Source organism: Catenuloplanes sp. NPDC051500, from assembly GCF_044454585.1.
Taxonomy (GTDB): Bacteria; Actinomycetota; Actinomycetes; order Mycobacteriales; family Micromonosporaceae; genus Catenuloplanes.
In genome coordinates this window covers 1-57,671 of record NZ_JBITDX010000036.1, presented here as the reverse complement: position 1 = coordinate 57,671, position 57,671 = coordinate 1, and the positions used below count along the sequence as shown (strand labels likewise).

At 71.8% G+C, this 57,671-nt stretch carries 54 protein-coding genes and 2 pseudogenes; 42 read left to right on the top strand and 14 right to left on the bottom strand.

The window, feature by feature from the left end; translation table 11 throughout:
• Positions 1-128: 128 nt before the first annotated feature.
• Together ACIA8K_RS38865 and ACIA8K_RS38860 are read right to left on the bottom strand one after the other, a co-directional pair.
• Positions 129-515, bottom strand: coding sequence for a MerR family transcriptional regulator (locus ACIA8K_RS38865; RefSeq protein WP_396068507.1), 387 nt, complete (start codon positions 513-515; stop codon positions 129-131).
• A gap of 368 nt (positions 516-883) precedes the next feature.
• Positions 884-1,306 carry a MerR family transcriptional regulator gene (locus ACIA8K_RS38860; protein ID WP_396068506.1) on the bottom strand — a complete coding sequence of 141 codons (423 nt, stop codon included), beginning with the start codon at positions 1,304-1,306 and terminating at the stop codon, positions 884-886.
• Positions 1,307-1,415: 109 nt separating this feature from the next.
• Between ACIA8K_RS38860 and ACIA8K_RS38855 the strand changes: the two genes are divergently transcribed.
• Together ACIA8K_RS38855 and ACIA8K_RS38850 are read left to right on the top strand one after the other, a co-directional pair.
• Entirely contained in the window at positions 1,416-2,117 is a 702-nt protein-coding gene (locus tag ACIA8K_RS38855; RefSeq protein WP_396068499.1) for an SDR family oxidoreductase, read from the top strand.
• Between the two features lie 91 nt (positions 2,118-2,208).
• Positions 2,209-3,003: pseudogene (locus ACIA8K_RS38850) on the top strand (HAD-IIA family hydrolase); the annotation flags it as partial.
• 388 nt (positions 3,004-3,391) lie between these two features.
• On the opposite strand, the gene ACIA8K_RS38845 reads toward ACIA8K_RS38850, so the two are convergent.
• Positions 3,392-3,727, bottom strand: coding sequence for an SCP2 sterol-binding domain-containing protein (locus ACIA8K_RS38845; RefSeq protein WP_396068498.1), 336 nt, complete (start codon positions 3,725-3,727; stop codon positions 3,392-3,394).
• A gap of 121 nt (positions 3,728-3,848) precedes the next feature.
• On the opposite strand from ACIA8K_RS38845, the gene ACIA8K_RS38840 reads away from it, so the two are divergent.
• The 24 genes and pseudogenes from ACIA8K_RS38840 to ACIA8K_RS38725 all read left to right on the top strand — a co-directional run bounded on the left by ACIA8K_RS38840 (position 3,849) and on the right by ACIA8K_RS38725 (position 29,941).
• Positions 3,849-4,634 (top strand): hypothetical protein, encoded by a 786-nt coding sequence (locus ACIA8K_RS38840; RefSeq protein ID WP_396068497.1) that lies wholly within the window; start codon positions 3,849-3,851, stop codon positions 4,632-4,634.
• On the top strand, positions 4,634-4,927 hold the full coding sequence (locus tag ACIA8K_RS38835; RefSeq protein ID WP_396068496.1) for a hypothetical protein: 294 nt from the start codon (positions 4,634-4,636) through the stop codon (positions 4,925-4,927). Before ACIA8K_RS38840 ends, ACIA8K_RS38835 begins: the two co-directional genes overlap by 1 nt.
• 33 nt (positions 4,928-4,960) lie before the next feature.
• Entirely contained in the window at positions 4,961-5,845 is an 885-nt protein-coding gene (locus tag ACIA8K_RS38830; RefSeq protein ID WP_396068495.1) for a TlyA family RNA methyltransferase, read from the top strand.
• The gene (locus tag ACIA8K_RS38825; RefSeq protein WP_396068494.1) at positions 5,829-6,731 is read left to right on the top strand and encodes an NAD kinase; all 903 of its coding nucleotides are present in this window, start codon (positions 5,829-5,831) and stop codon (positions 6,729-6,731) included. The genes ACIA8K_RS38830 and ACIA8K_RS38825 overlap by 17 nt, the downstream gene beginning before the upstream one ends.
• Before the next feature lie 73 nt (positions 6,732-6,804).
• The gene (recN, locus tag ACIA8K_RS38820; protein ID WP_396068493.1) at positions 6,805-8,562 is read left to right on the top strand and encodes a DNA repair protein RecN; all 1,758 of its coding nucleotides are present in this window, start codon (positions 6,805-6,807) and stop codon (positions 8,560-8,562) included.
• 224 nt (positions 8,563-8,786) lie between these two features.
• The gene (gene steA / locus ACIA8K_RS38815; protein WP_396068492.1) at positions 8,787-9,965 is read left to right on the top strand and encodes a putative cytokinetic ring protein SteA; all 1,179 of its coding nucleotides are present in this window, start codon (positions 8,787-8,789) and stop codon (positions 9,963-9,965) included.
• A 27-nt stretch (positions 9,966-9,992) separates the two neighbouring features.
• Positions 9,993-10,931, top strand: a complete 939-nt coding sequence (locus tag ACIA8K_RS38810; RefSeq protein ID WP_396068491.1) for a copper transporter — start codon at positions 9,993-9,995, stop codon at positions 10,929-10,931.
• Between the two features lie 33 nt (positions 10,932-10,964).
• On the top strand, positions 10,965-11,816 hold the full coding sequence (locus ACIA8K_RS38805; RefSeq protein WP_396068490.1) for a hypothetical protein: 852 nt from the start codon (positions 10,965-10,967) through the stop codon (positions 11,814-11,816).
• A gap of 5 nt (positions 11,817-11,821) precedes the next feature.
• The gene (murJ, locus tag ACIA8K_RS38800) at positions 11,822-13,480 is read left to right on the top strand and encodes a murein biosynthesis integral membrane protein MurJ (protein ID WP_396068489.1); all 1,659 of its coding nucleotides are present in this window, start codon (positions 11,822-11,824) and stop codon (positions 13,478-13,480) included.
• On the top strand, positions 13,474-14,595 hold the full coding sequence (locus ACIA8K_RS38795; protein ID WP_396068505.1) for a glycosyltransferase family 4 protein: 1,122 nt from the start codon (positions 13,474-13,476) through the stop codon (positions 14,593-14,595). Before murJ ends, ACIA8K_RS38795 begins: the two co-directional genes overlap by 7 nt.
• Positions 14,595-16,895: pseudogene (locus ACIA8K_RS38790) on the top strand (hypothetical protein); the annotation flags it as partial. The gene ACIA8K_RS38795 and the pseudogene ACIA8K_RS38790, both read left to right, overlap by 1 nt.
• Before the next feature lie 810 nt (positions 16,896-17,705).
• Entirely contained in the window at positions 17,706-19,451 is a 1,746-nt protein-coding gene (locus ACIA8K_RS38785; RefSeq protein ID WP_396068488.1) for a CTP synthase, read from the top strand.
• Entirely contained in the window at positions 19,448-20,047 is a 600-nt protein-coding gene (locus tag ACIA8K_RS38780) for an NUDIX domain-containing protein (protein WP_396068487.1), read from the top strand. Before ACIA8K_RS38785 ends, ACIA8K_RS38780 begins: the two co-directional genes overlap by 4 nt.
• 137 nt (positions 20,048-20,184) lie before the next feature.
• Positions 20,185-21,300, top strand: coding sequence for an alanine dehydrogenase (gene ald / locus ACIA8K_RS38775; protein WP_396068486.1), 1,116 nt, complete (start codon positions 20,185-20,187; stop codon positions 21,298-21,300).
• 33 nt (positions 21,301-21,333) lie between these two features.
• Positions 21,334-22,263: a site-specific tyrosine recombinase XerD gene (locus tag ACIA8K_RS38770; RefSeq protein ID WP_396068485.1), complete on the top strand. Its 930-nt coding sequence runs from the start codon at positions 21,334-21,336 to the stop codon at positions 22,261-22,263.
• Positions 22,264-22,418: 155 nt separating this feature from the next.
• A complete protein-coding gene (locus ACIA8K_RS38765; protein WP_396068484.1) occupies positions 22,419-23,351 on the top strand; it encodes a ParA family protein in 933 nt (310 codons plus the stop codon).
• A gap of 3 nt (positions 23,352-23,354) precedes the next feature.
• Positions 23,355-24,047 (top strand): M50 family metallopeptidase, encoded by a 693-nt coding sequence (locus ACIA8K_RS38760; RefSeq protein WP_396068483.1) that lies wholly within the window; start codon positions 23,355-23,357, stop codon positions 24,045-24,047.
• Between the two features lie 101 nt (positions 24,048-24,148).
• Positions 24,149-25,072 carry a segregation and condensation protein A gene (locus tag ACIA8K_RS38755; protein ID WP_396068482.1) on the top strand — a complete coding sequence of 308 codons (924 nt, stop codon included), beginning with the start codon at positions 24,149-24,151 and terminating at the stop codon, positions 25,070-25,072.
• A 170-nt stretch (positions 25,073-25,242) separates the two neighbouring features.
• Positions 25,243-26,052, top strand: a complete 810-nt coding sequence (gene scpB, locus ACIA8K_RS38750) for an SMC-Scp complex subunit ScpB (RefSeq protein ID WP_396068504.1) — start codon at positions 25,243-25,245, stop codon at positions 26,050-26,052.
• On the top strand, positions 26,045-26,779 hold the full coding sequence (locus ACIA8K_RS38745; RefSeq protein ID WP_396068481.1) for a pseudouridine synthase: 735 nt from the start codon (positions 26,045-26,047) through the stop codon (positions 26,777-26,779). The genes scpB and ACIA8K_RS38745 overlap by 8 nt, the downstream gene beginning before the upstream one ends.
• A 137-nt stretch (positions 26,780-26,916) precedes the next feature.
• Positions 26,917-27,588 carry a (d)CMP kinase gene (gene cmk, locus ACIA8K_RS38740; RefSeq protein ID WP_396068480.1) on the top strand — a complete coding sequence of 224 codons (672 nt, stop codon included), beginning with the start codon at positions 26,917-26,919 and terminating at the stop codon, positions 27,586-27,588.
• 35 nt (positions 27,589-27,623) lie between these two features.
• Positions 27,624-29,033 carry a ribosome biogenesis GTPase Der gene (gene der / locus ACIA8K_RS38735; protein ID WP_396068503.1) on the top strand — a complete coding sequence of 470 codons (1,410 nt, stop codon included), beginning with the start codon at positions 27,624-27,626 and terminating at the stop codon, positions 29,031-29,033.
• Between the two features lie 103 nt (positions 29,034-29,136).
• Entirely contained in the window at positions 29,137-29,367 is a 231-nt protein-coding gene (locus ACIA8K_RS38730; protein ID WP_396068479.1) for a helix-turn-helix domain-containing protein, read from the top strand.
• A complete protein-coding gene (locus tag ACIA8K_RS38725; protein WP_396068478.1) occupies positions 29,360-29,941 on the top strand; it encodes a Clp protease N-terminal domain-containing protein in 582 nt (193 codons plus the stop codon). The genes ACIA8K_RS38730 and ACIA8K_RS38725 overlap by 8 nt, the downstream gene beginning before the upstream one ends.
• A gap of 62 nt (positions 29,942-30,003) precedes the next feature.
• Here ACIA8K_RS38725 and ACIA8K_RS38720 read toward each other — a convergent pair whose 3' ends face one another.
• A complete protein-coding gene (locus tag ACIA8K_RS38720) occupies positions 30,004-30,198 on the bottom strand; it encodes a hypothetical protein (RefSeq protein WP_396068477.1) in 195 nt (64 codons plus the stop codon).
• Between the two features lie 179 nt (positions 30,199-30,377).
• On the opposite strand from ACIA8K_RS38720, the gene ACIA8K_RS38715 reads away from it, so the two are divergent.
• Positions 30,378-30,806, top strand: coding sequence for a hypothetical protein (locus ACIA8K_RS38715; RefSeq protein ID WP_396068476.1), 429 nt, complete (start codon positions 30,378-30,380; stop codon positions 30,804-30,806).
• Between the two features lie 210 nt (positions 30,807-31,016).
• Here the strand turns inward: ACIA8K_RS38715 and ACIA8K_RS38710 are convergent, their stop codons facing one another.
• Positions 31,017-32,345 (bottom strand): PQQ-binding-like beta-propeller repeat protein, encoded by a 1,329-nt coding sequence (locus ACIA8K_RS38710; protein WP_396068475.1) that lies wholly within the window; start codon positions 32,343-32,345, stop codon positions 31,017-31,019.
• 72 nt (positions 32,346-32,417) lie between these two features.
• Entirely contained in the window at positions 32,418-32,933 is a 516-nt protein-coding gene (locus ACIA8K_RS38705) for a septum formation initiator (RefSeq protein ID WP_396068474.1), read from the bottom strand.
• 103 nt (positions 32,934-33,036) lie between these two features.
• On the opposite strand from ACIA8K_RS38705, the gene ACIA8K_RS38700 reads away from it, so the two are divergent.
• Both ACIA8K_RS38700 and ACIA8K_RS38695 read left to right on the top strand, forming a co-directional pair.
• Positions 33,037-33,729: a response regulator transcription factor gene (locus ACIA8K_RS38700; RefSeq protein ID WP_396068473.1), complete on the top strand. Its 693-nt coding sequence runs from the start codon at positions 33,037-33,039 to the stop codon at positions 33,727-33,729.
• Positions 33,726-35,021: a sensor histidine kinase gene (locus ACIA8K_RS38695; RefSeq protein ID WP_396068472.1), complete on the top strand. Its 1,296-nt coding sequence runs from the start codon at positions 33,726-33,728 to the stop codon at positions 35,019-35,021. Before ACIA8K_RS38700 ends, ACIA8K_RS38695 begins: the two co-directional genes overlap by 4 nt.
• A 332-nt stretch (positions 35,022-35,353) precedes the next feature.
• Here ACIA8K_RS38695 and ACIA8K_RS38690 read toward each other — a convergent pair whose 3' ends face one another.
• Both ACIA8K_RS38690 and ACIA8K_RS38685 read right to left on the bottom strand, forming a co-directional pair.
• Complete coding sequence (locus tag ACIA8K_RS38690) at positions 35,354-35,863, bottom strand: PepSY domain-containing protein (protein ID WP_396068471.1); 510 nt, start codon at positions 35,861-35,863, stop codon at positions 35,354-35,356.
• A gap of 98 nt (positions 35,864-35,961) precedes the next feature.
• Entirely contained in the window at positions 35,962-36,453 is a 492-nt protein-coding gene (locus ACIA8K_RS38685; protein ID WP_396068470.1) for a DUF1772 domain-containing protein, read from the bottom strand.
• Between the two features lie 129 nt (positions 36,454-36,582).
• On the opposite strand from ACIA8K_RS38685, the gene ACIA8K_RS38680 reads away from it, so the two are divergent.
• Complete coding sequence (locus tag ACIA8K_RS38680) at positions 36,583-37,491, top strand: LysR family transcriptional regulator (protein ID WP_396068469.1); 909 nt, start codon at positions 36,583-36,585, stop codon at positions 37,489-37,491.
• Here ACIA8K_RS38680 and ACIA8K_RS38675 read toward each other — a convergent pair.
• Positions 37,462-39,030, bottom strand: a complete 1,569-nt coding sequence (locus ACIA8K_RS38675) for an aminotransferase class I/II-fold pyridoxal phosphate-dependent enzyme (RefSeq protein ID WP_396068468.1) — start codon at positions 39,028-39,030, stop codon at positions 37,462-37,464. The two genes, ACIA8K_RS38680 and ACIA8K_RS38675, sit on opposite strands and share 30 nt — an antisense overlap.
• Before the next feature lie 76 nt (positions 39,031-39,106).
• Here ACIA8K_RS38675 and ACIA8K_RS38670 point away from each other — a divergent pair, with 76 nt between their 5' ends.
• The 6 genes from ACIA8K_RS38670 to ACIA8K_RS38645 all read left to right on the top strand — a co-directional run bounded on the left by ACIA8K_RS38670 (position 39,107) and on the right by ACIA8K_RS38645 (position 43,520).
• Entirely contained in the window at positions 39,107-39,664 is a 558-nt protein-coding gene (locus tag ACIA8K_RS38670; protein WP_396068467.1) for a CGNR zinc finger domain-containing protein, read from the top strand.
• Positions 39,665-39,713: 49 nt separating this feature from the next.
• A complete protein-coding gene (locus tag ACIA8K_RS38665) occupies positions 39,714-40,508 on the top strand; it encodes a GAF domain-containing protein (protein WP_396068466.1) in 795 nt (264 codons plus the stop codon).
• 275 nt (positions 40,509-40,783) lie between these two features.
• Positions 40,784-41,995, top strand: coding sequence for an RNA polymerase sigma factor (locus ACIA8K_RS38660; RefSeq protein ID WP_396068465.1), 1,212 nt, complete (start codon positions 40,784-40,786; stop codon positions 41,993-41,995).
• Positions 41,996-42,020: 25 nt separating this feature from the next.
• Positions 42,021-42,383 (top strand): BlaI/MecI/CopY family transcriptional regulator, encoded by a 363-nt coding sequence (locus ACIA8K_RS38655; RefSeq protein WP_396068464.1) that lies wholly within the window; start codon positions 42,021-42,023, stop codon positions 42,381-42,383.
• Positions 42,380-43,285, top strand: coding sequence for a M56 family metallopeptidase (locus tag ACIA8K_RS38650; RefSeq protein ID WP_396068463.1), 906 nt, complete (start codon positions 42,380-42,382; stop codon positions 43,283-43,285). Before ACIA8K_RS38655 ends, ACIA8K_RS38650 begins: the two co-directional genes overlap by 4 nt.
• Before the next feature lie 46 nt (positions 43,286-43,331).
• The gene (locus ACIA8K_RS38645; protein WP_396068502.1) at positions 43,332-43,520 is read left to right on the top strand and encodes a hypothetical protein; all 189 of its coding nucleotides are present in this window, start codon (positions 43,332-43,334) and stop codon (positions 43,518-43,520) included.
• Between the two features lie 893 nt (positions 43,521-44,413).
• Here ACIA8K_RS38645 and ACIA8K_RS38640 read toward each other — a convergent pair.
• From ACIA8K_RS38640 to ACIA8K_RS38620, 5 genes are all read right to left on the bottom strand, one after another.
• Entirely contained in the window at positions 44,414-44,743 is a 330-nt protein-coding gene (locus ACIA8K_RS38640) for a YciI family protein (protein WP_396068462.1), read from the bottom strand.
• Positions 44,744-44,873: 130 nt separating this feature from the next.
• Entirely contained in the window at positions 44,874-45,596 is a 723-nt protein-coding gene (locus tag ACIA8K_RS38635) for an RDD family protein (protein WP_396068461.1), read from the bottom strand.
• A gap of 19 nt (positions 45,597-45,615) precedes the next feature.
• Positions 45,616-46,026, bottom strand: coding sequence for a DUF2752 domain-containing protein (locus ACIA8K_RS38630; RefSeq protein WP_396068460.1), 411 nt, complete (start codon positions 46,024-46,026; stop codon positions 45,616-45,618).
• A 76-nt stretch (positions 46,027-46,102) separates the two neighbouring features.
• Positions 46,103-47,524: an RICIN domain-containing protein gene (locus tag ACIA8K_RS38625; protein WP_396068459.1), complete on the bottom strand. Its 1,422-nt coding sequence runs from the start codon at positions 47,522-47,524 to the stop codon at positions 46,103-46,105.
• 21 nt (positions 47,525-47,545) lie between these two features.
• The gene (locus tag ACIA8K_RS38620) at positions 47,546-49,471 is read right to left on the bottom strand and encodes a DUF2264 domain-containing protein (protein WP_396068458.1); all 1,926 of its coding nucleotides are present in this window, start codon (positions 49,469-49,471) and stop codon (positions 47,546-47,548) included.
• A gap of 76 nt (positions 49,472-49,547) precedes the next feature.
• Between ACIA8K_RS38620 and ACIA8K_RS38615 the strand changes: the two genes are divergently transcribed.
• From ACIA8K_RS38615 to ACIA8K_RS38590, 6 genes are all read left to right on the top strand, one after another.
• The gene (locus ACIA8K_RS38615; RefSeq protein WP_396068457.1) at positions 49,548-50,660 is read left to right on the top strand and encodes an ROK family protein; all 1,113 of its coding nucleotides are present in this window, start codon (positions 49,548-49,550) and stop codon (positions 50,658-50,660) included.
• A gap of 167 nt (positions 50,661-50,827) precedes the next feature.
• Positions 50,828-53,080, top strand: a complete 2,253-nt coding sequence (locus tag ACIA8K_RS38610) for a putative bifunctional diguanylate cyclase/phosphodiesterase (protein WP_396068456.1) — start codon at positions 50,828-50,830, stop codon at positions 53,078-53,080.
• 151 nt (positions 53,081-53,231) lie between these two features.
• Complete coding sequence (locus tag ACIA8K_RS38605) at positions 53,232-54,890, top strand: beta-1,3-glucanase family protein (protein WP_396068455.1); 1,659 nt, start codon at positions 53,232-53,234, stop codon at positions 54,888-54,890.
• Between the two features lie 247 nt (positions 54,891-55,137).
• Positions 55,138-55,563 carry a YciI family protein gene (locus tag ACIA8K_RS38600; RefSeq protein ID WP_396068454.1) on the top strand — a complete coding sequence of 142 codons (426 nt, stop codon included), beginning with the start codon at positions 55,138-55,140 and terminating at the stop codon, positions 55,561-55,563.
• Positions 55,560-56,732 (top strand): RNA polymerase sigma factor, encoded by a 1,173-nt coding sequence (locus ACIA8K_RS38595; RefSeq protein WP_396068453.1) that lies wholly within the window; start codon positions 55,560-55,562, stop codon positions 56,730-56,732. Before ACIA8K_RS38600 ends, ACIA8K_RS38595 begins: the two co-directional genes overlap by 4 nt.
• 64 nt (positions 56,733-56,796) lie before the next feature.
• Positions 56,797-56,979, top strand: a complete 183-nt coding sequence (locus ACIA8K_RS38590) for a hypothetical protein (RefSeq protein ID WP_396068452.1) — start codon at positions 56,797-56,799, stop codon at positions 56,977-56,979.
• Positions 56,980-57,671: the final 692 nt, after the last annotated feature.

Here is a 57,671-nt window from a genome sequence, read left to right as displayed (position 1 = left end):
TGGCGGCCTACGGCTTGGGCCCAGGCGCCGCCCGGCCGCGCGCTGCGGATACCCGGAGACGGCACCGGCATTCAGGCACCCGCGGCGCACACCTCGGCCTCGGCTCGCCGGGATCCGTCGAACACGGCCTAGGAAGCGGAGACCAGCGCGTCCTCGTCGCTGTGCACGCAGGACGCCGCCGAACGGGAGGACTCGATCACCGCGGTGAGCCGGTTCCGGGTGGCGATCAGGTCCTGGATCTGCTGGTCGATCCGGTCGCGCTCGGAGACCATCAGCGCGGTCGACTTCTCGTCCGGCTCGTTCGCGTCGACGCACGGCATCAGCGCCGCGATGGTGCGGCTGGAGAGCCCGGCCGCGTACAGCTGCTGGATGAGGAGTACCCGGTCCACCGCGCTCTCCGCGTAGTGGCGCTGGCCGCTGGCGGACCGGGTGGCGTACAGAAGGCCCTGCTCCTCGTAGTAGCGCAGGGCGCGGACGCTCACGCCGGCGCGGGTGGCGAGGTCGCCGATGCGGATCATGCGGGTCTCCAGATCGTGTAGCGGCCGTCACGGCCCTTGCCTCTGACGTCAACGTCAGCTCTCAGCGTAGCTCCAGCAGGATTCGCCACCCAGCGGGAGGAAAGCCATGAATCTCACGAACTCGGTGGTCCTGGTCACCGGCGCGAACCGCGGCCCGGGCTGGCATTTCGCCCGGCAGGCGCTGGAGCGAGGGCGACCACGGTCTACGGCAGCCCACCGCCCGGCGAGCATCGACCTGCCCGGCGTACCGCCGCTGCGGGTGTTGTGTGTCGCGCTGGACGGTTTCGAGGCCGGGGCAGATCGAGATCCTGGTGGACGAGGGGTCCGCCTACATCACGTCGATGCTGGCTAGGGACCCGCGAGTTCTACACCGAGGTGGGCTGACGCGCGTCGACGATGTTCCGCCTCTCCTGGGCCGGGTAGACGAGGTGGGAGCATGAGGCCGGCGTCGCTGTGGTGCACTCGATGATGACTGTGTCGAGCCGGTCGCGCGTGGAGATCAGGTCCTGGATCTGGCGGCTGACGCGGTCTCGCTCGCTGGTGAGGATGTCGAGCGCCTCCGGCGTGGCCTCCTGCGCGTCGACGCAGGGGAGCAGCACCGCGATCAGGCGGCTGGACAGGCCGGCCGCGAAGAGGTCCTGGATCAGGCGGACGCGCTCGACCGCGGCCTCGGGGTAGAACCGCTGGCCACCGCCGCTGCGCGCGGCCGGCAGCAGGTTCTGCTCCTCGTAGTAGCGCAGTGCGCGGGTGCTCACGCCGGCCCGGGCGGCCAGGTCGCCGATGCGGATCATGGTCTCTCCCGGTGAGGTGACTGTCGTCACGAGACTTGCCTTTGACGTCAACGTCAAGTTTTAGCGTAACTCCCGGCACCGATCATCACCTTCCGGGAGGAAAGCCATGAAACTCACGAACTCCGTCGCCCTGGTCACCGGCGCGAACCGCGGCCTCGGCCGGCACTTCGCCGAGCAGCTGCTGGAGCGCGGCGCCACCAAGGTCTACGCGACCGCCCGCCGGCCCGAGCTGGTCGATCTGCCCGGCGTGGAGGTGCTGCGGGTGGACCTCACCGACCCGGCGTCGATGATCGCGGCCGCGGCGGTGGCCACCGACCTGACCCTGCTGATCAACAACGCGGGCAACTCGTCGTTCGTGAACCTGGTGGACGGCGACGACGCGGAGATCCAGGGCCAGCTGGACTCGTTCTTCTGGGGGCCGCTGCGGCTGATCCGGGCGTTCGCGCCGGTCCTGAAGGCGAACGGTGGCGGCGCGATCCTCAACATTGCCTCCGCGATGTCCTGGGTCGCGGGGGACACCGCCAACGCGTACCACGTGGCGAAGGCGGCGGAGTGGGCGATGACCACGTCCGTGCGGCTGGAGCTGGCGGCGCAGGGAACGCGGGTCGCGGGTGCCTACTTCGGCATGACCGACACCGGCCACCAGGACTTCTGGACCGGCCCGCTGAACGACCCGGCGCAGATCGTCCGGACCACGCTGGACGGACTGGAGGCGGACCGGCTGGAGATCATCGCGGACGAGTTGGCGGCCGGGGCGAAGGCGGTCGTGGCAGGCGATCCGCGTGATTTCTACCCTGTGGCGGTCTGACCGGAGGGTTGTGTGACCGATCGGACCCCGCGATGTTCCGGGCCGCACCCGAGGCTGGGATGATCGGTGCCGGAGCAACGGGAGGCACAGCGTGAGCGATCGTCTCATCGACGGGTACGACCTGGTGATCTTCGACCTGGACGGGGTGGTCTACCTCATCGACCAGCCCATTCCGGGCGCGGTGGAGGCGATCGCCCAACTGCACGAGGCCGGCATCCCGGTCGCCTACGCCACGAACAACGCGTCCCGCCGCGCCGCGGATGTGGCCGCGCTGCTCACCGGCATGGGCATTCCCGCTACCGCGGACGAGGTGCTGACCTCGGCCGGCGCGTCCGCGGCCGTGCTGGCGGACCGGCTCCCGCCCGGCGCACCGGTGCTTGTCGTCGGCGCTGACGCGTTGCGCGCCGAGATCGAGGCCGTCGGCCTGACCGTGGTGGCCAAGGCGGACGAGCGCCCGGTCGCGGTCGCACAGGGCTACGGCCCGGCGATCGGCTGGGCCGACCTGGCCGAGGCCAGTGTGGCGATCCGGGCCGGCGCGCTCTGGCTGGCCACGAACACGGACAAGACGCTGCCCAGCCCGCGCGGCCCGCTGCCCGGCAACGGCTCACTTGTCGCCGCGCTGCGCACCGCCCTCGACCGCGACCCGGACGTGATCGTCGGCAAGCCCTCGCCCGCCCTCTTCACCACCGCCGCCGAGCGGGTGAATGCGAAGAAGGCCCTTGTCGTCGGCGACCGCCTCGACACCGACCTGGAGGGCGCCGTCCGCGCCGGCATGGACGGCCTCCTCGTCCTCACCGGCGTCCACACCCTCGAAGACCTCCACGCCGCCCCACCCACCCAACAGGCCACCTTCGTCGCCCACAACCTCTCCGGCCTCTTCGAACCCGCAATCCCCGCCAACGACTTCAAGGCATAAAACGCTGTGGGGGTACGAGCCGAGGCTCGTACCCCCACACGATCTTGATCTTGGTCTGCAGTTCCCCCGGTGCCCGCGCGAATCGACACCACATCGTGAGGCGTAAACGCCGGAGGAACGTCGGTGCCATTCACGCAAGCCGCTTACTCGCCCTGCCCGCTCTTAGTCTGCAGTTTCTCCTGACCAACGCGGATCTGTACCGCCCACGTGAGGCGCGGACGACCGAGGAACGTCGGTGTCAGTCAGACACGCTCTTCGTCTGCCTGACACCGCCGTCCGCAGGCCGTGGCGTCGAGCCCGGAGGAGCGAAGCGACGACCATGAGCAGAGCGCCCGGAGGAGCGAAGCGACGACCAAAATCAGAGCAGTTTGCGGAGCTTCAGCAGGTCGAAGGGGTTGGCGCCGATTTTGACCTGGCCGCTGGTGTAGGCGCGCATGACGTCGAGGCGGCCGTTGACGAGTTCGATGAGGTCGTCGCTGTTCGCGGTGAGGGAGATCTTGGCCTTCGGGTCGTCGCCGTCCGCGATGTCGACCAGGCGCCCGTCCACAAGCCGTCCGTGGAATGCGGTGGCGAGATCCGGGACCCGGCAGGCCAGCGTCCGATTGAGGTCGATGCGCCCTTGCGCGTCCGCGTTTGCGGACAGCCGCTCCGCGAGGGTGTTCAATGCCGACCGAACCTCGTCTACGCTGGCCACACTTGGTCCTCTCCACGCCGCTTGCGGTTTCCCGCACGGTACCGCACGGGTCCGGCGACGTCGCCCGGTAGCGTGGCACGCGCGGGGAGCGCGCCGGATCGCAACAGTGAGGGGAAGCCGGATGCAGAAGGAAGCGTGGCGGGCCTATCTGGACCTCGCCCTGGGGCTGACCGAAAGCTCACGCAAGCAGGCCACCAAGACCGCGATGAAGCTGGTCGGCAAGGGCGGCGCGACCGCGGCCCAGCTGCAGGCGCTTGTCGAGGAGACGCTTGCGGCCGGCACCGCGAATCGCGCCGTGGTGGAGCGCCTGGTCCGCAACGAGGTGGACCGTGCGCTCGGCGTGGTCGGCCTGGCGAAGTCGGACGAGGTCGAGGCGCTGCGCAAACGGGTGACGGAGCTGGAGGCGCAGCTGACTCCGGCGAGGACCGCGCCGGTGGACGTACCCGGTGACCTGCCGGTCGAGACCCCGGTGGAGGCCGCGGCGGCCGCGTCGACGGCGACCACGCCCCCGGCGCCGGTGAAGAAGGTCGTCGCGAAGAAGGTCGTGGCCAAGAAGGCGCTGGCGAAGGCGCCCGCGGGCGGTACCGCGGTGCCGGACGCGCTTGTCACGCCGGAGAAGCCGGCCGCCGCCGGCACCCCGGCCGCCCCTGGGACGACTAACACCCCGGCCGTGCCCGCGACTCCGGCGGCGCTTGCCACCTCCGCGGTGCCGGCCGAGGACGAGCCTGCGGTCGAGCCGCCGGCCGAGACGCCCGCGAAGCGGATCACGCCGCCGCAGAAGACCGTGGTGCGGAAGAGGTCGGTGCCCACCCCGGCCGATCTGCCGCCCGCGGTGAAGAAGGTGGCGCCGGGCAAGCGGGCCAAGAAGCCCGTCCCGCCGCTCTTCGACGACGGCACGCAGCGCTGATGAGCACGCCGTTCCCGATCCCCCGTCCTCCGGCCGCGCCCCGCCCGCCGATGAGCCCGGCGGGCATGGGCACACCGGGCATGGGCACACCGGGCATGGGTGCGCCGGGGATGGGCGCGCCGGCGGTGCGGATGACCGAGCCCGGCGACGGGAGCACCGGGCATCCGGCCGTGGACGCGATGCTCGCCTCCCTTGCGAACGCGGCGTCGCTGTCCCCGGCCGACCAGATCGCCGAGTTCGAGGCCGCGCACCAGATCCTTCGCGAGACGCTCGCCACGATCGACCAGGCCTGACCCTTCCCCCTGAAAGACACGTGAAGACACCGCATGGCACGCCGCATCCGTCTAGACGCCGAACTCGTCCGCCGCGGCCTTGCCCGCTCCCGTGAGCAGGCAGGCACGCTGATCGAGGCCGGTCGCGTCGAGATCCGGGGGATGGTCGCCCGCAAGGCCGCCGCGCAGATCGACCCGGCCGACCCGATCGTGGTCACCGGCGAGGACCCGGTCGACGAGTACGTGTCGCGCGGCGGTCACAAGCTGGCCGGTGCGCTCGCCGCGTTTGGCCCGCGCGGGCTCGCCGTGGCGGGACGCCGGTGCCTGGACGCCGGCGCGTCCACCGGCGGCTTCACTGACGTGCTGCTGCGTGCGGACGCGGCCGAGGTGGTCGCGGTGGACGTCGGCTACGGCCAGTTGGCGTGGAAGCTGCGTACCGATGAGCGGGTGAAGGTCTTCGAGCGCACGAACGTGCGCACGCTGCTGCCGGAGACGATCGGCGGGCAGGTCGAGCTGATCGTGTCCGACCTGTCGTTCATCTCGCTGCGCCTAGTGCTGCCCGCGCTGGCCGGCTGCGCGCTGCCGGACGCGGACCTGGCGCTGATGGTCAAGCCGCAGTTCGAGGTCGGCAAGGAACGGGTCGGCGAGGGCGGCGTGGTCCGGGACCCGGCGCTGCGGGCCTCAGCGGTCCTCGACGTGTGTGCGGCCGCCTATGCACTCGGGCTCGGCCTCGCCGGGGTGGCCGCGAGCCCGCTGCCCGGCCCGAGCGGCAACGTGGAGTTCTTCGTGTGGTTGCGGCGGGGCGCGCCCGCTGCCGATCCGGACCATGTGCGGGCCGTCGTCGAGGCCGGGCCCGCGGGTACGGTGGCCGTGCACGCGCCGGAGGCCGGCGCGGAATCGCTTGTTGACAAGGGAGTGACGAGTGAGGAGCACCGCTAACCGGTCGGCGCTGCTGGTGACCCACACGGGACGACGGCACAGCACCGAGCACGCGGCCTCGATCGCGAGCGACCTCGTGCGCGCGGGGTTCGAGGTCCGTGTCGTGGCCTCCGAGATCGGTGATCTGGACCTGCCGCCGGGCGTCACGCCGGTGTTCGGCCCGGACGCGGCCGAGGGCGTGGAGATCGTGTTCGCGCTCGGTGGCGACGGCACGTTCCTGCGCGCGGCGGAGCTGGCCCGGCCGAACAAGGCGCCGCTGCTCGGCATCAACCTGGGCAAGGTGGGCTTCCTCGCCGAGGCGGAGATCAGCGACATCGACCAGGCGGTCGCGGAGGTGGTGCGCGGCGCCTACACCGTGGACGAGCGGCTTACGCTCGACGTGCGGGCCGAGCTGGACGGCGAGGTGATCGCGGAGACCTGGGCGCTCAACGAGGTCTCGGTGGAGAAGGGCCAGCGGGCCAACATGCTTGAGCTGCGCGTCGACGTGGACGGCAGACCGCTGTCCCGGTACGGCTGCGACGGTGTGATCTGCGCGACGCCGACCGGCTCCACCGCCTACGCGTTCTCGGCCGGCGGCCCGGTGGTCTGGCCTGAGGTGGAGGCGCTGCTGCTGGTGCCGGTGGCCGCGCACGCGCTGTTCAGCAAGCCGCTGGTGACCGCGCCCACGTCCACGTTCGTGATCACGGTGGATCCGTACACGTCTGTCGCCACGCTCTGCGCGGACGGTCACCGCGTCTTCGATCTGCCTCCCGGCGCGAAGGTCACTGTCCGGCGCGGCGCGCAACCGGTGCGTGTTGTTCAGCTTCAGCCACGGCCGTTCACGGATCGGCTGGTGGCGAAATTCGACCTCCCGGTCCTCGGCTGGCGGGGTACGAAGCGGCGGTAATCACTGCGTTCGCCACAATTGGCGCAGCTCTCGGCTGGAAAAGTGTCGGAGTTCGCGGCTACTGTCTTTGCCTGTGCTGGAAGAGCTGCGTATCACCGGCCTGGGCGTCATCGAGGACACCACATTGCCGCTGACCGGCGGCATGAATGTGATAACCGGTGAGACCGGCGCCGGAAAGACCATGGTCGTGACCGGCCTCGGCCTGCTGTTCGGCGGGCGGGCCGATGCCGGTCGCGTACGAGCCGACCCCGGCCGTGCCGTCGTCGAAGGACGACTGCGGCTCAAGGGGGCGATCGCCGATGCGGTGCTCGCCCGGATCACCGACGCCGGCGCCGAGCCGGACGACGACGGCACCGTGATGCTGTCTCGTACCGTCACCATCGAGGGCCGTTCCCGCGCCCATGTCGGCGGGCGGTCCGCGCCCGTCGCGGTGCTCACCGACGTCGGCGAGCGGGTGCTTGCCGTCCACGGCCAGTCCGACCAGCTGCGGCTGCTACGCCCCGCGGAGCAGCGCGCCGCGCTCGACCGGTTTGCCGGCCCGGAGCACGAGAAGCTGCTGGAGACGTTCCGCGAGACGTACGTCAAGTGGCGGAAGACCGCTGACGATCTCGCGGACCGCCGCCGTAACGCGCGCGACCGCAACCAGGAGGCCGACCTCCTCAAGCTCGGCCTCGACGAGATCACCCGCGTCGACCCGCAGACGGGGGAGGACGACGAGCTGAAGGCCGAGGCGCAGCGCCTGGAGCATGCGGAGGGTCTGCGGACCGCGGCCGCGCTTGCCTACCAGTCGATCGCCGGCGGTGCCGAGGCCGGTGACGAGACGCCGGATGCGACGAGCCTGCTCGGGACCGCCCGGCGCACGCTTGAGGGGCAGGCAGGCGTCGACGGCAAGCTGGCCGACCTCGCCGCGCGGCTTGAGGAGGCGGCCACGCTGATCAGTGACGTGTCCGCCGAGCTCTCCGCCTACCTGGACGCACTTGACGCCGACCCGAACCGGCTGACCGCGATCTACGAGCGGCGCGCGCTGCTGCGCGGGCTGACCCGTAAGTACGCGGACGACGTCGACGGCGTGATCACCTGGGCTGAGACGGCCCGCGCCCGGCTCGGCGAGCTGGACACGTCCGACGAGCTGCTTGAGGAGCTGGAGCGCGATCGCCAACGCCTCGAGGGCGAGGTCGCGGAGCTGGCCGTGCGGCTCACCGCCGCCCGGGTCGAGGCTGCCGGGCGGTTCGCCGAGGAGGTCAGCGTGGAGCTGGCCGGCCTGGCAATGCCGCACTCGCGGGTCGAGGTCGCGGTCCTGCCGCGTACCGCGGGCAAGAGTGAGCCGACCGTGACCATCGACGGCACCGAATCGGGCGTGTCGTCGGACGGGGCGGACGAGGTGGAGATGCGCCTGCTCGCACATCCGGGCGCGCCGGCGCTGCCGTTGCAGCGTGGCGCCTCCGGCGGTGAGCTGTCCCGCGTGATGCTGGCGATCGAGGTCGTGTTCGCCGGCGTCGGCGGCCCGCCGACGCTTGTGTTCGACGAGGTCGACTCCGGCGTGGGCGGCACGGCCGCGGTGGAGATCGGGCGGCGGCTGGCCCGGCTGGCGCGCAGTCACCAGGTGCTTGTGGTCACCCACCTGCCTCAGGTGGCCGCGTTCGCCGACCGGCACCTGGTGGTCTTGAAGGACACCGGCGGCGCGGTGACAACCAGCGGCGTGCGAGTGGTCGAGGACACGGACCGCGCACGCGAGCTGTCCCGCATGCTCGCCGGCCTGCCCGACTCTGACCTCGGCATCGCTCACGCGGAGGAGCTGCTGGCGGTGGCGGAGCGGGAGAAGCGCCGCTGAACCGGAGTTCCGCGGGGCCTTGTCGTGTGTGTGGCGGCAAGGCCCTTCTCGTGCGCGGGGGCCGGAAATGGCTGGACCGCGGCGGGTGTGCGAGAAAGAATTCGTTCTGTGACGTGAGCGGCGACACATTACGCGTTGATACATAGGCAATTGAGCAGCTCAGAGACGTTTTGTCGGCATGTCGGGGGACCACAAAGTCGAGAGGCCGTGTCACGATGATGGCGATGCGTCTACCCACCTTGCGCCGTACCCGGACCGCCGAACCGGGGATCATCGCGGGCACTGCTCGGCTCGATCGCCGTACGAAGCGGTTGACCGGACGCCTGCGTCCGGGCGACATCGCGGTCATCGATCACGTCGACCTGGACCGCGTGGCCGCCGACTCGCTTGTGGCGGTCGGCGTCTCGGCGGTGCTCAACGCGAAGCCGTCGATTTCCGGGCGTTACCCGAATCTGGGGCCGGAGGTGCTTGTCAAGGCCGGCATCCCGCTTCTGGACGACCTCGGTGAGGGCGTGTTCCAGCAGATCCGGGAGGGCGACTCGATCCGGGTCGAGGGAAACACGGTGCTTGCGAACGGCGAGGCGCTGCTGCACGGTGTCCGGCAGGACTCCGAGGCCGTGGCCAAGGCGATGGCGGATGCCCGTGAAGGGCTGTCCGTGCAGCTGGAGGCGTTCGCGGCGAACACGATGGACTACCTGAAGCAGGAGCGCGATCTCCTGCTCGACGGCGTCGGCGTGCCGGAGATCGAGACGAAGATCAACGGCCGGCACGTGCTGATCGTGGTCCGGGGCTACGACTACAAGGCCGACCTGGACGTGTTGCGCCCGTACATCCGGGAGTACCGCCCGGTGCTGATCGGTGTGGACGGCGGCGCGGACGCGCTTGTCGAGGCCGGATACACGCCCGACATGATCATCGGCGACATGGACTCGGTGAGTGACGACGTGCTGCGTTGTGGCGCGGAGATCGTCGTGCACGCCTATCCGGACGGGCGGGCGCCGGGCCTGCCGCGCGTGCACCAGCTCGGCGTGCCGGCGATCACCTTCCCGGCCGCGGCGACAAGCGAGGACTGCGCGCTGCTGCTTGCCGACGAGAAGGGCGCCTCGCTGATCGTGGCGGTCGGCACGCACTACACGCTCGTCGAGTTCCTGGACAAGGGGCGCGGCGGCATGGCGTCGACGTTCCTCACCCGGCTGCGGGTCGGCGGCAAGCTTGTCGACGCGAAGGGCGTGAGCCGGCTCTACAAGCAGACCATCCCGGGGTCGTCGCTGCTGCTCCTCGCGTTCTCCGCGATCGCGGCCATGACGGCGGCGGTGACTGTCTCCACCGTGGGCAAGGCGTACCTCGGGGTGGCTTCGGAGTGGTGGGACAATCTCGTCTTCCAACTCGGCCAGCTGTTCTAGCCCCGTCCCGACCAGAAGGCTTCCACCGTGATCAATTTCCGGTACCACGTCGTGTCGCTCACCGCGGTCTTCCTCGCGCTGGCGATCGGGCTGGTGGTCGGCACCGCCGCGCTCAACGGGCCCGTCGTTGACGGGCTGGACAGCCAGGTCAAGAACCTCAGCAAGGACAACAGCCAGCTGCGCGAGAGCGTCGGCCAGCTTCAGGACGAGGTCAACTCGCAGGAGGAGTTCGCGACCGCGGCCGCGCCGATGCTGCTGGCCGGCAAGCTCACCGGCCGCCGGGTGGCGCTTGTGGTGCTGCCGACCGCGGCCGACTACGCGGAGCAGCTGCGCACCATGCTTGCCACGGCCGGCGCGACAGTCACCGGCCGTGTCGACGTCCGGGAGAGCTTCGTCGACCCGGCGAACAGCGTGAACCTGCTTGACCTGGCGCATCGCGCGGCGCAGACCACGCTTCCGGCGTCCGGGCTGCCAAGCAACGCGAACGGGGTGGAGACCTCGGCCGCGCTGCTGGCGACCGCGCTGCTGGACCGGCCTGCACCGGCGGCCGTCACCGACTCGGACCGGAACGCGGTGCTTGCGGCGTACGCGGCCGCGAACTACGTCACTGTCGAGGACGACAAGGTCTCCGGTTCCGCAGAGGCCGTGGTGATCGTCGCGGGTCTGCCGCCGACCGGCGAGGACTCGGACAAGATGAACGCGTCGGCCGTGACGCTCGTGGAGCAGTTCGACGTGGCCGGCCCGCTTGTCGTCGGCGGCAACGGCGTCGGTGACGGCAACGTGGTCGCTGCGGTCCTGGCGGACGCGGCGCTGTCCAAGACCATCGCCACGGTGGACAACGTGAACACCGCCCAGGGCGCGGTCGTCACCTGCCTGGCGCTCACCGAGTCGCTCGCCGCGAACAAGATCGGGCACTACGGACTGGGTGCGGGCGCCACGTCGATGCTGCCGACCCCCGCGCAGTGACGGTGTGATCACGCGATCCCTAGAATCGCGGTCATGGCCCCCACGCGTGTCCCCCCGATCCTGGTCCTCGCCGCGGGCGCGCTCGCCGCGCGCGCCGCGCTGACCGCGGTCCGGCGCAGCCCGGTCAACACGTCGCTGGAGCGGGCGAACTTCCGCGGGCGCACCGTCACGCTGGCCGGCGGTCCCGCGCTCGCTGCCGCCGCGTCCGTCGCCGCGGCCGCGGGTGCGCCGAGCGGCCCGGCCGCGGCCGCCGCGCTCACCGCCGGGCTCACGTCCGGCGCGGTGGGCCTCTACGACGACGTGGTCGGCAGCCGGCCGGAGCAGAAGGCGGCCAAGGGCTTCGCCGGGCACCTGCGCGCGTTGCGCCGCGGTCAGGTCACAAGCGGCCTGGTCAAGATCGCTGGGGTCGGCGCTGCCGGGCTTGCCGCGTCCGCGCTGCTGGCGCTGGACCGCCCGGGGCGGAAGACCCGCTGGGGCACGCTCGCGGACGTGGCGCTCGGCGCGGGCGTCATCGCCGGCACCGCGAACCTCGTCAATCTGCTCGATCTGCGTCCCGGCCGGGCGATCAAGGCGAGCGCGCTGATCGGCGCGCCGCTGCTGCCCACCTCCGCGGGCGGGCTTGCCGCGGGTGCGGTCGGCGCCGCGGCCGGACTGCTGCCGCAGGACCTGGACGAGCAGATCATGCTCGGCGACTCCGGGGCGAACGCGCTCGGTGCGCTGCTCGGCGTCGCGATCGCGGCGACGTGCGGCCCGATCGGCCGCGCGGTCGTCTTCGCGGGCCTGGCCGGCCTCACCGCGGCCTCGGAGAAGGTCAGCTTCACCGCAGTGATCCAGCGGACGCCGGGCCTGCGCGAGCTGGACGAGCTCGGCCGCCGGCAGAGCTGACCGCGGTGACCTCCACGCGCACCCGGTCCGTCGCCGGCGCCGCCGCGCTGATCGCGGTGCTCACAGTGGTCAGCCGATTGGCGGGCTTCGGGCGTACCACAGTGTTCGCCTGGATGGTGGGTGACACCGGACTCGGCGACGCCTACCTCGGTGCGAACACGCTGCCGAACATCATCTTCGAGCTGGTCGCCGGGGGCGCGCTGGCCAGCCTTGTGGTGCCGCTGCTCGCGCCGGCCGTCGAGGCCGGAGACCGGGAGCGGACCGGGCGGATCACGTCGGCGCTGCTGGGCTGGGTGCTCCTGCTGCTGGTGCCGGTCGCGGTGGTGGTCGCGGTCGCGGCCGGGCCGCTGGTGAGGATCATCCTGCCGCACAGCCCGCCGGAGGTGGTCGAGGCCGGCACCCAGATGCTGCGGATCTTCGCACCGCAGCTGCCGCTCTACGGCGTCGGCGTGGTGCTTACCGGTGTGCTGCAGTCGCACCGCAGGTTCGCCTGGCCGGTCATCGCGCCGCTGCTGTCAAGCCTCGTCGTGATCGGCGTGTATCTGGCGTTCGGGTACACCGAGGGGCCGGGCACGGATCTCGGCGCGGTGACCTCCACCGGCACGACGATCCTCGCGGCCGGCACCACCTGCGGCGTCGTGGTGCTCTCCGGCTGCCTGCTGATACCGGTACGCGCTCTGCGGCTGCCGCTGCGGCCGACGCTGCGCCTGCCTGACGACTCCCGGCGGGCAGTGCTGCGGCTCGGCTGGGCCGGCCTCGTCACTGTCGGCGCGCAACAACTCGCGCTGCTGGTCGTGATCGGTCAGGCCAGCGGCGGCCCCACAGGATCGCTCGTGGTGTTCAACCTGGCGCAGACAGTGTTCCTGCTGCCGTGGGCCGTGCTCGCGGTGCCGCTTGCGACAGCTGCCTATCCCGGCCTCACCACAGGTGACGACGACGGCTACCGGAAACTGCTCGCCCGCACCGCACGGTCGACAGCGCTTGCCGGCCTGCTCGGCGCGGGCGCGCTGGTGGCGGTGGCGATCCCGGCTGGCGCGTTCTTCGTCGGCGGCCGGGCACTGACCGACGGCATCGTCGCGTTCGCGCCCGGACTGATCGGATACGGACTCTTCGCGCTGCTGTCCCGCGCGCTCTACGCCCGCGGGCGTACCGCAGAGGTCGCCCGCGCCACCGCGCTGGCCTGGGGACTTGTCGCGCTGCTCGCGGCCGGGCTGTCCGCCGTCACCGCGCCGGAGCAGCGGGTGCTCGTCCTCGGGCTCGCCCACTCGGCAGGCATGCTGCTGCTCGGCGCGCTGCTGGTGATCTCGGTGCGCCGGATCAACGGCCCGGCCGCGCTCGCCGGGCTCGGCCGCACGCTCACCGCCGGGCTGGTCGCCGCGGTCGCCGCCGGTGCCGCCGGATATGCCGTCGGAGCGATCTTCGACCCCACCCCGGCGCGCCCGGTCGCGGTGTTGCAAGGCATGCTGTGCGGGTTCGTCGGGTTGGCGGTATTTCTCGGGATCGCGTTCCTGCTGGACCGGGACCAGGTCGTGAGACTCGCCCGGCGTGGCGGCACACGGTCCGGATCGCGCGCATCGGGTAACTTGCCACGCGGTGAGACCCTGCCGGACGGTGGGAACGACGCGCGGGAACCCACCGCGCGGGACGGAGGGGACCGATCGTGACCGCAGGCGACTGGGCCGGTGGGGTGGCGCTCGTGCTCGCCTCGAGCACCGGCGGCGTGGGACAGCACGTGTCCTCGCTGGTCCGGGGGCTGACCGCGGCCGGCAGCACGGTCACGGTCTGCGGGCCGGACGCCACCGAGCGCCTGTTCCACTTCTCCGACCTGGGTGCGCGGTTCGTCCCGGTGGAGATCCCGGCGAACCCGACGCCGTCCGACGCCCGCGCGGTGAGCGCACTCCGCCAGGCGCTCGCGTCCGGCGGCATCGACGTCGTGCACGCGCACGGCCTGCGCGCCGGTTTCGTCGCCACGCTCGCCCGCCCCCGCCAGCCGCTCGTCGTCACCTGGCACAACGCCATGCTCGCCTCCGGCCTGCGCGGCCGCGTCGCTCAGCTGCTGGAACGCGCTGTCGCGGCCGCCGCCCGGGTCACGCTCGGCGCCTCCGACGACCTGGTCGACCGGGCCCGCGCGGTCGGCGCCCGGGACGCCCGGCTCGGCCCGGTGGCGGCGCCCCAGCTCGGCCCGGCCAAGCGCAGTCGCGCGGCCGTGCGCGCGGAGTTCGGCGTCGGCCCGGACACGCCGGTGGTCCTCTCCGTCGGGCGGTTGCACCCGCAGAAGCGCTACGACGTGCTTGTCGCCGCCGCCGGCCGCTGGCGCGAGCGCCGCCCCACGCCGGTCGTGCTTGTCGCCGGCACCGGACCCAGCTACCTGCCGCTCGCCGCGAGCATCTCCGCCGCGCACGCGCCGGTCACGCTGCTCGGCCACCGTACCGACGTCGCCGACCTGCTGGCCGGTGCGGACCTCGCGGTCATCACAAGCGACTGGGAGGCCCGCCAGCTGTTCGCCCAGGAGGCGCTGCAGGCCGGGCTGCCGCTGGTCGCCACCGCTGTCGGCGGGCTCCCCGGCCTGGTCGGCGACGCCGCCGTGCTGGTACCGGCCGGCGACGTGGACGCGGTCGACGCCGCGGTCCGCCGCCTGCTTGACGACCCGGAGCTGCGCGCGGATCTGAGCACCAGGGCCCGTACCCACGCGGCCGCCTGGCCCACCGAGGCGGACACCGTCGCGGCCGTCCGCGACGTCTACGCCGAACTCGTACCAGCTCCGGAGGAGCCCGCCTGATGCTGCACCGCCTCACACCATGGCTGGTCGCGCTGGCCGTGGTGGTCGGCAGCATGGTCGCGCTCAGCGTCCGGCCGGTCTCCGCCGTCACCGGCGCCGGCGCCGACTACGTGGTCGTGGTCGGCGTGCCCGGCCTTCGCTGGGACGACCTCAGCCCGACCGAGACGCCGTCGCTGTGGGCGCTCGCGGAGCACGGCGCGATCGGCGCGCTCTCGGTCCGCTCCGCGAGCGACCCCACCTGCCCGATCGACGGCTGGCTCACGCTCGGCGCCGGCAACTACGCCAGCTGGGGCGACGAGAACGCGGACGTGACCACCTGCCCGCCGGTCAACGTCACCATCGAGGAACCGGACGGCATCGGCGCGAACGTGCCGCAGCAGCCGATCGCCGTCGACTACAACGGCCGCCAGGCCTGGGGCGCGGTCCCCGGCGCGCTTGCCGAGGCCGTGCGCTGCACCACAGCGATCGGGCCCGGCGCCGCGATCGCGGCCGCCCGCCCGTTCGGCCGCGTCGACCGCTACTCGCCGGAGCTGCCCCAGCAGGACACCGCGGCGGTGCTCTCCGCCTGCGTGCTCAGCATCATCGACGCGGGCACCGTCGCCTCCACCGGCGACACCCGCGCGGCCGAGGTCGCGGCCGCGGACGACACGCTCGGCCGGGTGCTCGCGGCCCGGCCCGCCAACTCGCTGGTCCTGGTCGCCGGCCTCGCCGACACCGGCGCGGACCACCGGCTGCACGTGGCGATCGCGGACGGCCCCGGCTGGGACCGCTCCTGGATCACCTCGGCCAGCACCGCCCGCGACGGATACGTCGCCCTTGTCGACCTGGCGCCCACCGCACTCACCGCGCTCGGCCGCGAGCTGCCCACCGGGCGCTTCGACGGACACGTCGCCACCGCCGCGGACGGCCGCCCCGCCGCGCTCGCGGACGCGATCGTCAGGCCCGCGAACGCAGACGCGGAGGCGCGCGCCCAGGGCCGTACCTCCGGCTGGTTCTTCACGATCCTCGCCGCCGCGCAGATCGCGCTGTTCGCCGCGCTCGTCCCGCTGCTGCGCCGCACCTACGCGCACAGCGGCCCGCCCGGCCCGCCACTGCCGCCGCGCTGGCTGATGGGCGGCGCCGAGCTGGCGCTTACCGCGGCCGCGCTCGTCACGCCGGCCGCGCTCGTCGCGGACCTGGTGCCCTGGTGGCGCGCGGGCCGCCCGACACTCGTCTTCGCCGCCGTGACTATCGTGCTGACGCTTGCCGGCACGCTCGCGATCCGGCTCGCCCGGCCCTGGCGGGTCACGCTCTGGCCGCTCGGCGCGGTCGCCGCGGTCGCGGCCGTGGTGGTCGTCGCGGACGTACTCTCCGGCTCGACGCTGCAGCTCAACGGCGTTGCGGGCTACTCCACGCTGGCCGGCGGCCGCTACGCCGGCATCGGCACCGTCGGCCTCGGCGTGCTCACCGCGGGCGTGCTGCTCGCCGCCGCCGCGCTCGGCCAGCACATGCGCCGCTCCCGCCGCCCGGTCGTGATGGTCGCGCTCGGCGGCGCCGCAGTCATGCTCGTCGGCAGCCCGTTCCTCGGCGCGCACGCGATCGGCGCGGTCTCGCTCACCGCGGGCGTCTGCGTGGCCGCCGCGCTCTCCACAGGCGGCTGGCTCAGCTCCAGCCGCATCGCGCTCACCTCCGCCGCCGGCCTGGTCGTCACGCTCGGCTTCGCGCTGCTCGACGTGCGCCGCCCCGAGGCCGAGCGCGGCAGTCTCGGCCGCATCCTCGCGTCCCTGGTCGACGGCACCAGCGGCATCGCAGTCCAGCGCGCCACCGCGTCGAACGTGGCCGCGCTCGTCAGCCCGCTCACCGCGCTTACGCTTGCGGTCGCGGCGCTGGTCTGGTTCGTGCTGCTGCGCCCGTGGGGCGGCCTCAAACGCCTCTACGGCCTCAAACCGGCGGTCCGGGCCGGGCTGGCCGGCACCGCTGTCACGTCGCTCACCGCGGGCGTGCTGGGCGGCTCCGCGCTTCACGTCGCCGGCGCCGCCGCCGCGCTCGCCGCGCCACTGGCCGCGCTCACCGCGCTGCGCGTCCTCCACCACGCCGCCGACCGCACCCGCCCCGCCGTGATCCACCCCGTCGAAGATCAAGATCCACGAGCCGCCGAGGGTACGCCGCCGGAAGCGCGACAGGCGCTGCCGACCCCCACACCCGGAAGCTCAGCCGTCACAGCGGATCCGCCCCCCGACAGCGCCGAACCCGGCGTGGACCAGGCCCGCCCGGTCCCGGCGGCGCCCGGCGGAGCGGCCGTCCTCGCGGTTCCCCCCGCGGCCGGTGCTGGACCCGCCGCAGACCGGAGCCCGGGAGCCGGGGGAGCCGGGAGCCTCGGACCCGGGGGCGACGGGAGCCCCGGAGCCTTCGCAGGCGGGAGCCCCGGAGTCGGGGGAGACGGGAGTTCCGGAGCCGGGGGAGACGGGAGCCCTGGACCCGTGGGAGACGGGAGTTCTGGACCCGGGGGAGAGGGGAATCCTGGACCCGTGGGACCCGTGGGACCCGTGGGAGAGGGGAGCCTCGGAGCCGGGGGAGACGGAAGCCCTGGAGCCGTGGGAGACGGAAGTTCTGGAGCCGGGGGAGACCGTCCGGCAGACGTTTCACCGGGTGTGATCTTTCCGGACGGTGAGGACGGCGAGCCTGTGGTGATCAAGACCACCGGGGTCGTGGTGACGCGGCCGGAGCCGGATGCCGAGGACCGGGCGACGAGTTGAGCGCCCGGCAGCATCGTGAGCGCCCGGCCGCACCGTGAGCGTCCGGCCGCACCGTGAGCGTCCGCAGTATCGCCCGTGCGGGTGAATGCGGGTGGGCCGGCGCGCGCACGGCGTACCCCCGGATGATGTTGATCTTCAAGGGTTTTGCCTGTGACGTGGGCCCGGGTGGCCATCGACGCGAGGCGATCATGGAGTGGTGGGCGGGGCGCTGCGCGCGGCGGGACCGGCGGATGGTGTTACCGTGGAATCCCGTGGATCGCGTGATCACGACAGCCGCATCAACGTCCGCTGACTTTTCGGTCAGGCGGGCAGGGATCGGGCTCAAGGGCGTCGCGCCGGTTCTCATTGGCAGCCACACGACCACGGGAGCAGGCCTTGGCCCCTTCGACTCAGACCAGGCATATCTTTGTCACGGGGGGCGTCGCCTCCTCACTCGGTAAGGGGCTCACCGCTTCCAGCCTGGGCAACTTGCTGACCGCGCGCGGTCTGCGGGTCGTGATGCAGAAGCTTGATCCTTACCTCAACGTTGACCCCGGCACGATGAACCCGTTCCAGCACGGCGAGGTCTTCGTGACCGAGGACGGCGCGGAGACGGACCTCGATGTCGGGCACTACGAGCGGTTCCTCGACCGGCCGCTGTCCGCGAAGGCGAACGTCACCACCGGTCAGGTCTACAGCGCCGTGATCGCCAAGGAGCGGCGCGGCGAGTACCTCGGCGACACCGTGCAGGTCATCCCGCACGTGACGAACGAGATCAAGGAACGCATCTTCGCGATGGCCGACCCGGACGAGGACGGCCGGGTGCCGGACGTCGTCATCACCGAGGTCGGCGGCACGGTCGGTGACATGGAGTCGCTGCCGTTCCTGGAGGCGATCCGGCAGGTCCGCCACGAGGTCGGCCGGGACCGGTGCTTCTACCTGCACGTCTCGCTGGTGCCCTACCTGGCGCCGTCCGGCGAGCTGAAGACGAAGCCGACCCAGCACTCGGTGGCCGCGCTGCGCAACATCGGCATCCAGCCGGACGCGCTCGTCTGCCGCTCGGACCGGGAGATCCCGGAGAAGCTCAAGGTCAAGCTGTCGCTCTACTGCGACGTGGACCGCGAGGCAGTGGTGGCCTGCCCGGACGCGCCGAGCATCTACGACATCCCGCGCGTGCTGCACGCCGAGGGCCTGGACGCCTACGTGGTGCGCCGGCTCGGCCTGAGCTTCCGGGACGTGGAGTGGAGCGCCTGGGACGACCTGCTCAAGCGGGTGCACCACCCCTCCGAGGAGATCACCATCGCGGTGGTCGGCAAGTACGTCGACCTGCCCGATGCGTACCTGTCGGTGACCGAGGCGATCCGGGCGGCCGCGTTCGGCCACTACGCCAAGGCGCACATCCGCTGGGTGCCGAGCGACGACTGCGAGACCCAGGCCGGTGCGGCCGCCGCGCTCGCGGGCGTGGACGGCATCGTGATCCCGGGCGGCTTCGGCGTGCGCGGTATCGAGGGCAAGATCGGGGCGGTCAGCTACGCACGCGAGCAGAAGGTCCCGGTGCTGGGCCTCTGCCTCGGCCTGCAGTGCATGACCATCGAGGTGGCGCGCAACCTGGCCGGGCTGGACGGGGCGAACTCGCTCGAGTTCGACGACGTGGTCAAGCACCCGGTCATCTCCACCATGGCGGACCAGCAGGACATCGTCTCCGGCAAGGGCGACCTGGGCGGCACGATGCGGCTTGGCGCGTACCCGGCCGCGCTGACCCCGGGCTCGATCGTCGAGGAGGCGTACGGCGCGCCGGAGATCTCCGAGCGGCACCGCCACCGGTACGAGGTCAACAACGACTACCGGGACCGGCTGAGCGCGGCCGGCCTGCGCTTCTCCGGCACCTCGCCGGACGGCCGGCTTGTCGAGTTCATCGAGCTGGACCGCGAGGTGCACCCGTTCTTCGTCGCCACCCAGGCGCACCCGGAGCTGAAGAGCCGCCCGACCCGCCCGCACCCGTTGTTCGCGGCGTTCGTGGGCGCGTCCGTGCGGTTCCACAAGGCGGACGAGCTGCCGCTGGAGATCGTGGAGGCGCCGCCGGGTGCCGAGGGCCAGGGGGACGACCGGAAGTCCAAGCGGCGCATCGGGGCCGGCAAGTGACGGGCTTCGCCCATGAGGTGATCAGCCGCACCGAGCGGTACCGCGGACCGGTCTTCACAGTGGTCACCGACCGGGTCACCATGCCCGGCGGTGGCGCGGCGAACCGGGACTACCTGCTGCACGTCGGCGCGGTCGGCGTGGTCGCGCTTGATGACGACGGCCGGGTGGCGCTGATCGGCCAGTACCGGCACGCGGTCGGCGGGCGGCTCTGGGAGCTGCCGGCCGGGCTGCGTGACGTCGAAGGCGAGGATCTGGCGGTCGGCGCGCTGCGCGAGCTGGCCGAGGAGGCGGACCTGCGGGCGAGGACGGTGGACGTGCTGCTCGACCTGCACACGTCGCCGGGCTGCACGAACGAGCAGATCCGGATCTTCCTGGCCCGTGACCTGTCCCCGGTTCCGGACGCCGAGCGGCACGACCGCACGGACGAGGAGGCGGACATCGAGCTGCGCTGGGTGCCGCTTGACGACGCGATCGCCATGGTCTTCGCCGGCGAGATCACCAACGCGGCGGCGGTCGGCGGCCTGCTTGCCGCGGCCCGTGCCCGGGACGCCGGCTGGGCGTCGCTGCGCGCGTCGGATACGCCGACACTTGCCTGAAACAAGCTATGTCTGCGGCCGGCGTTTCTGACGAAACGTCGGCCGTGGCGCGTTCTGGCTTAGTGATCTAAAGTGCGGGCATTATTACCGGAGATCCGCTCGTAAACTGCGGCTAAACGCGTGAAAGGGTCATCGACGTGAAGGTCGGCATTCCCCGCGAGGTCAAGAACAACGAGTTCCGGGTCGCGATCACGCCGGCCGGCGTGCACGAGTTCACCCGCCACGGCCACGAGGTCTTCGTCGAGGCCGGCGCCGGACTCGGCTCGTCGATCACGGACGACGAATATCAGAAGGCCGGCGCCACAATCCTGCCGTCCGCGGACGACGTCTGGGGCACGGCGGAGCTGGTGCTCAAGGTCAAGGAGCCGATCGCGGAGGAGCACCACCGCATGCGTGAGGGGCAGGTGCTCTTCACCTACCTGCACCTGGCCGCGTCCAAGGAGTGCACGGACGCGCTGATCGAGCGCAAGGTCACCGGCATCGCGTACGAGACGGTGGAGACCCCGGACCGCCAGCTGCCCCTGCTCGCGCCGATGTCCGAGGTCGCCGGCCGGCTCGCACCGCAGGTCGGCGCGTACCACCTGATGCGCAACGGCGGCGGCCGCGGCGTGCTGATGGGCGGCGTCTCCGGCGTCTACGCGGCCAAGACCGTGGTGATTGGCGCGGGCGTCTCCGGCATGAACGCGGCCACCATCGCGCTCGGCCTGCAGTCCGAGGTGCTGATCCTGGACATGAACATCAACCGGCTGCGGGCGGCCGACGCGATCTACCGCGGCCACCTGCAGACCGTCACGTCGAACGCGTTCGAGGTGGAGCGCGCGGTGCTTGACGCGGACCTGGTCATCGGCGCGGTGCTGGTGCCGGGCGCGAAGGCCCCGACGCTGATCTCCAACGAGCTGGTCTCCCGGATGAAGCCGGGCAGCGTGCTCGTCGACATCGCGATCGACCAGGGCGGCTGCTTCGAGGACTCGCGGCCGACCACGCACGCGGACCCGGTCTACAAGGTCCACGAGTCCATCTTCTACTGCGTGGCGAACATGCCGGGCGCGGTGCCGCACACCAGCACGTACGCGCTGACGAACGTGACGCTGCCGTACGCGGTGCAGCTTGCCAACCTCGGCTGGCGGGACGCGTTGCGGGCGGACCCGTCGCTGGCCAAGGGGCTCAACACGCACGCGGGCGAGGTCACCTACGGCCCGGTGGCGGAGGCGCACGGCATGCGCGCGCTGCCGCTCGACGAGGTCCTCGCGTAAGGACTGTCGTACCCCTCCTTTATGGTCTGCGCTGTGTTGCAGACGGAGCGGGCCGTGCGGGGCTACCTCGACCACCTGACGGTGGAGCGTGCCCTCGCGGCCAACACGCTCGTCTCGTACCGGCGGGATCTGGATCGTTATCTTGAGTTCCTGACCGGCGCCGAGATCGGCAGTCTCGGCGCCGTCACCTCCACCGACCTCACCACCCACCTGAGCGGCCTGCGCACCGGTGACGACGCGCACCCGCCGCTGTCCGCCTCGTCGGCCGCGCGCGCGATGTCCGCGGTGCGCGGGCTGCACCGGTTCGCGGTCCGGGAGGGCCTCGCGGCCGACGACCCGTCCCGTGAGGTCAAGCCGCCGGTGCCGCCCCGCCGGCTGCCCAAGGCGCTCGAGGTGGAGGAGGTCGAGCGGCTGCTTGCGATACCGCGGGCGGACACGCCGCGCGGGCTGCGGGACCGCGCGCTGCTCGAGTTCCTGTACGGCACCGGCGCGCGGATCTCCGAGGCGGTCGGCGCCGCGGTCGACGACATCGACCTGGCCGATGCGACAGTGCTGCTGCAGGGCAAGGGCGGAAAGAGCCGGATCGTGCCGATAGGCGGTTATGCGCGAGATGCGCTGGCGACCTACCTCACCGAGGGCCGCCCGGCGCTGGTGCGGGCCGGGCGTGGCACCCCTGCCGTGTTCTGCAACGTGCGTGGTGGGCCGCTGTCCCGGCAGAGCGCCTGGACGATCCTGCACCGCGCCGCCGCGGACGCCGGGCTGCCGGTCGAGGGTCCACGGGCCGTGTCCCCGCACACACTCCGGCACTCGTACGCCACACATCTGCTTGACGGCGGTGCGGACGTCCGGGCGGTGCAGGAGCTCCTCGGCCACGCCTCGGTGACCACCACGCAGATCTACACGCTCGTCACGGTGGACCGGCTGAGGGAGGTCTACGCCACGGCACACCCCCGCGCGATCTGAGTCGTATACACCCTGCCCGCGCGCGACACGCCGGGACGGTGGGCACCGTGTGGGCGCGTCGTGTCGTAGAGTCGGCAATCGGCGTGGATCTCGTTGACGGCGCCGGTCGGCTGAGACGCTAGCGTCGGGCAGTCGTGTGAGGGGGCGCAGAGGACATGGCGGGCAACGGTGACCGTGCCGAGGCGTGGACCTCGGTCCTCCGCGAGCAGCAGAGCTCCCTTGACATCGGCGCGGACCTCGGTGTTTCCGACCCGACGGCGTACACGATGCGCAAGCCGATCCCGGACCCGATGCCGACGGACCGGCATGGTCCCGCGCGCATCATCGCGCTTGCGAACCAGAAGGGTGGCGTGGGCAAGACCACGTCCACGATCAACCTGGGTGCCGCGCTCGCCGAGTACGGCCGCAAGGTGCTTGTCGTCGACTTCGACCCGCAGGGCGCGCTCTCCGTCGGCCTGGGTGTGAACCCGCACAACCTCGACCTGTCCGTCTACAACCTGCTCATGCAGGACGACGTGTCCGCCGAGGACGTCGTGATCAAGACCGACGTCGCGGGCCTGCACCTGCTGCCGGCCAACATCGACCTCTCCGCCGCGGAGATCCAGCTGGTCAACGAGGTCGCGCGGGAGATGGCGCTGGCCCGGGTGCTCCGGTCGGTCCGCAAGGAGTACGACTACATCCTGATCGACTGCCAGCCCTCGCTCGGTCTGCTCGCGATAAACGCCCTCACCGTCGCGCACGGTGTCCTGATCCCGCTCGAGTGCGAGTTCTTCAGCCTCCGCGGTGTGGCGTTGCTTCTCGACACGATCGACAAGGTCCGCGAGCGGCTCAACTTCGACCTTGAGCTGGAAGGCATCCTCGCCACCATGTACGACTCCCGTACCACGCACTGCCGCCAGGTGCTGCAGCGCGTCGTGGAGGCGTTCGGCGACAAGGTCTACCAGACCGTGATCACCAAGACCGTGAAGTTCCCGGAGTCGACAGTGGCCGGCGCGCCGATCACCTCGCTCGACCCGGCCTCGTCCGGCGCCCGCAACTACCGTCAATTGGCGCGCGAGGTCATCGCGGCCCAGGCCGAACGCGGGTAACACGTGCTCTACTCACTCGGCGCTCCGATCTCCTTCGCCGGGTTCGTCCTCTCGTTCTTCCTGGCCCTCGTGGTCCGGACGATCGCGGTCCGGGCCACCCAGCGCGCGCTCGGCGTCTACTTCCGGCCCACCCGGGTCGGCTTCCACCCGCGCCACGACATCGACGTGTTCGGCGTGGTCGCGATGCTTATCGGCGGCATGGGCTGGGGCAAGGCGGTCGACGTCGACGAGCTGCCGCCGCGCGTGGGCCGGGGGCGGCGCGTCGCGGTCTATGCGGCCGGCCCGCTGTCCGTGCTGGTCCTGTCGCAGCTGGTGCTGCTGGCGTTCGTGCTCGGCTTCCCGGACGACAGGCAGTTCCTGCTGCTCGCGGGCCCGGCCAGCGTGGCCGGCGGCCTGCTCAACTCCACGCTCGGCGGCAACGCGTTCGGCGAGTTCGTGGCCGCGATCGGCATCGGATTGTTCGCGTTCGCGCTGTTCGACCTGATCCCGCTGCCGCCGCTGGACGGCTGGGGCATCCTCTGGTGCAGCCTGCGCAATCCCAGCTCGGCCGCGCAGACCGCACGGGAGTGGCTCGTCGAGAAGAACCTCGGCGTGGTGATCCTGTTCGTGATCCAGCTCTTCCCGTTCGGCGGCGGCATGGCGTGGGTGTTACTCAACGTGATCGGTTCGGCGCTACTGGGGCCCTGGGCCTGGTGAGCGTCGACAACGTCACCGGGTCCGATCGGGGTCCGGGGTCGTCCCCGGGTCGGCTCGAGCCCGCACAAGCGGAGGATGACCAGGTCGGCTACGGTCGGCCGATGACGGACGCACCTGTCCAGGATCAAGGACAAGAACTTCACAATCCAGAGGCCGAGGGTACGTCCACAAGCGGCTTCCGCGTCCGGCTGCACAACTTTGAGGGTCCGTTCGACCTGTTGCTCCAGCTGATCGGCAAGCACAAGCTGGATGTAACCGAGATCGCACTACACACCGTGACGGACGAGTTCATCTCGTACATCCGGGCGATGGGCGACGACTGGGACCTGGACGAGACGAGCGAGTTCCTGATCATCGCGGCCACGCTTCTCGACCTGAAGGCGGCCCGGCTGCTGCCCGCGGCCGAGGTGGAGAACGAGGAGGACCTCGCGCTGCTTGAGGCCCGCGACCTGCTCTTCGCGCGGCTGCTGCAGTACAAGGCGTACAAGGAGGCGTCCGCGGTCATAGCGGACCTGGAGCGGGACGGCTCCCGCCGCTACCCGCGCGCGGTCAGCCTGGAGGCGCGCTACGCCGAGGCGCTGCCCGACCTGATCTTCGGTTTCGGCCCGGACCGGATCCTCAAGATAGCGATCAAGGCATTCACCCCGAAGATCCCGCCGACGGTGGCCGTGCACCACATCCATCAGGTGCGGGTCAACGTGCGCGAGCACGCGGACATCGTGGTGGCCATGCTGCGCCGCGCCGGGATCGCCACCTTCGACGTACTCTGCCTGGACTGCGAGAACACGCTCGAAATGGTGGCCCGGTTCCTCGCGCTGCTCGAGCTGTACCGCGAAGGGCTCGTCGAGTTCGCCCAGCCGGAGTCGCTCGGCGTGCTTACCGTGCGCTGGACCGGCGGCGACGAGGAGGTCGCGCTCGAGGTCGACGACTACGAGGGCACAAAAGAGGTAGATACGGCCAAGGAGGACATCCGGGCCACTGGCGGCGACACCGATGCGCGGGGGACGGAGGAGGATCGGGCGTGACCACTGACGACAGCCACGAGTCACTTGCGGACGCGGCGGCCGCCTGGGTCCCACCCTGGGACCGCCCGAAGCCGCCGGAGCCGGAGACGCCTGAGGTGCCGGAAGCGCCCGAGCCTGCGGAAACGCCCGGCCCCGCCGTCGCGGAGACTCCTGTTGCGGACGAGCCGCAGATCACCGACCCGGCACCGGTTGTCGAAAACCCGACTGCCAGGACCGCCGGGGGTACGGGGGAGAGTGCGCCCGCAGCCGGCGGTGGATCCCCGTCGGCCTCCGCGATCGAGCCGCCCGGCGCCCCTGCCGTACCCTCGCAGAAGGCTCCTCGTCGTGCGGCGGGGCAGGAAGCGGCAGGCGGAACCGAGGCCACCGCGGAACCCGCGCCGAGGCGACGCCGGGCGAAGCCCGCACCGAAGGAGCCGGAGCCGGACCCGGTCTCGCTCATCGACGACGCGGAGCTGCGCGGCGCGCTGGAGGCGATCCTGCTTGTCGTGGACGAGCCGGTCGCCGAGGTGATGCTGTCCCAGGTGCTCGAGCAGCCGACCGAGCGGGTCACCCAGATGCTGTACCTGCTGTCCGGCGAGTACACCGATCGTGGTCACGGCTTCGACCTGCGGCGGGTGGCCGGCGGCTGGCGGCTGTACACCCGTCCGGAGTACGCCGCGTACGTGGAACGGTTCGTGCTTGACGGCCAGACCGCGCGCCTGACCCAGGCCGCGCTCGAGACGCTCGCGGTCGTCGCCTACAAGCAGCCGTGCTCGCGGTCACAGGTCTCCGCCATCCGCGGTGTGAACTGTGACGGTGTGATGCGTACGCTTGTAGCCCGGGGGCTCGTGGAGGAGTGCGGCGCGGACACGTCCGGCGCGTACCTCTACAAGACCACCACCCTGTTCCTTGAGAAACTCGGCATCGACTCGGTCGCGCAGCTTCCCCCGCTCGCGCCGTTCCTGCCGGACAATGTGGAAGAGATCGTCATAGATGCCTGAGAACGACGGTGCCGAGCGGCTGCAGAAGATCATGGCCGCGGCCGGTGTCGGGTCCCGCCGCGCCTGCGAGACGTTGATCATCCGCGGCAAGGTCACGGTGGACGGGCGCCTGGCCCAGGTCGGCGACCGCGCGAACCCGGCCACCTCCGTGATCATGGTGAACGGTGAGCGGATCGTCAGCGACACCACGCTCGTGTACATCGCGATGAACAAGCCCCGGGACGTGATCTCCACCATGGCGGACGAGAAGGGCCGGACCGCCATCTCCGACTTCCTTGGCCGGGTTGAGCAGCGCGTCTACCACGTGGGCCGCCTCGACCAGGACTCCGAGGGCCTGCTGCTGCTCACCAACGACGGTACGCTCGCGCACAAGCTCACCCACCCGTCGTACGGCGTGCAGAAGACGTACCTGTGCGAGGTGGCCGGACCGCTGCCGCGCGCGGTCGGCCGGCGGCTGCTCTCCGGCGTCGAGCTGGAGGACGGCCCGGTCAAGGTCGACACGTTCAAGCTCGTCGACACGCTCGGCAAGACCGCGCAGATCGAGATCACGCTGCACGAGGGCCGCAAGCACATCGTCCGCCGGCTGATGGACGAGGTCGGTCACCCGGTGTCCCGGCTGATCCGTACCCAGATCGGCCCGATCAAGCTTGGCGACCTGCGCACCGGCCGCACCCGGCGGCTGAACGCGGGCGAGATCGCGTCGCTGTTCGCCGCCGTGGAGGACTAGCGGGAGCCGTTGTCGAAGGGGACCCTCGCCGCGGACGGCTTCCACTCCGGCAACAGGCTTCGGGTCCCGCGGTGGGGGTGTGCCGGGTCACCGGGCATCATTGAACAGTTGTCCTGGGTATGGCGAGTGGAGGAACGGTGGAAGAAAACGGGCGATGTGTGGTGGCCGTCGACGGGCCGTCCGGGTCCGGGAAGTCCACCGTGTCGCGGCGGCTGGCGGCGGCTCTCGACGCGCGTTACCTGGACACCGGTGCGATGTACCGCGCGGTGACCTGGGCCGTGCTGCGCTCCGGCGTGGCGCCGGCCGACTCCGACGCGGTCGCGCAGACCGTCTCGGACCTGAGGCTTGAGATCGGCACCGACCCTTCCGCGCCGTTCGTCCGGGTGGACGGCGAAGCTGTCGACGGGCCGATCCGGGGCGCCGAGGTGACGGCCGCGGTCTCCGCTGTCGCATCGGTCGCGGCCGTCCGTAAGCAGCTGGTCGCGCAGCAGCGCGCGATCATCGAGGACGCCGGCCGGATCGTTGTCGAGGGACGTGACATCGGCACGGTCGTGGCGCCGGACGCGTCGCTGAAGGTCTACCTGACCGCGTCCGCCGAGGCGCGCGCGCAGCGCCGCAGCCTGGAGAACGCGTCGGACGTGGCGGCCACCCAGGCTGACCTGGCCCGGCGGGACAAGATCGACTCCAGCCGTACGGTGGACCCGCTTACCCAGGCGGAGGATGCGGTCGTGCTCGACACCACCGCGATGGGGATCGACGAGGTCGTGGCGCGACTCCGCGAGCTACTTGACGCGCGGGTGACCGCATGACGACGACTGCCGAGGTTTCAGAGATGTCGGAAACAATGCCCGAGACGACCGGTGGGTCCGGCGCGGACCCGGCCGTGGACGCGCCCGCTACCAGGGTTCTCGTCAATCCGGTCGTGGCCGTCGTCGGCCGCCCGAACGTGGGCAAGTCGACGCTTGTCAACCGGATCATCGGCCGCCGCCAGGCAGTCGTGCAGGACGTGCCGGGCGTGACCCGGGACCGCGTGCCGTACGACGCCGAGTGGCTCGGCCGCCAGTTCACGATCGTGGACACCGGCGGCTGGGAGCCGGACGCCCGGGACCGGGCCGCCGCGATCGCCGCGCAGGCCGAGGCCGCGGTCTACGCCGCTGACGTGGTGCTCTTCGTGGTCGATGCGCGCGTCGGCGGTACGAACGAGGACGAGGCCGCGGTCCGCATGCTGCGCCGCAGCAGCAAGCCGGTCATCCTGGTGGCGAACAAGGTCGACAACCAGAACCTGGAGCTGGAGGCGATCAGTCTCTGGTCGCTCGGACTGGGTCAGCCGTACCCGGTCTCCGCGTTGCACGGCCGGGGCTCCGGCGATCTGCTCGACGCGCTGCTTGAGGCGATGCCGGAAGCGCCGCGCCTGGTCGAGGACGGCCCGCGCGGCCCGCGCCGCGTCGCGCTCGTCGGCCGGCCGAACGTGGGCAAGTCCAGCCTGCTCAACCGCCTGGCCAAGGAGGAGCGCGCGGTCGTCGACTCGGTCGCCGGCACCACGGTGGACCCGGTCGACAGCCTGGTGCAGCTCGGCGGCGAGACATGGCAGTTCGTCGACACGGCGGGCCTGCGCAAGCGTGTCGGCCAGGCCAGCGGTACCGAGTACTACGCGTCACTGCGTACCAACGCCGCGATCGAGGCGGCCGAGGTCGCGGTCGTGCTTCTTGACGCGGCCGAGGTGATCAGCGAGCAGGACCAGCGGATCCTGAGCATGGTCGTCGAGTCCGGCCGCGCGCTTGTCATCGCGTTCAACAAGTGGGACCTGGTCGACGACGACCGGCGGAACTACCTGGAGAAGGAGATCGACCGCGAGCTGCGGCGCATCCCCTGGGCCGTCCGGGTGAACGTCTCCGCCAAGTCCGGCCGCGCGGTTGAGAAGCTCGCGCCGGCCATCCGCAAGGCGCTGGCCAGCTGGGAGACCCGGGTGGCCACTGGTCACCTGAACCAGTGGCTGACCGCGCTCACCCAGGCCACGCCGCACCCGGTTCGGGGCGGGCGCGCGCCGCGCATCCTGTTCGCCACCCAGCCGGGCATCTCGCCGCCGCGGTTCGTGCTGTTCACGACCGGTCCGCTTGACGCGGGCTACCAGCGGTTCGTGGAGCGCAAGCTGCGCGAGGAGTTCGGGTTCGAGGGCTCGCCGATCGAGATCGCGGTGAAGGCCCGCAAGCAGCTCGGCCCGGGTGGTCGGGGCAAGGCGCACGGCGGATCCTGATTCCAGGAAGCGGGCCGGTTCTGATGAGCCGGCCCGCTTTTTTGTGCCAGGTGCTGTCAACGTGGGTTGACGTTTGCCGGTGTTGTCAACTACGGTTGACAGCATGAGTGAGGGAACGGATATCGCCTCCGCGGCGGCCGGGCCCGACGTGAAGGTCGGGCTGCGGGCCACTGTGGCGCTGCGGAAACTGGCCGAGCGCCTGGAGGCGCTGCAGGTCGCGAACGCACGACAGCAGGGATGGTCCTGGCAGGAGATCGCCGACGCGTTGGAGGTCACCCGCCAGGCCGTGCACAAGAAGCACGCCGGACGTACGAGGGGGCAAGGGGATGTTTGAGCGATTCACCGTCGAGGCTCGGGCCGTGGTTGTCCAGGCCCAGCAGGAGGCCCGGTCGCTTGGCCACACGAAGATCGGCACCGAGCACCTCCTGCTGTCGCTGCTCGGCGCGGACGCGGGAGAGGCCGCGTTCGTGCTGCACAGCGCCGGTCTGAGCGCCCAGGACCTACGGGCCCGCATCCAGGCGCTTGTCGACACGCCGGCCGCGCTCGGCCCGGACGACGCGGAGGCGCTGCGCGCGATCGGCATCGACCTGGACGCGGTGCTGGCCCGCGTCGAGCAGAACTTCGGCGTGCAGGCCGCCGACCTGGAGGCGGCCCGCCAGCCGGAGCCGCGCCGCTGGTGGCAGCTGCCCAAGGGCGGGCACATCCCGTTCAGCGCGCGCGCGAAGAAGGTGCTTGAGCTGGCGCTGCGGGAGGCGGTGGCGTTGCGCTCACGCGAGCTGCGGCCGGAACACATCCTGCTCGGCCTGCTGCGCGAGGGGGAAGGGCTGGGCTCGCGGGTGCTTGCGGACGCCGGGATTGACGCGCGGGTGCTCCGCGAGGACGTGCTCGCCACGCTGCCGAAGGTCTGAGGGCGGAGGGGCCGGCGCCGGCCCCTCCGGTGGTGAGTCAGGCTCTTCCGCGCCGAGCGGTCTCACGCTTCGATCAGGTCGTCCGGTGCCAGCTCGTGCGCCAGTAGCCAGGCGCCCAGTTCCGGCAGGCCGCGCAGCGTGCGCCCGTGTGCGGCCACGCTGATTCCCAGCAGCTCGAAGACGCGTACCCGCCGCTCCTCGATCTGGATCCGCCACCGCCGCCCCTCCCGGTCCGGCGGTGTGATCAACACGCGCACTGTCGCAGCCTAGCCCGGCTAAATACCTTAAATCAGGAAATATCGGGGGTACGCGGGCACGGCATGATCATTACGTCGCTGATGTGGTGGATCGTGGTGTTTGTGACGTGCCGATCCGGGCGTATCGGTCTAGGGTGGACGTCGCGGGGCAGGATCGAGGAGGCAACCGGGAGGCTTTCGTGGCGGTGCGGCCATGGCACATGTTCGGCGTGATCGTCGCGTTCGGCGTCGGTCCCGCGGTCTGGATCGGCGGCAGTCTGGTCTCCGAACCGGCCTCCGGCACCACCCCGGCCCCCACGCCGCCCAGAGCCTCCGCGTCGCCGTCACCGTCGCCGGCCGGCCCGGCGCCCTCGACCGGCTACGATCCCGGCGCCACCGGCTTGCCGGACCCCGGCGTCTGGACCCCGTCCGCGATGCCGTCCGCGGCGCCCAGCAGCGCGCCGCCGTCCGAGCCCGCCGAGCCCTCGCCCACACCGACCGGCAGCCCCACCTCCGGCCCGGTCACCGGCGTCCCCAGCCCGTCCCGCCCACCGCTGCTGCCCCCGCTGTTCCCCACCCCGGGCGACCCGGAGGCGGACGGCTTCCTCCTCGGCCCGCTCCTCTTCTGAGCGGCCGCCCGGCGCTCGCGCTGGCCATCGCCGCGGCGCTTGTCCCGGTACTCGCGCTGGCCATCGCGGCGGCGTTTGTCCCGGCGCTCGCGCTGGCCATCGCGGCGGCGTTTGTCCCGGCGCTCGCGCTGGCCATCGCCGCGGCCCTTGTCCCGGTACTCGCGCTGGCCATCGCGGCGGCGCTCGCTCTGGTGCTTGCGCCGGCGCTTGTCAGAACGTGAGCAGGTGCAGGGTGAGGCGTCCCGGATCGGCGCCCGCGCCGCTGGAGACCATCACCCAGCCGTCGCCGGCGGCGGTCAGCCAGCCGCCGCGCCGGGCCAGTCGCTGCCCCGTCCTCGCGTCGTAGACCAGCACGTACGGCCGGTCGTCAGTCGCGCCAAGCACCGCGACCAGGCCACCGGCGACCACGGCCTCCCAGCTGGCGGACGAGGTGGGCAGGCCGGTGTCCGGGGCGGCCCAGACGCGGTGGCCGTCCGCCAGATCAAGCAGCGCGATCGGGCCGGTCTCGGCGTTCTCCCGCACCAGCAGCGCGGCACCGTCGCCGGCGATCGGGAAACCCGGCTCCTCCGCGGTCCACCGCTGCGTGCCGGTGGTGACGTCGATCAGCGTGGTCCGGCCGGACCGGGTCACGGCCGCGACGTCGGTGCCCGCGCCGAACAGCTCGGAACTGCCGGAATAGACGGTGGGGAACGTCCGGCGACACTCCCGCGCCGCGTCCCGGCCGCTGTAGATCGGGCCGTTCCAGGCCGGCGCGCCGGTCCGGGCGTCGACCGCGCCGACCGCGATCGTGCAGTCCCGGTCACCTGGCGGCGCGTCGTGGTCAGTGGAGACCAGCGTGCCCCCGGCCGCGAACAGGTGCCAGCCACCAGGGGCGATCCTGCCCGGCAGCAGCGCGCCGGTGGCCGTGTCGAGCAGCGCGCCGCCCCCGGCCGCGCCGGTCACCGGCAGGAACGCGGACGCGGGCGGCGCCAGCGGCCGGCGCGCGCCGATCACGGCATCGCCGACCACGAACGCCGGATCCGTGACGGACCAGAGCGCCGCGCCGTCCGTCACCCGGTGCTTCGTGACAGTGCAGGCCGGAGCCGGGTTCCGCCGGTCCGGGCAGGTGTCCAGGTAGAGCGCGTCGTCGCGGGCGACCATGCGCACCGGCTCCCGCACGGACCAGGCGACCCGCCCGGTGGCCGGGTCGATCACGTCGACCGGCCCGTTCTCGCCGGTCTGCACCACGGCCAGGCCGCCGGCCACGGTGAGAGCGGTGTCCTCAGCGGGGTACGGCAGCTGCCACACCCGGCCGCCGTCACCCGCGCGCAGACCCAGCATCGACGCGCCGTCCAGCACCACTGCCGTATCACCGAAGACCCAGGCGTCCCGCGAGCCGTTCTTCGTGTCCACCGTCCAGGCGATCGTGCCGCCGTCCCCGTCCAGCCCGGTCTCCGCCGTGGCGCCGGTGATCAGGCGCGCGACCAGCGGAACGACTGCGATCGCGCCGCACAGGGCCAGGAGCAGGAACAACGACGTTGCCAGCCGTGCACGGTTCACCGGCGTACGCCTCCCGCTGTGGACGGATCATGGACCCGGAACGCTAGCGTGCGCAGTCAATCCACGCCGGAGTCAGTCGCCGCCGGACTCGTGCTGGACCGCCACGCCGCCACGGCAGCGGACCCGCAGCTCGGACTCGCCACCCGGACCCGCGAACTCCACCTTCACGTCGCGGGCCGGTCCGCGCTCGACCTCGGCCACGGTCCAGCCCTGCGCGGGCGCCCAGGTGACAAGCCGCGCCCGGTCGCCGTCGGCGCAGGAGGCCACGGCCGTGCCGCCGGTCACCGCGAACGCCCGCTCCCCGCCGAGGGCCGCGGGGCTCGTGGCAGCGGACGGCGACGACGACAGCGCGGGCGAGGACGGCGCTGACGTGGACGACGCTGACGTGGACGGCGCTGACGTGGTCGGTGCGTCGGACGGCGACGGAAGCGTGGCCACGGCCGCGGCCACCTCCTGCTCGGAGAGCACACCGTCAGGCGTACCCACGATGCTCTCGCCGATCAGGCGGATGGCCGCCAACCCGATCAGCGTGGCGACGACGGCGGCCGCCAGCCAGCCGGCGACGGCGATCTCGGTACGGCGACTCATGCGCTGCACTATGCCTGATCTGCCGCTAAAGGCCGGCCCGCGCGGGGATAAGGGACGGTTAAGACGCCGGGGAACCCCGCGCCGAGCGGCTAGCCTGCCTCCTGTGGCCCGCCTGCTTCTGATCGAGGACGACCTGACCATCCGCCTGCCGCTGGTACGCGCGCTCCACGAGCGAGGGCACGCCGTCGCGTCGGCCGGCACCGCGATGGACGGCGTCCGGCTGGCCATCGACGACCGGCCCGACCTGGTCGTGCTCGACCTCGGCCTGCCCGACCTGGACGGCCGCGAGATGCTCCGCATGCTGCGCGCCGTCAGCGCGGTCCCGGTGATCGTCGCCACCGCGCGCGACGACGAGGCCGAGATAGTCAGGGTGCTCGACGCCGGGGCTGACGACTACCTGGTCAAGCCGTTCAGCGCGGCCCAGCTCGACGCGCGGGTCCGGGCGGTGCTGCGCCGCGGCGCGCCCGCGGACGGCGGCGACACCGCGATCACTGTCGGCGAGCTGCGCATCGACCCCCGGTCCCGGGAGGTGACACTTGCCGGCGCGCCGGTCGAGCTGACGCCGCGCGAGTTCGACCTGCTGCATCACCTGGCCGGGCGGGCCGGTGAGGTGGTCACCAAGCGGGAGTTGCTGACCGAGGTGTGGCGCATCCCGTACGGCGGCGCGGACAAGACAGTCGACGTCCACCTGTCCTGGCTGCGCCGCAAGCTCGGCGAGAACGCGACCGCACCCCGCTACCTGCACACGGTCCGCGGCGTGGGCGTGCGTCTGAGCGCACCGGACGGTGCGGCGTGAGAGGGCGGCTCGCGCTGCTCGTGGCGGCCACCACAGGCCTCACCATGATCGCGTTCCTGCTGCCGCTGGCACTGCTGTTGCGGACCGTCGCCGCGGACCGGGCCACCATCGGCGCGACCGCGGACGCGCAGGCCGTCGTGTCAGTCGTCGGCGCGTCCAAGGACGCGGACACGCTGCGGCTGACAGTGGAACAGCTCGCCGCCACGTCCGGCCGCGACGTGACACTGTTCCTCGCGGACGGCCGCGTCTTCGGCGACCCGGTCCCGGCCACGCCCGCGGTCCGGCTCAGCGCGTCCGGCCGCAGCGTCACTGTGGAGACCGAGGACGGCGGCCGCGAGATCGTCATCGCGGTCGAAGGGCGAGCCGAGGGTACGGCCGTGATCCGCACGCTGGTCCCGGCGGAGGAGTTGACCCGTGGCGTCACCCGGTCCTGGCTGCTGCTGGCCGCGCTCGGCCTGGTCCTGGTGCTGCTCGGCCTCGCGGTCGCGGACCGGCTGGCCCGCTCGCTGGTCCGCCCGATCACCCAGCTCTCCGAGGTCTCCCACCGCCTGGCCGGCGCCGAGTTGACCGCGCGCGCCGAACCGGCCGGCCCGCCCGAGCTGCGCGACGTCGCCCGCGCGCTCAACCACCTGGCCGGCCGCATCCTCGAACTGCTGCGCGCGGAGCGCGAACATGTCGCAGACCTGTCCCACCGCCTCCGGACGCCGCTTACCGCGCTGCGCCTGGAGGCCGAATCCCTGCGCGACCGGGACGAGTCCGCCCGCGTCCACGCGGCCGCGGACGGCGTGGAGAGCGCGGTCACCGCAGTCATCCGCCAGGCCCGCCTCGCCGCGTCCGATGCCGCCGGCCCGCAGCCCGCCGGCGAGTCGGACGCCGCAGCCGTGGTGGCCGCGCGCGTCGACTTCTGGAGCGTGCTGGCCGAGGACACCGGCCGTGAGGTGACTACTGACATCGCGCCCGGCCCGCTGCCGGTGGCGCTGGCCCCTGACGATCTGGAGGCCGCGGTGGACGCGCTGCTCGGCAACGTGTTCGCGCACACGCCGGACGGGGTGGCATTCGCGGTCCGGCTGGCCCGCGCGCCCGGCGGCGGCGCCACGCTCACGGTCGCGGACGAGGGACCGGGGATCCCGGCCGGCCTGGTGCGGCGCGGCGAGAGCAGGGGCGGTGGCACCGGCCTCGGACTTGACATCGCACGCCGGGCGGCACAGACCGCAGGAGGAGCGCTCGAACTGGGCCCGGGCCCGCAGGGCGGCGCGATGATCACGCTCCACCTCGGCCCGCCCCGCGCCTGATTTCGGCCGGCCGGCCCGCCTGACCTGTGGGCTTCCGGGTCGGCAAGTCGACAAGCCCTGAATCCGGCCCGGAGGACCGGCTGCCGCCAGATTGGCCCGTTGAGCCGCTGGTTCGGGCTCGCCTGAGCCGGCCCGCCACGAATCAGCCGGGCCGGGATGCGGCATCGGCGGTGCCCGGCCTGCCCGGCAGCGGGGTCGGCCCTGCCCAGCGCGCCCGGCAGCGGGGTCGGCCCTGCCCAGCGCGCCCGGCAGCGGGGTCGGCCCTGCCCTGCCCGCCCGGCAGCGGGGTCGGTCCTGCCCAGCGCGGAGGCGGTACCGGCCGTACCCCCGGGTCAGTCGTCGCCGTTGCGGCCGTGGCCGCTGTTGTCGTCGGAGCCGTGGCCGCTGCCGCTGCGGTCGTCGAACTCGTCGCTGATCACCGTGCCGGTCGCCTTCTCGACGTTGATCTCGCGTCGGCCGCTGTCCGTGGTGAATTCCACCTTCCAGACCGGGACGTTTCGGACGTCGTCGCTCTCCACCTCACGAACGCTGCCCTGCCCGAGGTAGGCCTGCGCGATCGCCACCGCCTCCTCCCGCGATACCGCAGCGCCGGCCACATCCTGCATAGACGAAGACGAGGCGGACGCCGACGCCCCCGAGTCGTCAGAAGAACGCGACGACGACGGCATGGCCGAGTCGTCGACGAAAGTAGACGCCGATGCAGACGCCGGGGAGGACGGTGACGCGCCCAGTCCGGTCGTCGCTCGCGGGTCGTCGTCCAGGCTGGCCGCCATCGCTGTCCCGCCGAACCCGAGCAGCGCGGCCGCCCCCACGGCCACCGCGATCATCTTCGTGCGCTTCATGTCGTACCTCCGAGTGGTCGTGATCGTCGTTTGCCGACGACCACCGAAGGTTCGCGCGGGACCGGATAGCGGCGCGCTGTGTGACAGCTAAGGCGAGGTTAAGAGATGATCGCGGCGATCAGGACCAACGACACCGCGAGTGTGGTGGCGAGGGTGCGCAGCGTGTGCCAGCGCATCCACGGGCCCTCGAACCAGCCGCGCACGGCGGTCGCCTCCACGTCCGTGGCGGTGACCAGGTCGACCGCGTCAAGCCGGTTGTTGAGCGGGATGTTCGCGCCGACGGTGATGCCGAAGCCGCCGACGATGTAGAGCAGCGACGCGGCAAGCAGCAGCCCGCCCACCCAGGACCAGCCGTCCTGGAGGCGCAGGATCAGCGCCAGCGGCAGCAGCACCAGCGGGCCGAGGAACGCGGTGAGGAAGACCGGGTTGACGATCGCCACGTTGATCGACTGCATGGCGCGCAGGTAGCCGGTGTCGCCGAGGCGGGCCAGCCCACGGTTGGTGGCGAACGCGAACGAGAAGAACAGACCGGCTACGAGGGCGGTCAGCGTTCCGGCCAGCACCAGGGTCAGGTCGGCGAGCAGGTTCATGACAGACGACGGTACGTGGGTACGGCGTGCGCCGCGTACCCGCGAATGTGCCCCGATTCCTGCCCGATCGTCCATGTTGATCGATCGACATGCTTGTCTCCGTCAGCACGGGGATAGCAGAATCGGCGGATGGGCGACCGCCGCGAGCCGAGCATTCACCAGCTGCGCCTGCTCCTCGGCCTCGCCACCCATCTCCATTTCGGGCGCGCCGCCGAGGCGCTGCGGATCAGCCAGTCCGCGCTGAGCATGCAGATCCGCGCGCTCGAGGACCGGCTCGGCGTGCGCCTCATCGAGCGGACCAGCCGGACCGCGGAGTTGACCACGGCCGGCCGCGCGCTGCTGCCGGTGATCGAGGAGGCGGTGGCGTCCGTCGACCGGCTGTTGGCGGCCGCCGCGGTCCGCAGCGCCGATCTGGACCGCGAGCTGATCGTTGGCGCGGTCGACACCGAGGCGGCGATGCCGCACACGGCCGCGATCCTGCGCCGGGTGCAGCTCGGCGAGCCGCCGATCACGGTGAGCGTGCGCAGCCTCAACTTCGTGGACCAGATCCGGGCGCTGACAAGCGGGAAGGTGGACGTGGCGTTTCTCCGCCCGCCGCTGCCGCCCGGCATCGAGTCGCTGCAGCTGGCCAGCGAGCCCCGGGTGGCCTGCCTGGCCGCGGACGACCCGCTGGCCCGCGCCGGACGCCCGGTGCCGCTCGCCCGGCTGGGCCGGCACGTGTTCCTTGACGTGCCGGCCGGCGTGCCGCGCGAGTGGTGGGCGTTCTGGGCCGTCGACCCGCGGCCGGACGGGACCCCGGTCACCTACGGCCCGGTGGTCGGTGACCTGGACGGCCTGCTGACGGCGGTGGCGGAGGGCCGGGGGATCGCGTTCCTGCCGGCTGCCGCGCGTACGGTCTTCGCCCGCCCCGGCGTCGTCTACCTCGACGTGCCCGATCTGCCGCCGTCCACGTCCGCGCTGGCCTGGCTCGCGGAGAACACCGAGGCCCCGGCGATCGCGGCGATCCGGTCAGCGGCGTGGGGGCTGCTCAAGGCCTAGGCACGCGCTGATCCGGCGGAGGATCTCGGTGAGCGTCTCCGTGTCGGTGGCGAAGTTGAGGCGGATCCACGAGCCGGTGTCCACGTCCGTGTGCGAGGCGAAGTCGGCGCCGGCGCTGAGCTTCACGCCCGCGTGCTCCTCCAGGTACGCCGCCGGGTCCGGGCCGAGCGGCGAGCCGGCGCAGTCGATCCAGGCCAGGTAGGTGGCGTCCGGCTCGCGGTAGCGCGCGTCCCAGGGCAGCGTGGCCACCCAGGCGGTGACCTGGGCGCGGTTGCGGGTGAGCTGCGCCATCAGGCCGGTGAGCCACGGGTCCGCCTCCCGCCAGGCCGCGGCGGTGGCGACCTGGCCGTGGAGACCGGGCTGGCCGAAGTAGTCGAGCGGCAGGGCGGCGAGGCGTTCGTGCAGGGCGGCCGGCCCGATGTGGGCGAGCGCGCAGCGTACCCCCGCGATGTTGAAGGCTTTGGTGGCCGACGTGGCGGTGACTGTGCGTGCCGGGCTCAGCGAGGCGAACGGTATGTGCGCGTGCGGCGCGAACGTCAGGTCCGCGTGGATCTCGTCCGCCAGGACGGTCAGGTCGAAGGACTCCGCGGCCGATGCGAACGCCTCCAGTTCCGCCGGGGTGAAGACGTGGCCTGTCGGGTTCTGCGGGTTGACCAGGACCAGCAGCGCACAGTCGCGGAGCAGGTCCCCCGGGTCGACCCCCACGGTAAGCGGGACGATCCGTCGCCCAGCGCGTGCGATCGCGGCCAGGAACGGCGGGTAGGCCGGCACGTGGATCGCGATCGCGTCGCCTGGCCGGGTGGCGTGCTCGATCATCACCTGCAGGATCTGGATCAGGTCGGTGAAGACGCGGGTCCGCCCCGGCGCCGGTGTCCAGTTGTGGCGGGCGGCCATCCGCTCCTCGAACGCCGTGACCACCGGATCGCCCTGCGGCCAGTGCGGATAGCCGAGGTCGGTGACCGCGTCGAGCCGGCGGCGGATCACCGGGGCCGGCGGGAAGTCCATGTCCGCGACCCAGGCGCCGAGCGTGCCGGGCGGGAGCGAGCCCCATTTCACGCCGTGCCCCGCGCGCAGCCGGTCCGGAGCGGCGGCCGGGTCGAAGACGATCAGGTCACGCAGCGTCTCCATCTGGCCGTGGTGCTGGGCCAGCTCCTCAAGCACGTGCAGCAGCGCACCGCCCCTGGTCAGCGTCCGGTCCGGGCCGGCGTAGGCGGGCGGGGGAGTGGCGTGCAGCGGCGCGGCCGGATCCAGGCCGGCCACGTCCTCGGCCAGCCGCTCGCGGAGCGCGTCCACCTCGGCCAGCAGCGGCGCGACCGGCCCGGCGGCCGTGAACTCGGCGTCCCGGTCCCGGGTGACCGCACGCCCGGCAACAAGCGCGCCGGACCAGTAGTCGGCGACCCCGACACAGTGCGTGAGCAGCCCGAACGGGGAGTTGGCGCCGGAATACGGGCGGGCGTTCGCGAGATCGTCGCCGAGCGCCGCCACGATGCCGGCCATGCCGTCGAGCGCCCGCCCGGCGAAGTAGAGGTAATCGTCCATGCCTGTCCTCCCGAAAAAGTCACCGCCTGAGGGGGTGACGATTGCCCAGCGGCCCGTCACCTGTCAAGGTGGTGACGTGGAATTCGTCTTCGTCGGCGGGAATCTCGCGCTCGACCTGCTCGGCACGCTCAAATGGCGGCGCAGCACACCCGAGGAGTTCCTGTGCACCCCGGCGGACGCGGCCCGCTGGGCGGTCGAGGCGGGCGTGGTCACGGTGCCCCCGCGGCTGACCACCGCGGACCTCGACGCGTTGACGGCGCTGCGCGAGAGCGTCTACCGGCTGATCTCCGCAGGCCTGTCCGGCGAGCCGGCCCGGGACGGTGACCTCGCGGCCGTCAACGCGGCCGCGACCGGCCCACGGATCGCCACCGTGCTGACCGGCACCGGCACCGCGCGTACCGGCACCGGCGCCGCGATCGCCGCAGAGGTGGCCGCCGCGGCGATCGCGCTGCTCGGCGACGTGCACGCGGGCCGGGAGACGCGGCTGCGCGAGTGCGAGCGCCCGGCCTGCACCCGGGTGTTCCTGGACCGGTCCCGCGGGCAAACCCGTGCGTGGTGTGGGATGGCCGAGTGTGGGAACCGGATCAAAGCGGCCGAGTACCGGGCCCGCAAGGCCGCTGTTCGGGGGTCATGACGGACACCGTGTCCGTCGCGGTCCGGCCCACACGTGGCGAGATGGTCTGATGACCAGCATCGTCACCGGCGTCGATGCGCGCCTCGCCGCCGTCTACCGTTACGAGATCCTGGACACGCCCCGCGACGGCACGTTCGAGGGCGTCGCGCGCATCGCGGCCCGCCAGTTCCGGGTGCCGATAGCGACAGTGACAATCGTGGACGCCGACCGCGTCTGGTTCGCCGCCGCCGAAGGCCTGCCCGGAGTCACCCAGATCGGCACCGAACCCGGCCTGTGCGCATCCGCCGTACTGCACGCCGGCCCGTACGTGGTCAACAATGCGCTCGTCGACCCGCGCACCATGGACCATCCGCTGGTCCGCGGCGCGCTCAACCTCCGCTTCTACGCCGCCGCCCCGATCACCACCCGCGACGGCCACCACCTCGGCACGGTCAACGTGATCGACTCCGCCCCCCGCGACATCACCGACGACGAGACCTCCCTCCTGACCGAACTCGCCGGCCTCGTCGCCCAGCACCTCGAACTCCGTCTGGCCACGCTCCGCGCCGTCCGCGCCGAGCAGGAACTGCGCCACGACGCCGACACCCGCGCCAACGCCTCGATGGAGCTGGCCGCCCGCATGCGTACCGCCGGCGCCGCCCAGCGCACCGCCGAACACCCGGCCTACTGCCAGCTCGGCGGCCCCGACGGCTGCCTCGCCGAGGCCGAACTCAAGGTCGCCGACACCTGGGGCGACCACGCCTGGGGCTGTCCCCCACACGTCGAGGAGCTGCTCACCCACGCCTCCTCCGTCTTCCTCGCCAGCCAGGAACTCGGCGGCCTCGCTGCATACCGGGACCGCTGACAAACCCCACGATCACACTCATTTTCCCACTCTGTGGGTGGTCGCGGCCCGCACGCTCCCGCGGGCTCCGGTGCCGCGCGGGGCCGGGAAAACCCACCCGCGGGTCCTCGCCCTTGTCACGGCGGGACCGGCTCCGGAGCGACGTGCGGAGCGCCAGCGGAGCCCGACGCTCCGGTTTGCCCGCGGGAGCGTGCGGGCCGTCACCACCGCGGGAGCGGGAAGATCGGCTGTTGCGGGTTCAGGGTTCTTTCAGGGGTGTTTGGCAAGGTCGTGGGGTGAAGAAGAGCGAGCTGGATGCGGTGTACCGGGCGGAGTACGGGCGGGCGGTGTCAGTGCTGACGCGGGCGTTCGGGGATCTGGATCTCGCTGAGGACGTGGTGCAGGACGCGTTCGTCGCGGCGGCGCGGCGGTGGGCGGAGTACGGGGCGCCACCGAGTCCGGCGGGCTGGATCATCACGGCGGCGCGGAACCGGGCGCTGGATCGGCTGCGGCGGGAGCGCGCCGGGCAGGAGAAGCTGGTACTGCTGTCGTTGGCGGACGACGGGCAGCCTCAGGGGGCGGACGGGTACGGGGACGACCGGCTGCGGTTGATCTTCACGTGCTGTCATCCGGCGCTCGGTATGCCGAGCCGGGTGGCGCTGACGTTGCGGCTGATCGGTGGGCTGACCACGGCGGAGATCGCACGCGCGTTCCTGGTGCCGGAGTCGACGATGGCACAGCGGCTGGTGCGGGCGAAGGCGAAGATCCGGGACGAGCGGATCCCCTACCGGGTGCCGGCCGACGCTGAGCTGCCCGAGCGGCTGGAGGCCGTCCTCGCCACGGTGTACCTGATCTTCAACGAGGGTTACACGGCGACGGCCGGCGACGCGCTCACCCGGGACGACCTGACGGCGGAGGCTATCCGGCTGGGGCGGCTGCTCGCGGGACTGCTGCCACACGCGCCGGAGGCTACCGGGCTGCTGGCATTGATGCTGCTCACCGAGGCGCGGCGGCCAGCCCGGGCCGGCGCGGACGGGGAGATCGTGCTGCTCGCCGACCAGAACCGGTCACAGTGGGATCCGGCGCTTGTCGCCGAGGGGCAGGACCTGGTGCGGGCGTGCCTGCGGGCGGGACGGCCGGGGCCGTACCAGATCCAGGCGGCGATCAACGCGGTGCACTGCACCGGCACCACCGACTGGGCACAGGTGGTGGCGCTCTACGACCAGCTGCTGATCGTCGCGCCGGGCCCGGTGGCGTCGCTGAACCGGGCGGTCGCGGTGGCCGAGGTGGACGGGCCGGAGGCGGCGCTGGCGCTTGTCGACGCGCTGCCGCTGCAGGACTACCAGCTCTTCCACGCGGTCCGCGCGGACCTGCTGCGCCGGCTCGGACGGCCGGACGAGGCGGCCGCGGCCTACGACGAGGCGATCACCCGCACGGACAACGGGCCGACCGCGTCGTTCCTGCGTCGTCAGCGGGAGTCGATGTCGCCGGCCCCGGCGCTAGAGTGACCGCTATACCTGGGGAGGTGTCGCGGTGAGTGAAGGGCGACGGGCGCCGGGAGCGCTGGAGTCCGAGGTGATGGCCGCGCTCTGGGCTGCCGGGCGGGAGCTGACGCCGGCGGAGGTGCAGGCCGCGCTTGGCGGCACGCTTGCGTACAACACGGTACTGACGATTCTTGGTCGTCTGCATGACAAACGCCGCCTGGTGCGCCGCCCGGCCGGGCGCGGGCACGTCTACTGGCCGGCCGAGGACGAGGCCGCGTTCGCCGCACAGACCATGCGCGCCACGCTCGCCGGCCGCCCGGACCGGGAGCGGGTGCTCCAGCAGTTCGCGGCCGCGCTCGACGACGCGGACGCCGCCGCACTGCGCGCATTCCTGGAGGCGGACCGGCCATGACACTGTGGGTCTACGTCCCGATCGTGCTGTCCGCCGCGCTCGCGCTGCTGGCCGGCCCGATCGCGGACAGATCCGCCCCCGCCGCCGGCGCGCTGGCCCTGGCCGGCGCCGCCCTCACCGCCGCCGTCACGTCCACCGCATCTCTGCTGCTCCTGGTCCTGACGCTGATCGACGACCTGCCGCCGTCGCTAGTTGCCCACAACGAGCCCGGCCGCCCGAAACTGCCCGAGCCGGTCCCCGACATCATCGCCGTCACCGCGACAGTGCTCCTGATGATCGCCCTGGTCCGCTGCGGCGCCGACCTCCGCCGCCGCGACGAGGTCCACCGCCGCCTGCGCGAGGCCGGCCACCCCGCCGACGGCGGCGTGCTGATCGCCGACTGGTCCGCCCCCTACGCCGTCGCCGTCCCCGGCCGCCCCGGCCACGTCCTGCTCACCACCGGCCTGATCCGCCTGCTCACCCCCGCCGAGCGCCGCGTCGTCCTGGCCCACGAGCAGTCCCACCTGACCCGCCGCCACCACCGGATCACCGCCGCCGCCTCCACCGCCGCCGCGCTCAACCCGCTTCTCATCCCGGTCCGCGACGCCGTCTCCTACCTGGTCGAACGCTGGGCCGACGAGGACGCCGCCACCGCCGTCGGCGACCGCCACCTGACCGCCCGCAGCGTCGCCAAGGCCGCCCTCGCCACCCTCGACCGCCCGCCCCCCGGCGTGACCGCCATGCACGGCGCCCGCCGCAGCCACGCCCTCGGCCGCGTCCGCGCCTTGGCCGCCCCCGCACCCGCACCCCGCGTCACGCAGGCGGCTCTGCTGGCGCTCTCACTTCTCAGCCTGGCCTTCATCCTGACCGACGCCGTAGCCGCCTCCGACTTCATCACCTTCGCCACCGCCTGGCTCCGCTGACCCTCTTCAGCCTTCAGCGGCGGTCGGTGCCCGGTCGGCCTCAGGCCTGAGGCCTCAGGCCTCAGGCCTCAGGCCTCAGGCCTCAGGCCTCAGGCCTCAGGCCTCAGGCCTCAGGCCTCAGGCTTCAGGCTTCAGGCCTCAACGGCGGTTCGCGCCTGACGTCTTCGTGCTTCTGCGCAGGTGGTGCCCGATCGCTCTCGTGGTGCAGCGGATGTTCGTGCCCGAATGCCCTTAAGCCGAAGGCTGTGTCTGCCCGAAATTTGCGCATTTGCTTACCCCTGGGCCGGATAAGCGTGCCTGGCGGCCGTCTATATATCGAAATTTCGGGCATGGAGTGCCCGACTCGCACCGCGACGGCCAAACCTCAGTGGCGCCTGGCGGTGCTTGATCCTCACCATGGAACGCCGGCAGCAAGGCGGAGACCCCGCTACGGTCATGACATGCTCCGCGCTTGGGCGTTTTGGCCGTGCGTGGCGTCCGGGCCGGCCTCGTCGACCACGCCGGATGAAAATTTCGGGCGCATAGCGCCTGAAGCGCCGGCCCCACACGCGGCCTGTCCAAAGCATGGGAGTCGATCATCCACCTGTCGGGATCGAAGATCCTTGCGGCTCTGGTGGCCCTTTCGCCGCCGTTATAAGGGCCACCAGAGCCGCAAGGATCTTGAGCCAACCGGCGAACGGCTATTGCAGATGGCGATATCGAAAAGCGGATCCGAAGCTGCTTACGCACGCCTCAGGCTTGCGTAAGCAAGGGGTCGAGATCGGCGGCACGTTCCGGTATCGCGCCCGCTGCGCGCCAGTGCCGGAACGTGCGACTACCCAGCGGTACTCGCGCTGATCATCCGCCGCTGACGCGGCACCGGCGCGCCTTGGACCGACCCGCCCCGGACGCACGTGGCCGATGTCAACCCGCCCTCCAGGATCCCCTGCCTTCGCCGCCAGCTCTTGCGACCACTCAGCCGCGGTCGCGCCGACCGACTCGCGGTGCCGCGTTGCTCGCGGTGCCGCGGCGCTAGTGCTCGCGTGTTACTCGCGCCGTGCCGCGTCACTCGTGCTGCCGCGTCGCTCTTGCTGTCCGCGTTGCTCGCGTTGGCGCGTTGCTCGCGCAACCGACACGTGCCGTCGCGTCCTATCCCTGGAACGCTCGCACCTCGACCGGAAGCGTCGTCGCCGCCGAGAGCCGCTTCGCCCAGTGCAGGGCCTCCTCGCCATCACTCACATCGATGATCGTAAGACCGCCGACGTGTTCCTTCCCTTCGGCGTACGGGCCGTCGGTGATCAGCGCGTCCCGGGCCACCACCGCGGACGCCGCGGCCTCGAGTCCGCCTCCGAACACCCACACCCCCGCCTCGCGCATCTCCAGGTCGACCGCGCGGACGTCGCGCATCAGCGGCTCCAGCACCGACGGCTCTGGTGCGGGGCCGTCGGGCTGCTGGATGGTGAGCAGATAGCGGGTCATGTCGTCCTCCAGGAGATGTGGTTGCGGCTTCTATACGAACGAGTCACGCCCGATTCGACATCGCGGCCCGGGGAGGACGCAGAAAAAAGCGGGGCCACCGACTGGTGGCCCCGCTGAACAGCAGACGAGATTACTTCGCGGTGACGACGACCGTCTTCATGATCTTGTCGGCGAAGGTCTGGTTCTTGTCGTCCCAGATCGGCCAGAGGTAACCGACGTAGCAGGGCAGCGTGTCCAGGATGTGGCAGATGCCGCGGACGAAGACCAGCAGCGGGCCGATCGGCTGTCCGTCGTTCTCGCTGATCAGCTTGATGCCGAGTGCCTTCTTGCCCCAGCTCTGTCCGGTCCGGCCCTGCAGCCAGATGGAGTTGTAGATGGAGAGGAGGCCGCCGAGCGCGATGAAGATGAAGTACAGCGCGTTCGGCGTTCCCGGGGTGGCGATGCCGGTGTTCGGGTCGACTGTGGTGCTGAAGGAGCCGCCGAGCACCGACGCGAGGATCGAGAACGGCAGCACGATCAGGCCGTCGACGAGCGCGGCGCCGACGCGGTGGAACCAGCTCGCGTAGGACGCGGGGCCCTGGTAGCCGCCGCCGTAGCCCTGCTGCTGCTTCGCGTAGTCCGGCTGCCCGTAGGCGGGCTGCTGCGGCTGGCCGTACGCGGGCTGGCCGTACGCCGGCGACTGCGGCTGTCCGTAGGCGGGCTGCTGCGGCTGACCGTACGACGGCTGCTGCGGCTGCTGCCCGTAGGACGGCGGCTGCTGCTGGCCATAGCCGGGCTGCTGCTGGCCGTAGCCCGGCTGCTGTCCGTAGTCCGGCTGGCCGTACGGCTGGCCCTGGTTCGGCGGGTATGTCACGAAAAGCTCCTTGTAAGGATCAGCTCAGTACGAGCCGGTTCAACTGGAACACCCAGCTCGCCGCGGCGAGGAGAGCGAGACCCCACTCCGTGTGCCGTCGCGCACGCGGGCCGGCGGGGCGCGGCGCGGCGACCACCCGGGTGGCGCGCAACGCCAGCAGCGGCAGCACGGTGACCGCGAGCGCCGCCAGGCCGAGCACGGCCGGGTTGGCGGCGACCGCACCTGCCACGTCTCCGTGGACGAGTGCGACGGACGCGGTCGTCAGGCCGCAGAACGGGCAGGGCACGCCGGCCATCGCGTACAGCGGGCACGGCGCACCCAACCCGGTCGCGGAGGTGAACAGCGGCCACGCGAGTGCGGCGGCACCGGCGACGAGGCCGAAGAGGCCCAGGCGCTCGGGAACCGACACATATCGCGTTTTCACGTTCATCCGTCCTGCTCAGGTGGAAGGGGCGACTGATAGTAGGACAGTCGTCACCGCATCGGCCACCCCGATCCACCAAAGGTCAGGGCGTCCTCCGCAGCCATTGCTGGTTGGTCCCACCATTACAGCTGTACTGCGCAAGCCTCGCGCTGTCCGAGGTCGAGGCGCTGATCACATCGAGGCAGCGGCCGCTGTGCCGGGCGATCAGGCGCACGTAACCGGACCCGGCGTCCTGCACCTGCCACTGCTGGTTCGTGCCGAGCCCGCACGCGTACTGGATGACACGGGCGCCGTCCGCGGTGTTGCCGGACGTGACGTCCAGGCAGCGCGCGCTGTGCCGGACCTGTATCTGAACGTACCCGTTGCCGAGGTTCTTGAGGTAGAACTGCTGGTTGAAGCCGGTGCCGCAGGTGTATTGCACCGCCTCAGCGTTGTTCGCCGAGCTGCCGTTCAGGATGTCGGCGCATTTGCCGGAGTGGCGGGCCGCGAGAGAGGCATAGCCTGATGTGAGCCCCGAAACGGTTCCGGAAGCGACATCGATCGACAGCTCCGGAGCGTAGGTCAGGCTCATGCTGGTCGAGGACGGGAACGCGATCGGCAGCCACACGTACTGCGAGTCGTTGACAGTGCCGCCGATCGAGTTGCCCCACCTGTCGCCGAGGTAGAGGAACGCGTTGCCGACCTGCTGGACGTAGGTGCTCTGTGAGCCGAACGTCACGTTGTCGCCGGTGTTCTGCCAGGCGCTCCACGTACCCGTGATGGAGGTGGCTGTTGAGTATTGGGCCTGGTTGGGGTTCCAGCCGGTGGCGGCCGAGGTGAGCATGAAGTAGACGCCGTTGCGCTTGAACAGTGCCGGGGCCTCGCGGTGGTCACCGGGCCAGGAGCGGACGAGCGCTGCCGTGTTCGTGTAGTCAGCGGTCAGGCGGTAGACGTGCAGGTCGTAGTTCTCGTTCGCCGCGGAGATCATGTAGCCGGTGCCGTCGGTGTCGACGAACGTGGTGATGTCCCGGGACATGTGCGTGCCGAGCGGCCGGAAGCTGCCGCGGTAGGTGTAGTCGCCGTCGACGGTGCTTGAGACCGCGACGGCCGCGCGCGCCTCGCCGTAGTCGACGCCGTTCTCCTTGTGCATCCACATCACGAACTGGCCGGTGCTCGCGTTGTAGATGACCTTGGGTCGTTCGATGTTCGCGACCTGCAGTTCCGCGGCTGACGACCGGGTCAGCACGTCGCGGCGGAACTCCCAGGTCTTGAGGTCCGTGGAGCGGTAGACGGAGACGGCCCGGAACGTGTTGTCCGCGTTCCGGTTCTCACCGAACCAGTAGTAGTAGGAGCCGTGCTTGAGCAGGCCGCCGCCGTGCGCGTGCACCGGGTTCCCGGCGGTGTCCTTGAACTGGACCGCGTTGGTGACGGTGACCGGCGCTGCCGAGGCGGGAGCGGCGGGGGAGAGGAGCGCCGCTACCGCGGCAAGGACCGCGACAACGGCGACGTGGGTACGGGTGAGCACACCGACCTCCAATTGTGGGCGTCATGGGACGGTCGGATCCCAGGTGATGGACGGCCCGCCGCGTGGAGAGCGACGGGAGTATCGGGGCGTGCCGCCGAGGCGCACGCGGATCTCCTCCCCGTCCTCGGAGACCGCCACCACCTCGTCGTGTTCCTGTGCCACCCGCGGGACTTCGTCTGAAATATCCCCAGAAAGTAGGACGAAAGCGACGTGAACCACTGTGCCGCCGGGATGGGGTGCCGCCGTCAGATACGGCGTGGCCGACCGGTCGCCGAACGCGTTCGCCCCGGACATCCGCTGCACCCCCGCGCCGGACCACCCGATCAGCCCCACGATCCGGCTTGTTACACCCTTCGAAGACGCCTCGGCGGTACGTTCGTGCGCGCGCCCCTCCGGCGTCGACGCACCCGCCACAGTGAATCCGCCCGCGCGCGCCACCCAGCCGGCCGGCGCGGTGATCCGGTCGATCCGCAGCTCGCCCGCGCCGCACCGCACGCTCGCCGTCTCCACGGTCACGTCCCCGTCGACGTAGGCGGACGCCGCGAACCCGGTGGCCGTGCCGATCCGGCGGATGCGCCGCCGCCGGGTGACAGGCCCGCCGCCGGGCGGGGTCAGGCCCGTGTGGCCGTCCACGTTCAGCTCCCACGCGTGCGCCTCGGTCTCCGGCGCGGTGTGCGTGCTGTAGCCGATCTTGGCGTAGTGCGGGTCGTCGCGTTCCGGGTCGTCGCCCAGCTCGGCCGGCACCTTGATGTGGTCGCTGCCGTGGTTGTAGAGCCGCACCACGCCGTCCGCCCGGGTCCCGTGCAGCAGCCAGCCGGGCGCGGGAAGCACCCGGTCGACGTCCGCGCGCTCGACCGCTGCCGGCTCCTCGGTCGCGGTCCAGGCCGGGTGGTCCGCGGGGAGCAGCAGGCCCACGAACCCCTTCGCGGCCCAGTACGGCGACGCCGGCCCGGAGTACGGCTGGGTGATCGGCAGGAACTGCCCGTGGTAGCCGAGCCGCAGCAGCCCTTGCTCGTCCGGCGCGCCCCGGTCGGCGAAGTAGCGCAGCGCGCCGGAGGCCAGCCGCCGCGTCTCGCCCGGTGGCAGCGGGGTGGCGTCCGCGAGCGCGCCGGTCCACAGCGCGGCCGCGGCCGCGTACCTGTAGGTGAGCGACCGGCCCTGGTGCATCGGCGCGCCGTCGGCCCCGAACATCAGCCGGAAGTCGTCGAGGAAGGCGTGCAGCCGCTCCCGGTAGCGGTCCGCGCGTGCGGCGTCCGCTCCCGGCATCCGTGCCCAGAGCAGCGGATACAGGTGCATGGCCCAGCCCGCGTAGTGGTCGTAGTGCTGGCCGTCGCCGTCGCTGTACCACCCGCCGCCGCGGTACCAGTCCTCGATCGCGTCCAGGCCGCCGGTGATCTCCTCCTGCCGGAAGGGGCCGCCGGTGTCCGCCAGGAACTGCTCGACGACCACCTGGAACAGCAGCCAGTTGCACGGCCAGGGACGCTTGCCGACGATGCCGCCGAGCCAGGCGTGCACGGTGCGCTGCGTGTCGCGGCCGAGCTGGTCCCACAGCCAGGGGCGGGTCTCGGCAAGCATCAGCGCGACGGACGCGGCCTCGACGATCGGCTGCGAGTAGTCCTCGATCCGCGGCCAGGCGTACCGGTTGCCCGGCTCGGTCCCGGCGGCCAGGCCCTCCGCGTACCGCTCGATCAGGATCTTGGCTCTGGGGGTCTCGCCCCGGTCGCCGGCGATGCGCAGCCCGGCCAGCAGGAACGTGCGGGCGAAACCCTCCAGGCCGTCCGACGTGACGCCGGCCCAGCTGGTCCGGCCCGGCAGCCGGACCTGGGCGAACCCGGGCGTGGCGTGCGGGACGACGGCCTCCAGCAGGTGGTCGGCCATCGCCTCCCAGTGCGCGCGCGTCCACCCGGTGTACGGCGAGCGGTTCCGGTCTTCCGCGGGGAGTTCCACGACCGCACCCTAGTTCTCACGCACGTAACACTTCAATGCTTGACGAATGAAAGTCCATTGATTAACGTGCCCGTCCATGGATCGCCGGTCGTCGATAGCGGGCATCTTCCGGGCGGTGCTCACCGCCGGGCCGATGCATCGTGCCGACCTGGCTTGGCGCACCGGCCTGTCCCAGCCCACGGTGGCGAAGCTGACCCGTTCGCTGATCGACACCGGCTACCTGGTGGAGACCACCACAGGCGGCGGCCCGGGCCGGATCGGGCGCCCGGCCGGCGCGCTCGACGTGCGCGCCGACCGTGAGCTGTTCGCCGGCGTCAAGGTCACGGCGACGGAGCTGATCCGGGTGGTCACCGACCTGCGCGCGGTGATCCGGGAGACCGCGCGCGTGCCGCTCGGCGACTCCCGGACGCCGCACGACGTGGTGCGCCTGATCAGGGACCTGGTTCCGCCGGAGGTCAGCGCGCTCGGCGTCTCCGTGGCCGGCGACGTGGACCGGGAGAGCGGCGTCGCGCGGTACGAGCCGTTCCTGGGCTGGCACGACGTGCCGCTGGCCGAGCTGTGCGCGGACGCGACAGGCCTGCCCACTGTCGCGGACAACGACATCCGCGCGCTGACCGAGGCGGAGAACTGGTTCGGCACCGACGCCAGCTCGTTCGTGCTTGTCGCGGTCGGCTCCGGCGTCACCTGCGGCCTGGTGGTGGACGGCCGCGTGCTTACCGGCGCGCACGGTGTGGCCGGCGAGCTGGGCCATGTGCCGGTCGACCGCCGCGGCCCCAAGTGCTACTGCGGGGCGCGCGGCTGCCTGGAGGCGATCGCGTCCGAGCCCGCCCTGCTGCGCCGTGTCGCTGAGGCGACCGGCGCACCCGCGGTCACGCTCGACCGCGCCATCGAGTTGGCCCGCCTCGGCGACCCGCGGGTCGGCGAGGCATTCGCCGAGGCGGGTCGCGCCATCGGGCAGGCGGTCGGCGGGGTGATCAACCTGGTCGGCCCGGAGCTCGTCGTCTTCTCGGCCGACCACCTGGACGGGTTCGCCCTGCTGGAGCCGCATGTGCGGGCCGGGATCGCGGAGCACGCGTACGGCGCCGCGGCCCGGGTCGCGATCGAGGTCCGCCCGCTGCCGTTCGAGGAGTGGGCGCGCGGGGCCGCCACTGTCGCGATCGCCCGCCGCGTCACCTCAGTGACCCGCTGACCGTTTTTCCGACCCCGCCGGGACCGAAGACGATCTACGCTACCCCTGGGTCGACGAGGATCCCAGAACAGGTTGCTGCCCTGAAACCACACAGGATCGGCGGTGGCCTGCCGATCAGGAGGTTGATCATTGACCTTCAGGGGTGGGTGGGACGGCTGAGCGGGCTCGTGGGACGTGCAGGGACGGACACCGACCGGTGGCGTGACCGGCTGTGGTGGATCTTCGCTGCCGTCGGCGTGGTCGCCACCGGGCTCTACCTGGCCGGCGTCGCGGTGCTCGTCGACTTCGCACTGATCGGTGCGGGCGCGGTCGCGGCCTGTTTCGCAAGCCCGGCGATGCACGACATCCGCCCGGCGCGCGCCTGGCACACACTCGGCGTCGCTGGAGCGTTCATGCTCACCGGCGCGATCCTGCGCCCGCTTGTGGTCACGCCGTACGGCACCGCGCTGCCCGCGGAGGCGTTCACAGTCCCCGGCTACGTGCTGATGATCGCCGCGCTTGCCGACTTCGCCTACGGCCGCCGCGCAATCGACAGGCACTCCGTGATCGACGGCCTGATCGTCTGCGTCGGCGCCACCACCGCGTTCTCGCTGCTCTTCGCGGTGCCGGCGATGTCCATCCCGGGCCGGCCGCCGATCGTCTCGGTGCTCGCCGCGCTCTACCCCACGTTCGACGCGATCCTGGTCCTGCTCGTGGTCATGCTGGCGTTCAGCACCGCGGCCCGGCAGCCCGCGTTCCGGCTGCTGCTCGGCATGATGGTGCTGATCTTCATCGGCGACCTCGCCTACGCGGTGATCGGCAACGACGGCGTGTTCTACAGGTCGCCGGTGCTCGACATCCCGTTCCTGCTGGCGTTCACGGTCGGCGGCGCGTCCGCGCTGCACCCGACCGCCCGCGAGCTGGTCCGGGCCGTACCGCTGCCGGTCCAGCCCTGGTCCCTGGCGCGCCTCGGGGTGATCATCCCGGCCGTGGCCGCGCCGTTCCTGCTGATGGTCACGATCACCGAGACCGCTGTGGAACGGGCGATCGTCGGGTGCGGCGGCGCCGTCATCGTGCTGCTGCTGATCCTGCGCGCGGTGAGCGCGGTGCAGGCGAACGCGGAGGCTCAGGCCCGGTTCGAGTACCAGGCCACCCACGACGAGCTGACCGGCCTGCCGAACCGCCGCCGGCTGACCCAGATCGTGACGGACCTGCTTGCGGATCCGGGCGGGCGCGACCCGGTCTGGGTCTTCTACCTGGACCTGGACGGCTTCAAGTTCGTCAACGACTCGTGGGGGCACCCGGCCGGCGACGACCTGATCCGGGAGATCGGCCAGCGGCTGCGCGCGATGCTGCCGCCGGAGGCCACCATCGCCCGGGTCGGCGGCGACGAGTTCGTGGTGGTCCGGCGCGGCACCGCGGTGGAGGCGCTTGACCAGGCGCAGCGCATCGTCGACTGCGTGGAGCCGCCGACCAGGATCGGCCCGGCCGAGGTGGTGATCACCGGCTCGATGGGCATCGTGGCCGCGACCAGGGCGGACGACACCGCCGACTCGCTGTTCCGGGACGCGGACACGGCCATGTACCGGACGAAGGCGGACGGGCGCGGCACGTGGACCGTGTTCGACGCGTCAATGCGCCAGGCCGTGCAGGAGCGGCTGGAGATCGAGGGCGCGCTTCGCAACGCGCTTGCCGGCGACGAGTTGCACGTGCACTACCAGCCGATCGTCGACCTGGAGTCCGGGCAGCCGCGCGGCGCGGAGGCGCTGATCCGCTGGGAGCACCCGGAGAAGGGCGTGATCGGGCCGAACGTGTTCATCCCGGTCGCGGAGGAGTCGAGGCTGATCACCGGCATCGGCGAGTACGTGCTTCGCGCCGCCGTCCGGCAGCTGGCCGGGTGGCGGGAGGACGGCACCGTCACCGACGACTTCTGGATGTCGATCAACGTGTCGCCGCGCCAGCTGACCGAACCGGGCTTCACCGCGATGGTGGGCGAGGCGTTGCGCGCGCACGGCGTACCCGCGAGGTGTGTGGCTCTGGAGATCACCGAGTCGGTGATGGTGGAGGGCGGCGACATCAGCGAGGGTGCGCTGCGGGACCTCCGGGCGCTCGGCGTCTCGATCTCGGTGGACGACTTCGGCACCGGCTTCTCGTCGCTCGGTTACCTGCGGCGGCACCCGGTCACCAGCGTGAAGATCGACCGCTCGTTCGTCTCCGGCCTGGGCGCCAGCACGTCGGACGAGGAGATCGTCCGGGCCGTGGTCGCGATGAGCACCGCGCTCGGCCTGACGGTGGTCGCGGAGGGCGTGGAGACCACGGCGCAGCGCGACGTCCTCGGCCGGCTCGGCGTGCGGCTCTGCCAGGGCTGGCTCTGGGGCCGCGCGGTCGAGGCGCGCGCGTTCGCCGACAAATGGGGCAGCCGCGAACAGGCAGCGGTTTGACCCTCGCTCTCAGAGAACGCTCTCCAGATTTAGGGTTCCTTAGGGCGCAGACCCGTTGACCAGCCGTTGTGCTGTTGGACAGACTCGCTTAGGTCCAATTCAGCGGAGTCGCCCCAAACGGGTGATGTGTGTGGTAAGAGGCGGTTTGCACATGGCGTCCCGACGGAAGTTCCTCGGCCTGGCAGCGATCGGCGCGGTGGCGGTCGGCGCTCCCGTGGTGGCCACGGCGATCAACTCTCGGGCGTTCGCCGCCGACGGTCTGCCGATGACGATCGTCAACTCGTCCGGGACGTTCGGCAACGGCGAGATCTTCGCCTACATCGTCGGCACGGAGCTGGTCACCGGCCGCCAGGGCTACGTCAAGCGGAGCGGCGTCTTCACGCCCGCCTCACCCTCGGACAACGGCGCCGACGGCTTCGCCGACCTCGCGATCCCGCTCAATGCGAGCGGCACCACCACGATCAACCTGCCGAAGATGTCCGGCCGGGTGTACTTCGCGATCAAGGACAAGCTGAAGTTCAAGGTGGTCACGGACGGCGCCGGCAACAGCGCGCTGCAGTTCCCGGCCGGCTGGGTCAGCACCGACCCGAACTTCAATGTGCTTCACGACTGCGTCGAGTTCACCCACAGCGACGCCGGCATGTTCTGCAACTCGACGATGGTCGACATGTTCAGCATCCCGCTGGGCATCAAGCTCACCGGCACCAAGGACCAGACCACCGGCGTGCTCAAGCCCGGCGGCCGGGACGCGATCTTCGCCGCCGCCCGCGCGCTGCCCGACTTCAAGCGCCTGGTCATCGGCGACAACCTGCGCGTCATCGCGCCCGGCCACGGCATCGGCGCCGGCCTCTTCTCGGCGACCTACTTCGACTCGGCGATCAACGAGGTGTGGGCCAAGTACGCCACCACCGACCTGAAGGCCACCACGAACGCGGGCACGTTCACCGGGCGGGTCACCGGCGGGCTGTTCGTCTTCGACAAGGGCGCCAAGACGTTCGCGAAGCCGACCACGAAGGACGTGCTGTTCTGCGACGGCGCGCTGGCCGCCCCGAACGACGGCATCACCGGCCCGGTCGCGGCGATCCTCGGCGCCGGCTTCAACCGCGGCACGCTGATCAGCCAGCCGAACCAGCCGAGCACCGACCCGGCCACGTTCTACCGGACGCCGATCGCCAACCATTACTCGCGGATCATCCACGAGCAGACTGTGGACGGTAAGGCGTACGGCTTCGCGTTCGACGACGTGGTCGACTTCGCGTCGTACATCCAGGACACGGCGCCGCGCTCGTTCGAGGTCACCATCGAGCCGTTCGGCAAATCCAACCCGAACCCGGGCCCGTCCGCGACGGCGACCGCCACGGCGACGGCGACGGCGACCGCGACCGCCACGGCCTCCGCGGCCGCTCCCGGCGGCACCCGGAGCGCGTTCACCGCGCTCCAGGCCGAGACCGCGGACGCCCAGCAGGGCACGACGGCCCAGGGCACCTCGGTCGGCTACATCGCGAACGGCGACTGGCTGCAGTTCAACAACGTCGCGTTCGGCAACGACCCGGTCCGGCAGTTCACGGTCCGCGCCGCCTCCGGCGCACCGGCCGGCGTCTCCGGCCTGGTCGAGGTGCGGCTCGACTCGCGCAGCACGGCCCCGGCCGGCACGATCGCGGTCGGCAGCACCGGCGGCTGGACCTCGTGGCGCTCGATCGCCGGCGCGCTCGGCACCGGCATCACCGGCAACCACACCGTCTTCCTGACGTTCACAAGCGGCCAGCCGGCCGACTTCGTGAACGTCGACTGGCTTCAGTTCGCCCGCTGACCACGCGCACCCGCCCGGATCGGGCCGCAGTGGGCGGCGACCCGAACCAGCCACGATCTGTGGGCAGTGGCAGACCCTCCGGGGTGGCGGGAGCGCGTGAGGCGGGGTATCGGCGGCACTCGGCCGCGTCGACCGGTCAGGGTCGGCGTGGCCGGGTGCCGCCATTTTTCTTCCCCGGCGTTGTCCGGTTCCGGTGGGTGGCTCCGACGTCCCTTGCGAAACTTGTCCCCACCAGGAGGAGATCGCGATGAAGTACATGATCCTGAGCTACGGCACCCAGCAGGACTACGACGAGATGGGCGGCAAGGACACCGGCCGGCCCGCCTGGACCGCGGAGGAGATGACGGCCATGGGCGAGTTCATGGCCGCGTTCAGCCAGGAGCTGACCGAGTCCGGCGAGCTTGTCGAGACGCGCGCGCTCGCCGCACCGGTGCTCACCCGCCGCGTCGCCCCGGACCTGCGCGGCGGCCTGCCGGTCGTCACCGACGGGCCGTACGCGGAGACCCAGGAGGTACTGGCCGGCTACTGGGTCGTCGACGTGGACGGCTTCGACCGCGCCACCGAGATCGCCGCCCGGCTCAACGACGTACCGGCACCCGCCCACATCCGCGCCGGCGCCTACGCGGACGTCCGCCCGCTGATGGACGAGCGCGCCGAGCTGCTCGAACCGTGACCGCGGTGCCCGAGGACCTGCTGCGGGAACTCGTGCCGCAGGTCCTCGGCGCGCTTGTCCGCCGGTACGGTCACTTCGACACGGCCGAGGACGCGGTCCAGGAGGCGCTGCTCGCTGCCGCCCGCCAGTGGCCCGCGACAGGCCCGCCGGAGAACCCGCGCGCCTGGCTGATCACGGTCGCCGCCCGCCGCCTCACCGACCTGCTCCGCGCGGACGAGGCCCGCCGCCGGCGCGAATGGGCGCTCACCGTGGCGCCGGCGGAGAGCACCGATGCGGACGACTCCCTGGTCCTGCTCTTCCTCTGCTGCCACCCGGCGCTCTCCGTACCCGCGCAACTGTCGTTGACCTTGAAAGCGGTCGGTGGGCTCAGCACTGCCGAGGTGGCCCGCGCGCTCCTCGTCCCCGAGACGACAATGGCCCGGCGGATCACCCGCGCCAAGACGGCGATCCGGGACAGCGGCGCCACCTTCCGCCTGCCGTCCCGTGCCGACTGGGACAACCGGCTCGCGGTCGTGCTCCGCGTGCTCTACCTGATCTTCAACGAGGGATACGCGTCGCAGCGCACGGAGACGGCCGCGGAGGCGATCCGGCTCACCCGCCTGCTGCACCGGCTGCTGCCCGCCGACTCCGAGGTCACCGGCCTGCTCGCGTTGATGCTGCTCACCCACGCCCGCCGGGACGCCCGCGCCACAGCGGACGGCGCCATCATCCCGATGGACGCGCAGGACCGCACCCGCTGGGACGCCGCCGCGATCGCCGAGGGCATCGCGCTGATCACCGCGGCGCTGCCGTCCGGCCCGACCGGCCCCTACCAGCTCCAGGCCGCGATCGCCGCTGTCCACGACGAGGCCACAGCCGCCGCCGACACCGACTGGCCGCAGATCGAGGCGCTCTACGGACTGCTGCTGCGCGTCGACCCGTCACCAGTGGTCCGGCTCAACCACGCGGTCGCGGTCGCCATGGCCCGCGGCCCGCACGCCGGCCTCGCGCTGCTCGACGACGTGCCACAGATCTCGCACCGCTGGCATGCTGCCCGCGCCCACCTGCTGGAACTCGCCGGCGACCGGCCAGCCGCCCACGCCGCGTACCTCACCGCGGCCGCCGGCACCGCAAGCAGCCCCGAACAGCGCTACCTGCGCGAACGCGCCGCCCGGCTGAGTGACGAGTGAAAGCCCAGCCCGCTGGGTAACCGGGTGTTCACCCTCACCCGCACGACCATCCGAGGTGGCGACGATGGCCACGGAACGAAACGGGGATCCCATCCATCCCACAGAACCGGAACAGCCCCCCGACGACGACCTCGACGTCATGATGCGCCGCATGGCCGAACGCGCCGGCGAAATCGAGCGTCTCACCGCCCGGATCAACGACCTGCACGGCGAGATCGAGGCCTACCGCCGCAGGCGAGGAGCCTAAACCGGATTTCCCGCTCCCGCCGTGGCCCGGCCCCGCGAGCTCCCGCGGCCTCCGATCCGTGGGTGGTCACCAAAACCCGTGGCGTCGTCCAGGCCCCGGCTTGCGCACGTCAGAGACGCTGCTGCCCATTCGCGTCCGGCCGTCTGGGACCGCCGACCGGATGGGCTGGGGCGTGGCGAGTGGTTTCGGCTGGTCGTTATGGTCGCGGAGGTCGAGACCAGCACTGCCGCCGTCTCGGCGGCTTTGGGTCGGGGCGGCTTTGGTTCGTGACGGCTTTGGTTCGAGGCGGCCGCGGGTTGAAGCGGCTGCGGTCTGCGCGGTCGCAAGGGCTGGCACCGAGGCCGAGAGTTTCGCAGGTGTGCGGGCTGGTCGCGGCACTCCGGCAGGCTTCAGGTCGGGCATGAAGACGGAGCCATTACCGGATCCGCATATGTCAGGACGCAGGCGACGCTCACGACCCGGCTCATCTGGAGATCCGCGGTCAGTGTCCAGGTTCGAGCGCTACGCGCCCGACATTTCGTCATCTGGGTACCTCTCTCTGCGTTTCGTCCTGACGCCGAAGGGTCAGGAAGGACCACGTGAAGATCCTTGCGTCTCTGGTGGCCCTTATTCGAGCGCGATAAGGGCCACCAGAGCCGCAAGGATCTTGCATCCCGCCAGATGGACGCGAGATCCCGCACAACGAACCCATC

Bases quoted from the DNA above. Each gene is read 5' to 3' on its own strand.
- ACIA8K_RS38855 (WP_396068499.1), top strand. From the start codon at position 1,416: ATGAAACTCACGAACTCCGTCGCCCTGGTCACCGGCGCGAACCGCGGC.
- ACIA8K_RS38840 (WP_396068497.1), top strand. From the start codon at position 3,849: ATGCAGAAGGAAGCGTGGCGGGCCTATCTGGACCTCGCCCTGGGGCTG.
- ACIA8K_RS38835 (WP_396068496.1), top strand. From the start codon at position 4,634: ATGAGCACGCCGTTCCCGATCCCCCGTCCTCCGGCCGCGCCCCGCCCG.
- ACIA8K_RS38830 (WP_396068495.1), top strand. From the start codon at position 4,961: ATGGCACGCCGCATCCGTCTAGACGCCGAACTCGTCCGCCGCGGCCTT.
- steA (WP_396068492.1), top strand. From the start codon at position 8,787: ATGCGTCTACCCACCTTGCGCCGTACCCGGACCGCCGAACCGGGGATC.
- ACIA8K_RS38805 (WP_396068490.1), top strand. From the start codon at position 10,965: ATGGCCCCCACGCGTGTCCCCCCGATCCTGGTCCTCGCCGCGGGCGCG.
- ACIA8K_RS38765 (WP_396068484.1), top strand. From the start codon at position 22,419: ATGGCGGGCAACGGTGACCGTGCCGAGGCGTGGACCTCGGTCCTCCGC.
- ACIA8K_RS38755 (WP_396068482.1), top strand. From the start codon at position 24,149: ATGACGGACGCACCTGTCCAGGATCAAGGACAAGAACTTCACAATCCA.
- ACIA8K_RS38745 (WP_396068481.1), top strand. From the start codon at position 26,045: ATGCCTGAGAACGACGGTGCCGAGCGGCTGCAGAAGATCATGGCCGCG.
- der (WP_396068503.1), top strand. From the start codon at position 27,624: ATGCCCGAGACGACCGGTGGGTCCGGCGCGGACCCGGCCGTGGACGCG.
- ACIA8K_RS38730 (WP_396068479.1), top strand. From the start codon at position 29,137: ATGAGTGAGGGAACGGATATCGCCTCCGCGGCGGCCGGGCCCGACGTG.
- ACIA8K_RS38725 (WP_396068478.1), top strand. From the start codon at position 29,360: ATGTTTGAGCGATTCACCGTCGAGGCTCGGGCCGTGGTTGTCCAGGCC.
- ACIA8K_RS38705 (WP_396068474.1), bottom strand. From the start codon at position 32,933: ATGAGTCGCCGTACCGAGATCGCCGTCGCCGGCTGGCTGGCGGCCGCC.
- ACIA8K_RS38690 (WP_396068471.1), bottom strand. From the start codon at position 35,863: ATGAAGCGCACGAAGATGATCGCGGTGGCCGTGGGGGCGGCCGCGCTG.
- ACIA8K_RS38685 (WP_396068470.1), bottom strand. From the start codon at position 36,453: ATGAACCTGCTCGCCGACCTGACCCTGGTGCTGGCCGGAACGCTGACC.
- ACIA8K_RS38680 (WP_396068469.1), top strand. From the start codon at position 36,583: ATGGGCGACCGCCGCGAGCCGAGCATTCACCAGCTGCGCCTGCTCCTC.
- ACIA8K_RS38675 (WP_396068468.1), bottom strand. From the start codon at position 39,030: ATGGACGATTACCTCTACTTCGCCGGGCGGGCGCTCGACGGCATGGCC.
- ACIA8K_RS38665 (WP_396068466.1), top strand. From the start codon at position 39,714: ATGACCAGCATCGTCACCGGCGTCGATGCGCGCCTCGCCGCCGTCTAC.
- ACIA8K_RS38650 (WP_396068463.1), top strand. From the start codon at position 42,380: ATGACACTGTGGGTCTACGTCCCGATCGTGCTGTCCGCCGCGCTCGCG.
- ACIA8K_RS38640 (WP_396068462.1), bottom strand. From the start codon at position 44,743: ATGACCCGCTATCTGCTCACCATCCAGCAGCCCGACGGCCCCGCACCA.
- ACIA8K_RS38630 (WP_396068460.1), bottom strand. From the start codon at position 46,026: ATGAACGTGAAAACGCGATATGTGTCGGTTCCCGAGCGCCTGGGCCTC.
- ACIA8K_RS38615 (WP_396068457.1), top strand. From the start codon at position 49,548: ATGGATCGCCGGTCGTCGATAGCGGGCATCTTCCGGGCGGTGCTCACC.
- ACIA8K_RS38605 (WP_396068455.1), top strand. From the start codon at position 53,232: ATGGCGTCCCGACGGAAGTTCCTCGGCCTGGCAGCGATCGGCGCGGTG.
- ACIA8K_RS38600 (WP_396068454.1), top strand. From the start codon at position 55,138: ATGAAGTACATGATCCTGAGCTACGGCACCCAGCAGGACTACGACGAG.
- ACIA8K_RS38590 (WP_396068452.1), top strand. From the start codon at position 56,797: ATGGCCACGGAACGAAACGGGGATCCCATCCATCCCACAGAACCGGAA.